At 61.6% G+C, this 54,787-nt stretch carries 58 protein-coding genes and 3 pseudogenes (1 of these 61 cut by a window edge); 20 read left to right on the top strand and 41 right to left on the bottom strand.

Annotated features, from left to right (window positions below; all coding sequences use genetic code 11):
* From mdh to AB5Y91_RS04915, 5 genes are all read right to left on the bottom strand, one after another.
* Positions 1-800: the 5' portion of a malate dehydrogenase gene (gene mdh / locus AB5Y91_RS04935; protein WP_025325689.1), read on the bottom strand. Its footprint begins 136 nt before the window's first position; only the first 800 of its 936 coding nucleotides appear in the window; its start codon is at positions 798-800; its stop codon lies off the left edge, out of view.
* A gap of 242 nt (positions 801-1,042) precedes the next feature.
* Positions 1,043-1,705: an arginine ABC transporter permease ArtM gene (gene artM, locus AB5Y91_RS04930; protein ID WP_289986437.1), complete on the bottom strand. Its 663-nt coding sequence runs from the start codon at positions 1,703-1,705 to the stop codon at positions 1,043-1,045.
* A 2-nt stretch (positions 1,706-1,707) separates the two neighbouring features.
* Positions 1,708-2,358 (bottom strand): arginine ABC transporter permease ArtQ, encoded by a 651-nt coding sequence (gene artQ, locus AB5Y91_RS04925; protein ID WP_171275409.1) that lies wholly within the window; start codon positions 2,356-2,358, stop codon positions 1,708-1,710.
* Positions 2,359-2,361: 3 nt separating this feature from the next.
* On the bottom strand, positions 2,362-3,099 hold the full coding sequence (locus AB5Y91_RS04920) for a transporter substrate-binding domain-containing protein (protein WP_025325686.1): 738 nt from the start codon (positions 3,097-3,099) through the stop codon (positions 2,362-2,364).
* A gap of 24 nt (positions 3,100-3,123) precedes the next feature.
* The gene (locus AB5Y91_RS04915) at positions 3,124-3,864 is read right to left on the bottom strand and encodes an ATP-binding cassette domain-containing protein (protein ID WP_163135598.1); all 741 of its coding nucleotides are present in this window, start codon (positions 3,862-3,864) and stop codon (positions 3,124-3,126) included.
* 200 nt (positions 3,865-4,064) lie between these two features.
* On the opposite strand from AB5Y91_RS04915, the gene argR reads away from it, so the two are divergent.
* Positions 4,065-4,535 carry a transcriptional regulator ArgR gene (gene argR / locus AB5Y91_RS04910; protein WP_005308670.1) on the top strand — a complete coding sequence of 157 codons (471 nt, stop codon included), beginning with the start codon at positions 4,065-4,067 and terminating at the stop codon, positions 4,533-4,535.
* 78 nt (positions 4,536-4,613) lie between these two features.
* Here the strand turns inward: argR and AB5Y91_RS04905 are convergent, their stop codons facing one another.
* The 5 genes from AB5Y91_RS04905 to glnK all read right to left on the bottom strand — a co-directional run bounded on the left by AB5Y91_RS04905 (position 4,614) and on the right by glnK (position 9,960).
* On the bottom strand, positions 4,614-5,519 hold the full coding sequence (locus AB5Y91_RS04905) for a Dyp-type peroxidase (protein ID WP_368169212.1): 906 nt from the start codon (positions 5,517-5,519) through the stop codon (positions 4,614-4,616).
* Between the two features lie 81 nt (positions 5,520-5,600).
* On the bottom strand, positions 5,601-6,635 hold the full coding sequence (locus AB5Y91_RS04900) for an ABC transporter ATP-binding protein (protein WP_368169211.1): 1,035 nt from the start codon (positions 6,633-6,635) through the stop codon (positions 5,601-5,603).
* Positions 6,636-6,706: 71 nt separating this feature from the next.
* Positions 6,707-8,332 carry an ABC transporter permease gene (locus tag AB5Y91_RS04895; protein ID WP_368169210.1) on the bottom strand — a complete coding sequence of 542 codons (1,626 nt, stop codon included), beginning with the start codon at positions 8,330-8,332 and terminating at the stop codon, positions 6,707-6,709.
* Positions 8,333-8,371: 39 nt separating this feature from the next.
* Entirely contained in the window at positions 8,372-9,379 is a 1,008-nt protein-coding gene (locus AB5Y91_RS04890) for a Fe(3+) ABC transporter substrate-binding protein (protein WP_163149534.1), read from the bottom strand.
* A 242-nt stretch (positions 9,380-9,621) separates the two neighbouring features.
* Entirely contained in the window at positions 9,622-9,960 is a 339-nt protein-coding gene (gene glnK / locus AB5Y91_RS04885; RefSeq protein ID WP_005332325.1) for a P-II family nitrogen regulator, read from the bottom strand.
* Between the two features lie 201 nt (positions 9,961-10,161).
* On the opposite strand from glnK, the gene arfB reads away from it, so the two are divergent.
* Positions 10,162-10,578, top strand: a complete 417-nt coding sequence (gene arfB / locus AB5Y91_RS04880) for an alternative ribosome rescue aminoacyl-tRNA hydrolase ArfB (protein WP_368169209.1) — start codon at positions 10,162-10,164, stop codon at positions 10,576-10,578.
* A 27-nt stretch (positions 10,579-10,605) separates the two neighbouring features.
* Positions 10,606-11,100 carry a methylated-DNA--[protein]-cysteine S-methyltransferase gene (locus AB5Y91_RS04875; RefSeq protein ID WP_368169208.1) on the top strand — a complete coding sequence of 165 codons (495 nt, stop codon included), beginning with the start codon at positions 10,606-10,608 and terminating at the stop codon, positions 11,098-11,100.
* Between the two features lie 432 nt (positions 11,101-11,532).
* Here AB5Y91_RS04875 and AB5Y91_RS04870 read toward each other — a convergent pair.
* From AB5Y91_RS04870 to AB5Y91_RS04830, 9 genes and pseudogenes are all read right to left on the bottom strand, one after another.
* Positions 11,533-12,478 (bottom strand): annotated as a pseudogene (locus AB5Y91_RS04870) (IS1595 family transposase).
* Between the two features lie 144 nt (positions 12,479-12,622).
* Entirely contained in the window at positions 12,623-13,819 is a 1,197-nt protein-coding gene (locus AB5Y91_RS04865; protein WP_139743701.1) for a NupC/NupG family nucleoside CNT transporter, read from the bottom strand.
* A gap of 182 nt (positions 13,820-14,001) precedes the next feature.
* Positions 14,002-14,937 (bottom strand): LysR family transcriptional regulator, encoded by a 936-nt coding sequence (locus tag AB5Y91_RS04860; RefSeq protein ID WP_368169237.1) that lies wholly within the window; start codon positions 14,935-14,937, stop codon positions 14,002-14,004.
* A gap of 82 nt (positions 14,938-15,019) precedes the next feature.
* A complete protein-coding gene (locus AB5Y91_RS04855; RefSeq protein ID WP_025325677.1) occupies positions 15,020-15,556 on the bottom strand; it encodes a glutathione peroxidase in 537 nt (178 codons plus the stop codon).
* Positions 15,557-15,615: 59 nt separating this feature from the next.
* Positions 15,616-16,179, bottom strand: a complete 564-nt coding sequence (locus tag AB5Y91_RS04850) for an NnrU family protein (RefSeq protein ID WP_368169207.1) — start codon at positions 16,177-16,179, stop codon at positions 15,616-15,618.
* Positions 16,180-16,381: 202 nt separating this feature from the next.
* Positions 16,382-17,515 (bottom strand): glycerate kinase, encoded by a 1,134-nt coding sequence (locus tag AB5Y91_RS04845; RefSeq protein ID WP_368169206.1) that lies wholly within the window; start codon positions 17,513-17,515, stop codon positions 16,382-16,384.
* Positions 17,516-17,524: 9 nt separating this feature from the next.
* Positions 17,525-18,787 (bottom strand): GntP family permease, encoded by a 1,263-nt coding sequence (locus AB5Y91_RS04840; protein ID WP_111912139.1) that lies wholly within the window; start codon positions 18,785-18,787, stop codon positions 17,525-17,527.
* Positions 18,788-18,906: 119 nt separating this feature from the next.
* Positions 18,907-20,022, bottom strand: a complete 1,116-nt coding sequence (locus AB5Y91_RS04835; protein ID WP_368169205.1) for a sugar diacid recognition domain-containing protein — start codon at positions 20,020-20,022, stop codon at positions 18,907-18,909.
* Between the two features lie 22 nt (positions 20,023-20,044).
* A pseudogene (locus tag AB5Y91_RS04830) lies at positions 20,045-20,158 on the bottom strand (sugar diacid recognition domain-containing protein); the annotation flags it as partial.
* 209 nt (positions 20,159-20,367) lie between these two features.
* On the opposite strand from AB5Y91_RS04830, the gene AB5Y91_RS04825 reads away from it, so the two are divergent.
* From AB5Y91_RS04825 to AB5Y91_RS04815, 3 genes are all read left to right on the top strand, one after another.
* Complete coding sequence (locus AB5Y91_RS04825) at positions 20,368-20,742, top strand: YacL family protein (protein ID WP_025325672.1); 375 nt, start codon at positions 20,368-20,370, stop codon at positions 20,740-20,742.
* A 50-nt stretch (positions 20,743-20,792) separates the two neighbouring features.
* Positions 20,793-21,089 (top strand): hypothetical protein, encoded by a 297-nt coding sequence (locus tag AB5Y91_RS04820; RefSeq protein ID WP_005332293.1) that lies wholly within the window; start codon positions 20,793-20,795, stop codon positions 21,087-21,089.
* Between the two features lie 195 nt (positions 21,090-21,284).
* Complete coding sequence (locus AB5Y91_RS04815; RefSeq protein WP_368169204.1) at positions 21,285-22,115, top strand: lysostaphin resistance A-like protein; 831 nt, start codon at positions 21,285-21,287, stop codon at positions 22,113-22,115.
* A gap of 78 nt (positions 22,116-22,193) precedes the next feature.
* Here the strand turns inward: AB5Y91_RS04815 and AB5Y91_RS04810 are convergent, their stop codons facing one another.
* From AB5Y91_RS04810 to AB5Y91_RS04790, 5 genes are all read right to left on the bottom strand, one after another.
* Positions 22,194-22,613, bottom strand: coding sequence for a DUF4426 domain-containing protein (locus tag AB5Y91_RS04810; RefSeq protein WP_025325669.1), 420 nt, complete (start codon positions 22,611-22,613; stop codon positions 22,194-22,196).
* A 4-nt stretch (positions 22,614-22,617) separates the two neighbouring features.
* Positions 22,618-22,926, bottom strand: coding sequence for a DUF167 family protein YggU (gene yggU / locus AB5Y91_RS04805; RefSeq protein WP_111912133.1), 309 nt, complete (start codon positions 22,924-22,926; stop codon positions 22,618-22,620).
* Positions 22,926-23,477 (bottom strand): YggT family protein, encoded by a 552-nt coding sequence (locus AB5Y91_RS04800; protein ID WP_025325667.1) that lies wholly within the window; start codon positions 23,475-23,477, stop codon positions 22,926-22,928. Before AB5Y91_RS04800 ends, yggU begins: the two co-directional genes overlap by 1 nt.
* A 23-nt stretch (positions 23,478-23,500) precedes the next feature.
* Positions 23,501-24,325, bottom strand: coding sequence for a pyrroline-5-carboxylate reductase (gene proC, locus AB5Y91_RS04795; protein WP_368169203.1), 825 nt, complete (start codon positions 24,323-24,325; stop codon positions 23,501-23,503).
* Positions 24,326-24,408: 83 nt separating this feature from the next.
* Entirely contained in the window at positions 24,409-25,110 is a 702-nt protein-coding gene (locus tag AB5Y91_RS04790) for a YggS family pyridoxal phosphate-dependent enzyme (protein ID WP_234675995.1), read from the bottom strand.
* Between the two features lie 39 nt (positions 25,111-25,149).
* On the opposite strand from AB5Y91_RS04790, the gene tapT reads away from it, so the two are divergent.
* The 3 genes from tapT to yaaA are packed head-to-tail and all read left to right on the top strand — an operon-like array spanning position 25,150 to position 28,126.
* The gene (tapT, locus tag AB5Y91_RS04785) at positions 25,150-26,184 is read left to right on the top strand and encodes a type IVa pilus ATPase TapT (RefSeq protein WP_111912129.1); all 1,035 of its coding nucleotides are present in this window, start codon (positions 25,150-25,152) and stop codon (positions 26,182-26,184) included.
* Between the two features lie 26 nt (positions 26,185-26,210).
* On the top strand, positions 26,211-27,320 hold the full coding sequence (locus tag AB5Y91_RS04780) for a PilT/PilU family type 4a pilus ATPase (RefSeq protein ID WP_368169202.1): 1,110 nt from the start codon (positions 26,211-26,213) through the stop codon (positions 27,318-27,320).
* A 32-nt stretch (positions 27,321-27,352) separates the two neighbouring features.
* The gene (gene yaaA / locus AB5Y91_RS04775; protein WP_368169201.1) at positions 27,353-28,126 is read left to right on the top strand and encodes a peroxide stress protein YaaA; all 774 of its coding nucleotides are present in this window, start codon (positions 27,353-27,355) and stop codon (positions 28,124-28,126) included.
* 183 nt (positions 28,127-28,309) lie between these two features.
* Here the strand turns inward: yaaA and srmB are convergent, their stop codons facing one another.
* Positions 28,310-29,533, bottom strand: a complete 1,224-nt coding sequence (gene srmB / locus AB5Y91_RS04770) for an ATP-dependent RNA helicase SrmB (RefSeq protein ID WP_106885020.1) — start codon at positions 29,531-29,533, stop codon at positions 28,310-28,312.
* A gap of 128 nt (positions 29,534-29,661) precedes the next feature.
* Between srmB and AB5Y91_RS04765 the strand changes: the two genes are divergently transcribed.
* On the top strand, positions 29,662-30,372 hold the full coding sequence (locus AB5Y91_RS04765; RefSeq protein ID WP_289986395.1) for a tRNA1(Val) (adenine(37)-N6)-methyltransferase: 711 nt from the start codon (positions 29,662-29,664) through the stop codon (positions 30,370-30,372).
* Between the two features lie 191 nt (positions 30,373-30,563).
* Positions 30,564-31,871 (top strand): branched-chain amino acid transport system II carrier protein, encoded by a 1,308-nt coding sequence (gene brnQ / locus AB5Y91_RS04760; protein ID WP_106887788.1) that lies wholly within the window; start codon positions 30,564-30,566, stop codon positions 31,869-31,871.
* A gap of 86 nt (positions 31,872-31,957) precedes the next feature.
* Here brnQ and AB5Y91_RS04755 read toward each other — a convergent pair whose 3' ends face one another.
* From AB5Y91_RS04755 to zur, 3 genes are read right to left on the bottom strand one after another with little or no spacing between them, the layout of a single operon-like run.
* Positions 31,958-32,185: a hypothetical protein gene (locus AB5Y91_RS04755; RefSeq protein WP_368169200.1), complete on the bottom strand. Its 228-nt coding sequence runs from the start codon at positions 32,183-32,185 to the stop codon at positions 31,958-31,960.
* Positions 32,186-32,190: 5 nt separating this feature from the next.
* Positions 32,191-32,652 carry a chemotaxis protein CheX gene (locus tag AB5Y91_RS04750; RefSeq protein ID WP_025325657.1) on the bottom strand — a complete coding sequence of 154 codons (462 nt, stop codon included), beginning with the start codon at positions 32,650-32,652 and terminating at the stop codon, positions 32,191-32,193.
* Positions 32,642-33,100 carry a zinc uptake transcriptional repressor Zur gene (gene zur / locus AB5Y91_RS04745; RefSeq protein ID WP_368169199.1) on the bottom strand — a complete coding sequence of 153 codons (459 nt, stop codon included), beginning with the start codon at positions 33,098-33,100 and terminating at the stop codon, positions 32,642-32,644. The genes AB5Y91_RS04750 and zur overlap by 11 nt, the downstream gene beginning before the upstream one ends.
* 136 nt (positions 33,101-33,236) lie before the next feature.
* Between zur and dusA the strand changes: the two genes are divergently transcribed.
* Positions 33,237-34,223, top strand: coding sequence for a tRNA dihydrouridine(20/20a) synthase DusA (gene dusA, locus AB5Y91_RS04740; RefSeq protein WP_368169198.1), 987 nt, complete (start codon positions 33,237-33,239; stop codon positions 34,221-34,223).
* Between the two features lie 2 nt (positions 34,224-34,225).
* Complete coding sequence (locus AB5Y91_RS04735; RefSeq protein ID WP_106885023.1) at positions 34,226-34,375, top strand: hypothetical protein; 150 nt, start codon at positions 34,226-34,228, stop codon at positions 34,373-34,375.
* Positions 34,376-34,449: 74 nt separating this feature from the next.
* Here AB5Y91_RS04735 and AB5Y91_RS04730 read toward each other — a convergent pair whose 3' ends face one another.
* Complete coding sequence (locus tag AB5Y91_RS04730) at positions 34,450-34,875, bottom strand: hypothetical protein (protein WP_106887789.1); 426 nt, start codon at positions 34,873-34,875, stop codon at positions 34,450-34,452.
* 113 nt (positions 34,876-34,988) lie between these two features.
* Complete coding sequence (gene hupA, locus AB5Y91_RS04725) at positions 34,989-35,261, bottom strand: nucleoid-associated protein HU-alpha (protein WP_005305063.1); 273 nt, start codon at positions 35,259-35,261, stop codon at positions 34,989-34,991.
* Between the two features lie 338 nt (positions 35,262-35,599).
* Here hupA and rsd point away from each other — a divergent pair, with 338 nt between their 5' ends.
* Both rsd and AB5Y91_RS04715 read left to right on the top strand, forming a co-directional pair.
* The gene (gene rsd, locus AB5Y91_RS04720; RefSeq protein ID WP_106885024.1) at positions 35,600-36,073 is read left to right on the top strand and encodes a sigma D regulator; all 474 of its coding nucleotides are present in this window, start codon (positions 35,600-35,602) and stop codon (positions 36,071-36,073) included.
* Between the two features lie 110 nt (positions 36,074-36,183).
* A complete protein-coding gene (locus tag AB5Y91_RS04715) occupies positions 36,184-36,567 on the top strand; it encodes a PilZ domain-containing protein (RefSeq protein ID WP_106887790.1) in 384 nt (127 codons plus the stop codon).
* Between the two features lie 61 nt (positions 36,568-36,628).
* On the opposite strand, the gene radA is transcribed toward AB5Y91_RS04715, so the two are convergent.
* Positions 36,629-37,993: a DNA repair protein RadA gene (gene radA, locus AB5Y91_RS04710; protein WP_111912119.1), complete on the bottom strand. Its 1,365-nt coding sequence runs from the start codon at positions 37,991-37,993 to the stop codon at positions 36,629-36,631.
* 100 nt (positions 37,994-38,093) lie between these two features.
* Between radA and AB5Y91_RS04705 the strand changes: the two genes are divergently transcribed.
* A complete protein-coding gene (locus AB5Y91_RS04705; protein ID WP_368169197.1) occupies positions 38,094-40,463 on the top strand; it encodes a PilZ domain-containing protein in 2,370 nt (789 codons plus the stop codon).
* Positions 40,464-40,547: 84 nt separating this feature from the next.
* On the opposite strand, the gene AB5Y91_RS04700 is transcribed toward AB5Y91_RS04705, so the two are convergent.
* Complete coding sequence (locus AB5Y91_RS04700; RefSeq protein WP_163135635.1) at positions 40,548-41,453, bottom strand: alpha/beta fold hydrolase; 906 nt, start codon at positions 41,451-41,453, stop codon at positions 40,548-40,550.
* Positions 41,454-41,482: 29 nt separating this feature from the next.
* Positions 41,483-42,487 carry a phosphoserine phosphatase SerB gene (gene serB, locus AB5Y91_RS04695; protein ID WP_368169196.1) on the bottom strand — a complete coding sequence of 335 codons (1,005 nt, stop codon included), beginning with the start codon at positions 42,485-42,487 and terminating at the stop codon, positions 41,483-41,485.
* A 127-nt stretch (positions 42,488-42,614) separates the two neighbouring features.
* On the opposite strand from serB, the gene AB5Y91_RS04690 reads away from it, so the two are divergent.
* The 3 genes from AB5Y91_RS04690 to AB5Y91_RS04680 all read left to right on the top strand — a co-directional run bounded on the left by AB5Y91_RS04690 (position 42,615) and on the right by AB5Y91_RS04680 (position 46,373).
* Entirely contained in the window at positions 42,615-43,253 is a 639-nt protein-coding gene (locus AB5Y91_RS04690) for an AhpA/YtjB family protein (RefSeq protein WP_106887793.1), read from the top strand.
* A gap of 508 nt (positions 43,254-43,761) precedes the next feature.
* A complete protein-coding gene (locus AB5Y91_RS04685) occupies positions 43,762-45,432 on the top strand; it encodes a DUF3300 domain-containing protein (protein WP_368169195.1) in 1,671 nt (556 codons plus the stop codon).
* Positions 45,432-46,373, top strand: a complete 942-nt coding sequence (locus AB5Y91_RS04680) for a DUF2950 domain-containing protein (RefSeq protein ID WP_368169194.1) — start codon at positions 45,432-45,434, stop codon at positions 46,371-46,373. Before AB5Y91_RS04685 ends, AB5Y91_RS04680 begins: the two co-directional genes overlap by 1 nt.
* Before the next feature lie 287 nt (positions 46,374-46,660).
* On the opposite strand, the gene deoD is transcribed toward AB5Y91_RS04680, so the two are convergent.
* The 7 genes from deoD to AB5Y91_RS04645 all read right to left on the bottom strand — a co-directional run bounded on the left by deoD (position 46,661) and on the right by AB5Y91_RS04645 (position 53,825).
* A complete protein-coding gene (gene deoD / locus AB5Y91_RS04675; RefSeq protein ID WP_111912111.1) occupies positions 46,661-47,377 on the bottom strand; it encodes a purine-nucleoside phosphorylase in 717 nt (238 codons plus the stop codon).
* Positions 47,378-47,453: 76 nt separating this feature from the next.
* The gene (locus tag AB5Y91_RS04670; protein ID WP_025325642.1) at positions 47,454-48,662 is read right to left on the bottom strand and encodes a phosphopentomutase; all 1,209 of its coding nucleotides are present in this window, start codon (positions 48,660-48,662) and stop codon (positions 47,454-47,456) included.
* A gap of 14 nt (positions 48,663-48,676) precedes the next feature.
* On the bottom strand, positions 48,677-50,008 hold the full coding sequence (gene deoA, locus AB5Y91_RS04665) for a thymidine phosphorylase (RefSeq protein ID WP_025325641.1): 1,332 nt from the start codon (positions 50,006-50,008) through the stop codon (positions 48,677-48,679).
* Positions 50,009-50,091: 83 nt separating this feature from the next.
* A complete protein-coding gene (gene deoC / locus AB5Y91_RS04660; protein ID WP_106885033.1) occupies positions 50,092-50,865 on the bottom strand; it encodes a deoxyribose-phosphate aldolase in 774 nt (257 codons plus the stop codon).
* A 390-nt stretch (positions 50,866-51,255) separates the two neighbouring features.
* On the bottom strand, positions 51,256-51,426 hold the full coding sequence (locus tag AB5Y91_RS04655; protein WP_005332215.1) for a XapX domain-containing protein: 171 nt from the start codon (positions 51,424-51,426) through the stop codon (positions 51,256-51,258).
* Between the two features lie 123 nt (positions 51,427-51,549).
* Positions 51,550-52,824 (bottom strand): NupC/NupG family nucleoside CNT transporter, encoded by a 1,275-nt coding sequence (locus AB5Y91_RS04650; RefSeq protein ID WP_106885034.1) that lies wholly within the window; start codon positions 52,822-52,824, stop codon positions 51,550-51,552.
* Positions 52,825-53,033: 209 nt separating this feature from the next.
* Complete coding sequence (locus AB5Y91_RS04645) at positions 53,034-53,825, bottom strand: TatD family hydrolase (RefSeq protein ID WP_368169193.1); 792 nt, start codon at positions 53,823-53,825, stop codon at positions 53,034-53,036.
* Positions 53,826-53,865: 40 nt separating this feature from the next.
* On the opposite strand from AB5Y91_RS04645, the pseudogene tppF reads away from it, so the two are divergent.
* A pseudogene (gene tppF, locus AB5Y91_RS04640) lies at positions 53,866-54,479 on the top strand (type IVa pilus pseudopilin TppF).
* On the opposite strand, the gene AB5Y91_RS04635 reads toward tppF, so the two are convergent.
* Positions 54,448-54,630, bottom strand: coding sequence for a hypothetical protein (locus tag AB5Y91_RS04635; RefSeq protein WP_163135650.1), 183 nt, complete (start codon positions 54,628-54,630; stop codon positions 54,448-54,450). The pseudogene tppF and the gene AB5Y91_RS04635 sit on opposite strands and share 32 nt — an antisense overlap.
* Positions 54,631-54,787 lie beyond the last annotated feature (157 nt).

Here is a 54,787-nt window from a genome sequence, read left to right as displayed (position 1 = left end):
GGCTGCGCGAAGAAGGTGGCGTGCTCGCCATTGCCTTCCACATAGGCGCACTCGATGACGTTGGCTTCGCCCTGCAGACCCTTGATGAGCGACAGGCCGAAACGGCAGGCTGCCTGACCCATGGAGAGAGTGGCAGAACCGCCACCGGCCTTGGCTTCCACCACTTCGGTACCGGCATTCTGGATGCGCTTGGTCATGGCTGCCGCTTCTTCTGCGGTGAAGCTGGCCCCTTCGATCTGGGACAGCAGCGGCAGAATGGTCACGCCACTGTGGCCACCGATCACGTTGACGCGGATCTTGTCGATGTTCAGGCCCTTGGCCTCGGCAACGAAGGTCTCGCCACGGATGACGTCCAGGGTGGTCACGCCGAACAGGCGACGCTTGTCATAAACACCGGCCTTCTTCAACACTTCGGCGGCGATGGCGACCGTGGTGTTGACCGGGTTGGTGATGATGCCGATCAGTGCCTTGGGGCAGGAAACGGCACACTTCTCCACCAGGTTCTTGACGATACCGGCGTTGATGTTGAACAGATCGGAACGATCCATGCCGGGCTTGCGCGCCACGCCGGCAGAGATCAGCACGACATCGGCGCCGACCAGAGCAGGGCTCGGATCTTCACCGCAGAAACCTTTTACTTTCACGTCAGTCGGGATATGGCTCAGGTCCGCCGCCACGCCCGGAGTGACCGGGGCAATATCATACAGGCTCAATTCGGAACCGGCAGGCAGGCGATTTTTCAACAGCAGAGCAAGGGCTTGGCCGATGCCACCGGCGGCACCCAGAACGGCAACTTTCATGATCAACTCCATGTCTAAGCGTAGGTTTAAGGTTGTTTCTAGTTGGGTTAACGCTGTTTCTTATTGTGCGCCTCACCTTAAAGGATCCCCTGCTAAAAAACAATCTGATAACAGTTGTAATCACGGGTTCTGTGAGCCAGGGAACAAGCGGCGACGAAATCGGAGAGGAATATGCGATAAATGGGAGGAAAGACACAGATTTCCTGTGTCTCCCTCACCATTAAGAGGTAAATACGACTGCTTCAGGACTGGAATGCCAGTGCTCGCTTCTCGCACCAGCGGAAACCAATTGTTAACAAACCATTCATGGTCAGGTAGAGGCCCCCGGCCACGGTGAACACCGCCAGGGTGTCATAGGTCTGGGCGTTGAGACGCTGGGCCAGCCCCATGATGTCCATGATGGTGATGGTGCTGGCGAGGGAACTGCCCTTGAGCACCAGGATCACCTCGTTGGAGTAGGCGGGCACCAGCCGACGGGCGGCGTGACGCGCCTTCATCCACAGGGTCTGGCCGGCCGAGAAACCGAGCGCTCGGCAGGCTTCCACCTCGCCGGCGGGGATGGCATCGAGCGCCCCCTTGAACAGCCGGGTGGAGTAGGCCGCGGTGTTGAAGCCGAGCGCCAGCACGGCGCAGAACCAGGGCTGCTTGAGCAGCGGCCAGAGCGGGCCGGCCTTGAGCCACTCGAACTGACCCGGCCCGTAGTAGATGAGGAAGATCTGGATGAGCAGAGGCGTGCCGGTGAAGATCAGCACCCACAGCTGCACCAGCTGGGTCGCCACAGGAATGCGGCGCTCCAGCACCCAGGTCATGCCAGCCGCCAGCAGCACGCCGAGCAGCAGGCTGAAGGCGGTGAGCTGCAGGGTGATGGCCAGCCCCCCCAGCAGGGTCATCAGGTAATCCTGCATGATCAGCCTCCGTAACGGCGGGTATAGTTGGCAGCCTGCTTGAGGCCGAACTCGCTCACCAGGCTGATGGCCAGGTAGATGAGGGCCGCAGCGGCATACCAGGTGAAGGGTTCATAGGTGCTGGCCGAAGCCATCTGTGCCTGGCGCATCATCTCGTTCACCCCGATGAGGGAGACCAGGGCCGTGTCTTTCAGCAACACCAGCCACTGGTTGCCGAGCCCCGGCAAGGCGTGACGCCAGGCCTGGGGCAGCACGATGCGAAAGAAAATGTGGCTCTTGCCAAGGCCCAGCGCCAGCGCCGCCAGCCGCTGCCCGGCGGGCACCGCATTAAGGGCGGCCCGCAGAGTCTGGGTGGCGTAACTGGCGAACAGCAGGGAGAGCGCCAGCACGCCGCAGGCGAAGGGGCTGAACTCCACGTACTCGCCGGTGATGAGGAACAACACCTGGGTCGAGCCGAAGTAGATGAACAGCACCACCAGCAGCTCGGGCAAACCACGAATGAGCGTGGTCAGGGTGGCCACAGGCCACACCAGCCAACTGCGCTTGCTGAGCTCGGCGGCGCTGAACGCCAGCGCAAGCGCCATGCCCCCGACCAGTGATGCCAAGGCCAGCCCCAGGGTCATCCAGGCTGCATCCAACAACAGGCTCAGCATGGCTTACTGCGCGAAGTACTTGTCATAGATCTTCTGATAGGTGCCGTTGGCCTTGATCTCGGCCAGCCCCTTGTTCAGCTGAGTCAGCAGCTCCTGGTTGCCCTTGGCCACAGCGATGCCAAAGCCGGTACCGAAGTACTTGGCGTCGGTCACCGGCGTGCCGATGACAGCGTACTCCTTGTGCTGCTTGAGCCAGTCGGCGGCGACGGCGGTGTCGGCGAAGACGCCGTCGGTGCGACCGTTCATCATGTCGAGGAAGGCACTCTGGTAGCTGGCGTAGGGCACGGTCAGCAGACCCTTGCTCACCCAGTTGTCCACCAGGTAGGACTGGTGGGAGGTGCCGTTCTGCACGCCGACCGTCTTGTCCACCAGCTCTTCAGGCCCCTTGAAGGCACCCTTCTTGGCCACGAATACCGCCGAGTTCTCGTAATAGATGTCGGAGAAGTCGACCTGGGCGGCCCGCTCCGGGGTCACGTCCATGGCGGCGATGACGGCGTCATAGCGACGGAACTTGAGGCTGGGGATCAGGCTGTCGAAGGCCTGGTTGTGGAAGCTGCACTCCAGCTTGGCCTGCTCGCAGACGGCGCGAGCCAGATCGATGTCAAAGCCCTGGAATTCGTTCTTGTCATCCAGGTATTCGAACGGCGCATAGGTGGCCTCGGTGGCGAACTTGATCTCCTTGGCCAGCACCGAGGTGCTCAGCAGACCCATGGCAGCAACCAGCAACAGACTCTTTTTCATGACAGCTTCCTTATCGATTCAGTATCAATGCATCAAGAATTCGGCAAACCGGCTGGTTTGCGGAGATTGGAAGATGGCGGCGGTGCCGGATTCGATGATCCGCCCCTTCTCCAGATAAATCACCTGACTGGCCACCTTGCGGGCGAACTCCACCTCGTGGGTCACCACTACCTGGGTGATGCCGGTCTGGCTCAGGGTGCGGATGATCTCCGCCACCTCTTTGGTTATTTCAGGATCGAGCGCCGCGGTCGGTTCATCGAACAGCAGCACCTGGGGATCCATCATCAGGGTACGGGCTATGGCCACCCGCTGCTGCTGACCGCCGGAGAGGCGCGCAGGCCAGGCATCCCGTTTGTCGGCCAGCTGCAACTGGGCCAACAGGTAGGCGCCCTTCTCGATGGCGGCCTCGCGGCTCATGCCCAGCACCTTGACGGGGGCTTCAATCAGGTTCTCCATCACGGTGAGATGGGGCCACAGATTGTACTGCTGGAACACCATGCCCACCTTGCGGCGCAAGGCCTGGGCCTGACGGTTGAATTCCGCGGCAGAGAGGCTGGACGGGAAAGAAAATTCACTGTCAGCAATGCGCAGCACACCCGCATCCGGGGTGTCCAGCAGGTTCATCATCCGCAGCAGCGAACTCTTGCCCGCACCGCTCGGGCCCAGCAATACCAAGGTCTCGCCGGGTGCGGTCCGGAAGCTGACCTGTTGCAGTACCGGCACCTTGTGCCAGGATTTTTCGATGCCGATTAATTCGATACCCATACAGCCCAATTGAATAAGTTTTCAAAATTTCGTCCTGATTCTAGCGCCAGCATAAGTTGATGCAAGCTATATTTGAATCAATATGCAGAACAAGCGCCGCTTCCTTGCCAAAACAGGCATATGAATGCAAAATAGCAGCGCTGTTCGTATCTGCCGCCTGAGCGTGACAGGCGGTCACCTCCCTCATTCGTGAGTCCAAGATGAAACATAACGACAAGCAAGAAAAACTGGCCAAGGCCTTTAAAGCCTTGCTGAAAGAGGAGCGATTTGGCTCCCAGGCAGAGATAGTCACTGCCCTGCAAGAGATGGGCTTTGAGAACATCAACCAGTCCAAGGTCTCGCGCATGCTGAGCCGCTTCGGCGCCGTACGCACCCGCAACGCCAAGATGGAGATGGTCTACTGCCTGCCGGTGGAGCTGGGTGTGCCCACCACCTCCAGCCCGCTCAAGAATCTGGTACTGGATGTCGACCACAACGGCGCCCTGGTGGTGATCCACACCAGCCCGGGTGCGGCCCAGCTCATCGCCCGCCTGCTCGACTCCCTCGGCAAGGCCGAAGGTATCCTCGGTACCATAGCCGGTGATGACACCATCTTCATCACCCCGACCAGCGACACCGACATCGAAGAGCTCTACCTCTCCGCCCTCGAGCTGTTCGAACAGACCCCCTGATCGGGTCGCGCTCGCGCCACCTGAACGAAAAATCCCGGCCAAGGCCGGGATTTTTGTTTCTGCGCGTTCGGCAAGTCGTTACTTACCCTGGGCGACCATAAAATCGATGGAGGGGGCGAAGAAGGCGGCCCCTGTCACCGCCCTGGTGAAGCGCAGCAGGTGATCGAAGTGGCTGCCCTCCCCCTTGTACATGCTGGCCAGCATGGCATTGAAGTGCTGCGGGGTGCGGCAGCAGGAGATGAAGTAGAGCCCCTGCTCGGTCATGGTGCCCCAGGGCATGCTCTGGCGCAGTATCTCCATGGACTCCCCCTTCGGGGTCTTGAGGTTAACCCGCTTGATGTGGGAGGTCAGCGGCTTGTCGGCCGACTCGTACTCGATGTTGTCCGCCTTGGTACGGCCAATGATGTCTTCCTGCTCCTTCAGGGCCAGCTTCTCCCAGTCGCTCATGGCATGGACCCAGCGCTGGACATGGACATAGGATCCGCCGGCAAACTCGCCCCCCTCCAGCAGTGCCACCTCGGCCCTGTGCTCATCCTGGGGGTTCTCGGTGCCGTCGACGAAACCGGTCAGATCCCGGCAGTCCAGATTGCGGAAACCACGCACCTCTTCGGCCAGCTCCACCAGTCCGGCCAGCAGCGCCATCACCCGCTGCCCGGCGTGATGGAGCACGTCGACCCGATCGGCACGCAGTTGCACGAAGAGATCGAACGGGGTATTCGGGGCCTCCTGGCCGTTGGCAGACTGCGCCATAAAGCCACGGAACTGGGGCGGACGGGCGGCAGGGTAGATGGCATCCCAGCCCTCGGCACCGACGGCGACCAGACCGCTGAAACCGGCGTCGGGGAAATCGGCACTCACCGCATCCCACAGAACCGGCAGCTTGGCCAGACGGGCCGCCAGCTCGGCACCGTCACCGGTGCGATTGAACATCAGATAGAGGGCATGCAGATTCGGCTCTGCGCAGATCCCGGCTTGAGCTTTCATTTCTCTCTCCAAAGACATTGGCTATGGGCGTGGCGCGATTATAAACCGGAACCGGGTCAATTCCTTGATTTCACATCACTATCAGGGCATCTGTTCGAACAGCACCAGGGCATGGGGGGCCACGGTCACCCGCGCCCTCTCCCCTTCAAGAGGCTCCCCTATGCTGGCCTCCAGCACCTGACCGGCGCACTCCACCAGCACCCGGCAGTGATGGCCGAGGAACTGCTGCTCCCGCACCAGCAAGTCGCCATCAGCGGCGGCCGTCAACACCAGCTGCTGGGGCCTGAGCATCAGCTGCAGCCGCTCTCCCGGGGAGCGACCGTGCGCTTCATGGCCACAGATGACCCCGAGCGCTGTCTGCACGCAGTGGCTGTCCACCACCTCGGCCGCCAGATAGTTGACCCCGCCGAGAAACTCCGCCACGAAGCGGTTCTCGGGGCGGCGATAGAGCTGCTCCGGCTGGCCCACCTGCTCGATATGACCGGCCCGGAACAGCGCCAGCCGATCGGCGAAGGCGAACGCCTCCTCCTTGCTGTGGCTGACGAAGATGGCGCCGATTCCCTGACGCTTGAGCAGGGCGCGGATCTCCAGGATCAGCTTCATCCTCACCTGGGTGTCGATGTTGGAGAAGGGCTCGTCCAGCAGCATCAGCCGCGGCTTGCAGACCAAAGCGCGGGCGATGGCGACCCGCTGCTGCTGGCCACCGGAGAGCTGATGGGGATAGCGATCCCCCAGCCCCTGCAGGTTGACCAGGGTCAGCGCCTCCTCGATCTGCTGCTGGCGGCTGTCGCGAGGCGCCCGGGTCAGCCCGAAGCCGATGTTCTCGGCCACCGTCAGATGGGGGAAGAGGGCGTAATCCTGAAAGATCATGCCGATGTGGCGACGCTCAGGCGAGACCGTCACGCCGGGCCCATCCAGCAGGGTCTCGCCGAGACGAATGCTGCCTTCCGCCAGCGGCAGCAGGCCGGCGACGGCCTTGAGCAGCGTGGTCTTGCCACAGCCACTCGCTCCGAGCAGGCAGACGATCTCGTTGTCGGCCACCGTCAGGGAGAGCTGTTCCAGCACGTTCTGGCCGTTGTAACGGCAGCTTACCTTCTCTACTTGCAAGCAAGACAAGACTCGGTTCCTCTCGTTTCATGGCATCCCCGCCGCCGGCCGGGATGCCCTCATATACCCTGATAACGGGCCTAGTGACCCGGGCTATCCAGGCTGCGGTTGACCCAGATAAGCGGCACCAGCCCCACCAGCACTATGACGATGGCGCCGAGCGCCCCCCGTTCCAGCATCTCGTCCGAGACGAACTGGTAGACGTGGGTGGCCAGGGTCTCGAAGTTGAACGGCCGCAGCAGCAGGGCCGCAGGCAGCTCCTTCATGGATTCGATGAACACCAGCATGGCACCGGCAAAGAGGCCGCGTCGCACCAGGGGCAGATGCACCCGGCGCAACATGCCCCCCGTCCCCTGCCCCAGGGAGCGGGCCGCCATGTCGAGGCTGGGGGAGACCTTGCCCATGCTGCTCTCCACCGAGCCGATGGCGATGGCCACGAAGCGCACCAGGTAGCCGAATACGATGGCGGTGAGGGTGCCGGTCAGCAGCAGGCCTGGCCCCTGCATCCCGAGCCACTCGGCCAGATCGTTGAGACCAAAATCGAGCGCCGTCAGCGGCACCAGCACCCCGATGGCCAGCACTGTGCCCGGCATGGCATATCCGGTGGCGGCGATGCGCAGGGGCAGCAGGCTGCGGGTGCCGCCATCGAGGCGGCGGAAGAAGCCGAGCAGCAGGGCTATGGCCATGGCAAGCAGGGCTGTCAGGGCCGAGATGAGCAGACTGTTGCCAGCGAAACGCACGAATTCCGGCGTCCACGACAGTGCGAAATAGCGCACCCCGTAGTCCAGCAGTATCACGAACGGCAGGCCGAAACCGGCCAGCACCAGCCCCCAGCACCAGAGCCCGGCCAGCAGACGGCTGGCCCCCTTGAGGGGGTAGCGCAGGGGCTGCTCATGGCCCATGGATTTCTGGAACACCTGCTGACGCTGGCGGGAGCGGCGCTCCAGGGCGATGAGCAGCACCACAGCCAGCAACATCAGGCAGGAGAGCCGTGCGGCTGTGGCCAGGCTGCCATAGCCGAGCCAGGTGTCGTAAATGGCCGTCGTCAGGGTGTTGATGGCAAAGAAGTGGACTGTAGCGAAGTCCGCCAGTGTCTCCATCGCCACCAGCGACGCCCCCACCATGATGGCAGGACGGGCCAGGGGCAGGCTGAGGCGACGAAAGCTCTGCCAGGGGGTGCAACCGAGCAATCGGCTGGAGTGGATCAGGCTGACCGACTGCTCTAGGAAGGAGGCGCGCGCCAGCAGATAGACATAGGGGAAGAGCACCAGCGCCAGCACCCAGGCGGCACCGCCGAGGGAGCGGATGGCTGGGAACCAGTAATCGGCCGGGCTTTGCCAGTCAAACAGGGATCTCAGCCCCGCCTGCAGCGGGCCCGAGTAGTCAAGCAGGTCGGTATAGACGTAAGCCACTATGTAGGAGGGCATGGCCATGGGCAGCATCAGCGCCCACTGCAGGACGCGGCGCCCCGGCACCTGGCACATGGCGACCAGCCAGGCGGTGGGCACCCCGAACAACAGGCTGAGCAGCACTACCCCCAGCACCAGCCCTGAGGTGTTGCCAAGGTAATCGAGCAGCACCGTATCGGCGAGGTGGCGAAACAGGTCTCCGTCTGCCGAGAAGGCAGAGAAGATGAGGGCAAGCACCGGTAAGCCCAGCAGCAGGGCGGTGGCCCAGCTGCCGGCAATCCATCCAAAATTTTTCATGAGACCACAGCGATTGATGGGGCCTTAGGCCCCATCTGATTACAAGTCGAATTTCACTTCATCCAGCAGCTGCAAGGCATCCTTGCGGTGCTTGGCATAGTCGCTGACCGGCATGGGGTCAGACTTGAAGCTACCCCAGGACTTGACCATGGCGGAAGGCTCGACCCCGGCCTTGACCGGATACTCGGCATTCACGTCCGCATACATGTGCTGGGCGGTGTCGCCAGAGAGGAACTCCATCAGCTTCTGGGCGGCTTCCTTGTTCTTGGCGTACTTGGTCATGGCCACGCCGCTCACGTTGACGTGGGCACCGCGATCAGCCTGGTTCGGGAAGTTGATGTAAACCGCCTCGGCCCAGGATTTCTGCGCCGGATCTTTCAGCATGGCGCCCAGGTAGTAGCTGTTGCCGAGGGAGACATCACAGATACCATCCTTGATCGCCTTGACCTGATCCCGGTCGTTGCCTTGCGGCTTGCGCGCCAGGTTGGCCTTGACCCCTTCCAGCCAGGTCTTGGTGTCCGCCATGCCGTGATGGGCAATCATGGACGAAACCAGCGCCACATTGTACTCGTGCTTGCCACTGCGGGTACAAATTTTTCCTTTGAATTCAGGCTTGACCAGATCTTCGTAGCGGATGGTGTCGAGCTTGCCGAGCCGATCCTTGCTGGAGTAGATGGCGCGCACCCGGGTGGTCAGGGCAAACCACTTGTTGTCCGGATCACGATAGATGGAGGGGATGTTCTCCTGCAGCGTCTTGCTGTCCACCGGTTGCACCAGATCCTTGTCCACCAGATCGGTCAGGCGGCTGATGTCGACGGTCAGCATCAGATCCGCCGGGGAGAGCTTGCCTTCGCGCTCCAGGCGCTCGTTCAGCCCCTCTTTGGCAAATACCACATTGACCTTGATCCCGGTCTCTTTCTCGAACTGCTGGATGATGGGCTTGATCAGCTCATCCTGCCGATTGGAGTAGACATTCACTTCAGCGGCGGCAAAGGCCGACTGGGCGATCAGCGAGGAGAACAGCAGCGCCAACATCTTCATTTTCATCATCCATTCCTTGTCTGTGCATATAGTGATAACTATTTTCGTTTGCATTCTGCATGAATCGGGATGAGAGGATCAAGGCGGTTTGCAGAGGTAAGGCCACATATTTAATCGTCGCCAAAACAAAAAGACCGGATGGAATCCCACCCAGTCTCTCCATGACCACGCATTCTCTTTTGCTATCGGCCCGGCAGGGCCTGAGCGCTCAACCCGGTCGGCTCAGTGGCCGGGGCCCTGGCGCAGCATCACAGCGCCTCGTCGTCGCTCTCGCCGGTACGGATGCGCACTGCCTGCAGCAGGTCATAGACGAAAATCTTGCCGTCCCCTATCTTGCCGGTATAAGCCGCCTTGCAGATGGCCTCGATCACCCCTTCCACGTTCTCGTCGGCGGTGGCGATCTCCAGCTTTACCTTCGGCAGGAAGTCGACCTGGTACTCGGCCCCCCGGTATAATTCGGTGTGCCCCTTCTGGCGACCGAAACCCTTGACCTCGGACACGGTCAGGCCCTCGACGCCCAGGTTGGCGATGGCCTCGCGCACGTCGTCCAACTTGAAAGGTTTGATAATCGCAGTAATCAGCTTCATCTGGTTGCTCCCAATCCATGGTATGTCACGAATGGGTCATCAATTCTTGTGCCAAGTATTTTTATTGTTTATTTTCATAAAGATAGCCATTAACCCTTGAGCCGTTTCGGCCCAGGATCACCAAGGAAGCGCATCTCGCCCCATAATGAGGCACCAAGCTGCACCAGACTCCCTTGATGCACCAAATGAGAGCATCACCCCATGTTAGTCATCTCCAACAGCGTGATCATTCCCTGGCATGAGCTGCAGTTTCAGACCATGCGCGCCCAGGGTGCCGGGGGCCAGCACGTCAACAAGACGGACTCCGCCATCTGGCTGCGCTTCGATTACCGCGACTCCCCCAGCCTGCCGGATCTCTACAAGGAGGGGCTGGAGAAGCTGAGCGACAGCCGGGTCCACGATGGCTTCATCCAGATCAGGGTCGAGACCCACCGCAGCCAGGACATGAACCGCAAGGAGGCCATGAGCCGCCTGACCGAGCTGCTGAAAAAGGCCGCCTGGCGCCCCAAGGCCCGCCATGCCACCAAGCCGACCCGAAGCTCCCAGCGCAAGCGGGTCGACGCCAAGAAGCGCAAGGGCGAGATCAAGTCGGCCCGTGGCAAGCCCGGGATGGAGTGAGCCGTTCAGGCCGAGGAAAAGAGACTCATGAGATACAGCTTTTGTGACAGCGCCCAGGGCCCCCTGCTGGTCGCCATCGACCAGGATGGCCTGCGCTTCGTGGAGTTCGTGCGAGGGGAACAGCCGGTGACCCCCATGGCGCAGTGGCAGCGGGACGATGCGGCCCTGGCCCCCTACCTAGAGCAGTTCGAGGCCTATTTTGCTGGCCGGCTGCGGCGCTTCACGCTGCCGCTCGCCGCCAGAGGCACCCCCTTCCAGCAGTCGGTGTGGCGCGCCCTGTGCGACATCCCCTACGGCGAGACCGTCAGCTATCTCGAGATAGCCCAGGCCATCGGCAACCCCAAGGCGGTGCGGGCCGTCGGGGCGGCCAACGGCCGCAACCCGCTCAGCATCATAGTGCCCTGCCACCGAGTGATAGGCAGCAGCGGCGCGCTGACGGGGTACGCTGGCGGCATTCCCATCAAGCGCTGGCTGCTGGCATTGGAGCAACAGACTGTCGACCACTTCACGCTGACTCCCTGACCCCTGGTTAGCCGGCGGCATCCCGTTCACAACACTGGTTGCTGGCGCTGGAGCAACAGACTGTCGACAACGTAGCGCTGACCCCCTGATTAGCCAGTGGCATCCCGTTCACAACACTGGTTGCTGGCGCTGGAACAACAGACTGTCGACCACTTCACGCTGACTCCCTGACCCTTGGTTAGCCGGCGGCATCCCGTTCACAACGCTGGTTGCTGGCACTGAATCTGGAGAACAGAGGCTTCGAGCTGACGCCGCCGGGCGTTTAGCAAAATGAACATAGTATGAAGAATCGCCTCAGAAGGGCTTCAGACTGGGAAAGGCATGATGCACTCACACTTGGATGGCACGGCTCATCCCTCATTCAAGTGGCACCCATGTGACGCTTCCAATCTGTCTTTTTCCCCGCGCCTCCTCTGAGGCGCTTTTTTTTGGCTATGTCCCAATTACGTGTTGCATGGGGCGCCCCAGCGCCTCATGCAAGCAACGTGGGATAGTCACTTCCCGTCCATAGCGCTCCAGCATCCTTCGCCAACCCAGATAATTCCTCAGATAGTGGGTCGCTACCCCATGGAACCGATCCATCCACTCTTTCAACCGACGGTGATATCCGTTTACATGCTGGATGTGGTACGCGCCAACCACGCGCTCGCCTTGACGATTGCGCACGACCTGATGGGTCACTCCCTGCGCTTTGCTGAAACTGGCATACACCCCGGCGCCATCGCTACACAACACCGCATCTGGCGAGACAAGGGGTGTCAAAACCGCTATCTTTCTCCAACTGAAAATCCGCATGGTGACCAGCCCGGTCCTGAACCACCATCACCGGGATGTAATCCGACCCTGTGCCTCGGGTACGGCCTTTGCCCCCACGATGACGGGCCGGGCGGGGCAAACCACGTTGCCCTTTAAACGACTCCAGGAAGAAGGTCTCATCGACCTCGACGATACCCCCTTCCCGTGCCGCCTGGTGGCTCGCCATGGCTTTCAGGAAGCGGTGACGCCACAAAAAGGCGGTGTTTTTACAGACCCCGCAGCGGACGGCAGCCTGTCGCACGGTCAGCCCGTCGATGAGGGCCTGGGCATAGTCTTCCCAGCACTGTGCCTTACGAAGTCGGGCCAGTGGCGTCTTGGTGAGAACGGAGCTGGTACGCAGACACTGCTTGCAGCGATAGCGACGCAACCCTCGACTCCAGCCCCAGGGAGCCAACTGCGCGGCCTCGGCCTGGCAGTGAGGGCAACATTGGCAAGGGGGGAGTTGGGTGGCTAAAGAGGTGATGGGGTGAGGAGCGGTGAGTTCATGTTGCGCGAGGCGACGCTGGCGCAAAGTGAGCTGTGGGAAAAGAGAGAGTAGATGTTGAAAGGCTTGGGTATCCATGATGGAGGCCCTCAAGGTGATGACCTGCTTCAAGGTTAGCCTTTCAACACATAACTCGGACAGCGCCTTTTTTTTGCCCGACAACGGCCACAAGAAAGCCCGCCGAAGCGGGCTTTGATCTGAAGGTGCTAGCCTCGAGGCCACTCAGAGGGCGAGGAACAGCCCCGCGAGCGAAGCGCTCATCAGGTTTGCCAGCACCCCCGCCAGTATGGCGCGCATGCCGTAACGAGCGATGAAGGACTTTCGCTCCGGCACCATGGCCCCCAGGCCGCCGATGAGGATCGCCATGGAGGAGATGTTGGCGAAACCGCACAGGGCGAAGGTGACGATAGCCTTGCTCGACTCGTTCAGGGTCTGATCCTGCACCAGGGCGATGAAGGCGACGAACTCGTTGATGACAATCTTGGTGCCGATCAGGGCGCCGGCCGCCTGAGCCTGATCCCAGGGCACGCCGATCAGCCAGGAGACGGGGGCGAACAGCCAGCCCAGGATGATCTGGAAGCTCAGATCCAGCCCCACCAGATCACCGGCCCAGCCCAGCAGGCCGTTGAGCATGGCAATCACGCCGACGAAGGCCAGCAGGGTCGCACCCACCGCCACAGCGATATTGAGGCCGGACATGGCGCCATCGGCCGCCGCTTCGATCACGTTGGTGGCGCGGGGGATCTCCACATCCTGATGGTGATCCACCTCATCGGCACCGGGCGGCACCAGGATCTTGGCCATGGCCAGACCGGCAGGCGCCGACATGAAGGCGGCGGCGATCAGGTATTTCAGTTCGACCCCTATGCTGGCATAGCCCACCAGGGTGCCACCGGCCACTGAGGCGAGACCGCAGCTCATCACCGCGAAGAACTGGGAGTCAGACATCTTGGAGAGGTAGGGCTTGACCACCAGAGGCGCCTCCACCATGCCGACGAAGATGTTGGCGGTGGCGGAGAGACTCTCGGCACGGCCGGTGCCCAGCAGCTTCTGCAGACCGCCTCCCAGCAGGGCGATGACCCGCGGCATGATGCCGATGTGGTAGAGGATGGCGATCACCGCGGAGAAGAAGATGATGACCGGCAGCACGTTGAACGCGAAGATGAAGCCCAGCTTGAACTTGGCCAGGTCGCCGAACAGGAAGGCGATCCCCTCCTGACCGTAGCCGATCACGCTGCTGACGCTCTCGCTGACGCCGTTGAGCACGCTCTGACCGGCGGGCAGCCAGAGCACCAGGGCGGCGAAGAGGACTTGCAGGCAGAGGGCGAGACCCACTGTTCTCAACGGGATACGACGACGATTATCAGAGCAGAGTGCGGCTAGTGCCAGGATACTCAAGATGCCGAGCAGGGCGATCATAGGGATTCCATCTAGTGGGACTGAAGATGGGCGCGGATTCTGCTCCCCTACCCCCATCACTGCAAGTCCACCTGGTTACAACCCTGTTAGCAAAAACGTTTGCACGATATCGGTTGCGCCAACTGGCTGATTTGGCTCGTGTTTGGTATCAGGCGAAAGTCAGTGTTCTTGTATGGAAACGATTATTCCTCCACACCGGACAATCTGCCCCCAAGCCAGGGGGCCAGCCGCTGCGCCCAATAGGGTTCGGGGCCGAAGCTCTCCTTGAGGAAGTCGATGAAGAGGCGGATCTTGGGATCCAGGTGCTCGCGCCTGGCATAGACGGCGTGCACCGCCATCTTCTGGTTCGGGCGCCACTGGGGCAGCAGGGGAATGAGCTGACCGGATTGCAGCTCCTTGTCCAGCAGGTAGTTGGCAACATAGGCGATGCCGAGCCCGGCCAGGGCGGCGTCCCGCACCGCCTCCGCCAGATCCACCCTGTAGTTGCCGGCCACCTGCACCGTCTGGCGCTCCTTGCCCTGGCGAAACGACCACTCGTGGTAGCGCCGCTCCCGGCTCTGGTAGGTGATGCAGTTGTGCCTGGCCAGATCCTTGGGGTGCAGCGGGGTGCCGTGGCTCAGCAGATAGTCCGGCGAGGCCACCAGCACGAAGCCGATGTCTGCCAGCCGCTGCCCCACCAGCCCCTCGGGCTTGTCCTCGTAGGTGGTGATCCAGAGATCCAGCCCCTCATCCACCAGGTTGGTTCTGTGGTCAAACAGGGAGACTTCCAGCTCCAGATCGGGGTAGCGCGCCTGGAATGCCTTGAGCCGCGGGATCACGTGCAAGCGGCCGAAAGACTGGCCCACCCCCAGGTGCAGCACGCCGCTCACCTTGCCGCGTCGCTCCGCCACCATGGAGTCCGCCTCCAGGGCCACCGCCACCAGGGCGCGGCAGTGACGGGCATACTCCTGACCGAGTTCGGTCAGGGAGAAGCGGCGAGTGGTGCGTTGCACCAGCTGGGCCCCGAGCGCTGTCTCAAGCTGGGCCAGCTGCTTGCTGATATGGGACTTGGAGACCCCGAGCCGCCGCGCGGCGGCAGAGATGCCCTGCTCGCGGACCAGGGCATCGAAGATCACCATTTGGGGAAGACGTTGCAGCACGGGATAACCAGAGTGGGTGGCGGGCCCCCATTATTCCAGAGCCGCCCGCCAGGGGGTAGGGTCAGCGTCCCAGCGCCTGGATCAGCTGCTCCTTGAGGGGATCATCGGCCGGATTCTGATTGGCGCCATAGCTCGCAATCAGCTTGCCATCGCGGCCCACCAGGTATTTGTGGAAGTTCCAGTTGGGCGCATCCCCATCGGCGGCGGCCGCCAGCCCCTTGAACAGGGGTACCGCATCGGCGCCACGCACCGAGACCCGGTTGAACATGGGGAAGGTCACACCGTAATCCCGGCGACACACCTCGGCGGTCTTGTTCTCATTGCCCGCCTCCTGCCAGAAGTCGTTGGAGGGGAACCCCAGCACCATCAAGCCCTTGTCCTTGTAGCTCTGATAGAGCGCCTCCAGATCCCGGAACTGGCCGCTGTAACCACAATAAGAAGCGGTATTGACCACCAGCACCACCTTGCCCTCGGTCAGCTGGCAGAGGTTATGGCGCTGGGTATTGTTGAGCTCCCGCATCTCCACATTGAAGTAGTCGGGACAGGCGGCAGATGCCGCGCCAGATCCGAGCAACAGCAGCAGGGTGAACCATTTCATTGACGTGACTCCTCGGGTTTTCTCCATCATACGCGAGATCCCCGAACAAGGTTCAGGGATCAGTGCAGCGGGATCCCGGTCAACCAGCCGTGGCCCCAGAAGATGAGCAGGGCCGTGAGCGCCAGACCGGCGCCCACGCTGATCCCCGTCCCCTGCCAGGTGGCCGCCGGCCTCGGCTTGGTGCGCCAGTCCCGCACCGAAATCCAGACGATGCTGACCAGGGCCCAGGCGCCCAAGCCCCCAAACAGCACCAGGGAGCGTGCCTCGCTGTTGACCGCCAGATGGGCGCAGGCCCAGAGCAGGGTGCCGAGCAGCTGGGGATGCACCAGCCAACGGCGCAGGTGGTTGGCCCCCTGCCCTGCGCAGAGCAGGATCAGCGCAACCGGCATGGCCGCCATCACCAGCATGGGTCCCCAGGCGGGCGGGAAGTAGAGCGGCATGGGGCTGGCGCTGCGCCAGCCGGCGAGGATGCAGCCGATGGCGACGAACACCAGCAGCGAGAAGAGTCCCTTGTAACGGTTCTCCCCCAGCCGATCGCACATTCGGGCACGGTGCGCTGCGGCGAAGCAGGGATAGAGATGGATCAGGGTAAATAGCAGTACCCCCAGGGTCAGCAAGATCATGGGTTGCTCCTTGTACTATGGGGGATCACTATGCCGCAAAGGCCACTGGCAGAATACAAAAACCATATAAAAGACAGCAGGATAATAAAAAAGCCGATCCTAGGATCGGCAAGGTGCGTCAGAGGGTCCGCCCTCAGGCGAGCAACCACATCCGCTACACGGGGCTGGGTGTGGCCGGTGACGGGCACCGGCCAGAAGAGGGTTAACGACGCAGCAGATAGAGGGCGGCGACGTTGCGGGCCGTGAGCTGCAGGTTGGTGGTGGCGGTTGCGATCGCCTCCGGCAGGGACATGGCCCGGTTGACCACGGCGAACACGGCGTCGATGCCATGGTCATGGACCACGCCGCAATCGTCGGTGAGGCAGCCGGCGATGCCGATCACCGGCTTGCCAAACTGCTTGGCGCAGCGTGCGACACCGATTGGCGTCTTGCCGTGGATGGTCTGGCTGTCGATGCGCCCTTCCCCTGTGATGACGAGATCCGCGTCGGCCACTTCATCGGCCAGCTTCAAGGCTTCGATCACTATCTGGATGCCGGGCTTGAGCTCGGCCCCGAGCAGACCCACCAGGGCAGCGCCCATGCCACCGGCGGCGCCCGCCCCCGGCAGTTCCTTCACCTGCTTGCCGAGGGCCTGCTCGATGCAGTCGGCGTAGTGGGCCAGATTGGCGTCCAGCTGCTGCACCATCTCGGGGGTCGCCCCCTTCTGCGGGCCGAACACGGCGGAGGCGCCTTTCGGGCCGCACAGCGGGTTGTCCACATCGCAGGCCACCTCGATGACCAGCTCGCTCAGGCGGGGGTCCAGCCCGCTCAAGTCTATGGTGGCAAGCTCGGCAAGACCTGCACCACCCAGGGCTATGGGGGTGCCATCTTCTTTCAAGAGCTTGCCGCCGAGCGCCTGGATCATGCCGGCACCACCGTCGTTGGTGGCACTGCCGCCGATACCGAGGATGAGGTGAGTGACCCCCATCTCCAGCGCGGCCAGGATCAGCTCGCCAGTGCCGAAGCTGGAGGTGAGCAGCGGATTGCGCTGCTCCGGTGCCACCAGATGGATACCGGAGGCCGCCGCCATCTCGATGACGGCACGTTTGCCATCCCCCAGCAGACCGACGAAGCCCTGCACCTTGTTGCCGAGCGGTGCCGTCACCTCGACCGGCAGTATGTGACCACCGGTGGCATCCACCAGGGACTGCACAGTGCCCTCGCCGCCATCGGCCATGGGCAATTTGACATAGGTGGCATCCGGCAGCACCAGCTTGAAACCGGCCTCGATGGCATCGGCCACCGCCATGGCGCTCAGACTCTCCTTGAATGAATCGGGTGCAATAACAATTTTCATATCAATTCCTTAGGCGAGGCCAAACACGCCAAACATCAGGGTGGAGACAGTTGCAATGGTCAGACCGACCGCAGTTTCGTACGGAATGAGCTTGAGGCGCTCACCCACCCCCATGTGGACGCTGCCACCGGTGGCATGGAAGAAGGAGCCGTGGGGCATATGGTCAAATACGGTGGCACCGGCATGGATCATGGCGGCCCCCGCCAGACTGCTGATCCCAAGTTCGATCAGGGTGGAGCTGAACACGTTGGAGGCCACCACAGTGCCGGCCGTGGTCGAGGCGGTCGCCAGCGACATCAGGGCACCTGAGATGGGGGCCAGCAGGTAGGAGGGCAAGCCGGAGGCGGTCAGGCCGCTGATCAGCACATCCTTCAGACCCGAGTTGGCTATGATGCCCGCCAGGGTACCGGTCCCCAGCAGCATGATGGCCACCGGCGCCATGCGGGCCAGACCCGAGACGGCAAACTGGTTCACCTTGCTGAACTTGCCCATCATCAGGGCGCCGACCAGGCCGCCGAGGGGCAGGGCGATGAGGGGATCCACGACTATACCGGCCACAGGGCGCAGGGCCAGCAGCAGTATGGCGACCAGGGGGGCGCTGATGGCGGCGAAGAAGCCGGGCAGCTTGCCACCGTCAAAGTTCACCACCTCGTCGGCCGCGACCTTGCTGCCCCTGTTGTTGAGGCGCTTGGCGAGCCAGTAGGCCATCACCAGACCGAACAGGCCCGGGATGATACCGGCCGCCATCACTGAGGTGAGGGGCAGATGGAAGGCGTCGGACGCGGCTATGGCATTCGGGTTGGGGGACATGACGTTGCCCGCCTTGCCTCCCCCTATCATGGCCAGCAGTATGGCGGCCTTGGAGAGATCGGCGCGACGGGCGATGGCGAGCGCTATGGGGGCGACAGTGATAACGGCCACGTCCACGAAGACGCCGACCGCGGTCAGGATCAGGGTGGCCAGCGCCAGGGCCAGCAGGGCACGGGTCTCGCCGAGCTTGCGGACTATGGTCTCGGCGATGGTGGTGGCGGCCCCCGATTCGATCAAGACGCCTGCCAGCACACCGGCCGCCAGGATCCGCATCACGGCCGTGGTGATCCCCTGGGCGCCGCCGATCATCAGGGCGACGGTCTGGGTCAGGTCGGCGCCGCCGATCAGGCCACCGGCCAGGGCACCGACTATCATGCCGTAGGCGGGCGGCACCTTCTTCAGAATGAGGAAGATGGCGATGGAGAGCGCAGCGAGAGCACCGAGCGCGGATACAGGGATCATGACGGGCACCTTGAGTGGAAGTAAGTGGTGGCCATTATGGTGATCCCCGCCCGGAATGCTTTGGCTGAAAAGCCAAAGCTTGTGCTTCAGGAGCCTTCTATTTTGTTCACATGAACAAATCAGCCGTCGAGATTGAGCCCGAGATAGAGCAGGAACTTGTCATCTAACTTGTTGAAACTTAAGCCGGTTATCTGCTCTATCCGGGTCAGTCGATAACGCAGGGTATTGGGGTGGATGAAGAGCGTTTCGGCACAGGGATGCAGATCACAATCCTGCAAGAAATATTGGCGCAGTGTCTTTTGCAGCGTTCCCTTTGCATCCTCCTTTGCCAGCTTTAGCAGGGGGGCCCGCAGCTGATCCGCCTGCCAGGAGTCCGCCAGGCTCCCGAGCAGCACCGGCAGGCGGTAATCCTCGAAGAAGTAGACCTGCTTGCGCGGTGCCTGGCTCATGCCGCGGCGCAGGGTGTCGCGGGCGGTCTGGTAGGAGCGCGCCAACCCGCCCGTCCCGGCGAAGTAATCACCCACCCCGATGCGCACCTTGAAATGGGGAATGCGGGCCAGCAGCAGCTTGATGCGGCTGCGCTCCTGCGCCGATTGCCAGACGCCGTCGCTGAGCTGGGCCGGCTTGAGCACCACTATCTCGTCCAGGCCGTTGATGGCCACCAGGTTGTCCCGCTCCGGATTTTCCAGCAAGTGCACAAGCTCCCGCAGCCGGGCGGGATCCGCCTCCTCCAGCGCCAGCACGGCGACGACGCGAGGCTGAGCCAGATCGAGATCGAGGAAGCGGGCCGCCTGCTGCAACTGATCGGCCCGCCCCTCGCCGCGGATGAGCTGCAGCACCAGCTCCTCCTTGTGGCGCTTGTCCCACTGCAACTGCTCGGTGAGCGCCGCCTGCTCCAGAATGAGCTCGGCTGTCATCCTCACCAGCTCGGCGTAAGCACGCACTTCCTCCGGATCCCCCGAGATGCCGATGACCCCGAGCAACTCCCCCTGATAGGCGATGGGCAGGTTGATGCCGGGCCTCACCCCCTTGAGCTGCAGGGCGGTCGCTTCGCTTATCTCCACCACCCGATTCTCGGTCAGCGCCAGCACGGCCCCCTCGTGACGTTGATGGAGCCGCTCCGGGTTGCCGGAGGCGATGATAAGGCCGCGCTCGTCCATCACGTTCACCGAGAACGACAGTATCTTCATCGCCCGGCTCACTATCTGACGAGCAAGGGTGTCATTGAGCTGCATAACATCTCCGGATAGATGGCAGAGGGTTTCCGGAGGCGATGATCAGACGATGCTCGTCCATCACGTTGACCGAGAACGACAATATCTTCATCGCCCGGCTCACTATCTGACGAGCAAGGGTGTCATTGAGCTGCATTGCCTCTCCATACCATTCGTTGACAGGGCCCCCGGGTGGCCTGGATCAGGGGGACAGACCCGTTAAAGATCCCACATCATCAAGACAAGCGCGGGGGGGATCGCTAGAATAGGCCACTTTACGCTATCTGTGCCCCACCCAGGATCATGGATCCGGCGTCACGCCGCTCCGTGTTGTGGTGGCTCCACCCTTCCGATAGGGACTCCGCTATGGACTATGAATTTCGCCGCGACCCGTTCGGTGGCTATCGCGCCCGGTTCTCCATGGGCCATGAGGCCATAGGTCAGTGGCTGATCGATGAAGTTGGCAAGGATGAGGAGACCCTCGACGAGCTCTTCTCCATCATCGACCAGCTCTCCAATCGAACCCGCACGGAGTACAGGCGTCACGGCGGTGACTATTCGCTGCTGCTCACCCCTGAGGAGGCCGAGGTGAAAGCCAACGTCCTCAATATCGAGCTGGATGAGGATCTCGACGATCTCGCCTACTACGATGATGAGCAGCTGGCCATGTGCGGACTGGAAGACTTTGCCCAGGTGCTCGGCTCCTGGCGCGCCTTTATCCGCAACGAGGATATGGGCTGAATACCCACATTTCGGGCGAGCATGCCCCTTGCAACCCAACAGGATTGACTATGTCCATTTACGATTTTGATGACGAACTGCCGGAAGACGAAGAACAGGAATCCAGCCAGAAAGCCGCCGTGCCTGCCAAGAAGAAAGGCAAGCAGGTGATGAATACCCAGGTCAACCTGAGCCCGCGCGATGCCAGCCGCCTGAACGGCCTGCATGTCGAAGCCATCACCACCCTGGACGACGTCAGCCTGCCGAAGAACGTCATCTTCAAGGCCGGCCTCATCGCCCTGGGCGAGCTGGAAGCGACCAAGCGCGCCGACATCATAGCCCGCGTCATCGCCGAATCCGGCCGTTAATCTGGCTTGGGCCCCTTCATCCGGGCCACCATCTATCCCCAAAGCCGGAGCCTTTGCTCCGGCTTTTTTATTATCCAGACCGGCCAGAACCATCGGCAAGAAGGGGCACGACAGGGCTCCGACCAGTCCATTGCGCCTTGTGCGAGAGACAGAGGCTGGTTAAGGTGCGCCCCTTGGAACCCACAAGGAGACTCAATGTTACCACTCCCTGACACCCTCATCTGGCTCGCCCTGGGACTGGCCGTACTGCTCTGCCTAGCCCGCCAGCAGAGGAGCGGCCTGATCCTGCTGGGGGTCGCCCTGCTGACCGCCCTTTGGCTGGAGCGACTCAGCCCCGTCGCCGCACTGGTCAGCTTCGCCGGTCTCTTGCTGGCCTGGCGCACGCCCGGCCTGCCCCAACCCTGGCGTGGCGTGGCACTGACGCTGGTGCTGCTGTGGGCCATGGCCCTGACGCTGCACCTGGTGCCTGGCTTTGACAACCTCAAGGTGCTGGATCGGGTACAGGCCGGCCCCGCCAGCGTCCCCTTCACCCTCTACCTGAATCTGGACAAGCCGCTCATCTTCTTCGGCCTGCTGCTGGCCTGGCCCGCCCTGCTCGGCCCGGGCGGCACTATGCGCTGGCGACCGCTGGCCCTGCTCATACTGCCGCTGGCGGCCCTGCTGATCACCGCCTGGCAACTGGGGGCCCTCAAGCCCGAAGTGGGGCTGCCCCACTGGTGGTGGCTGTTCGCCTTCAACAACCTGGTGTTCACCTGCGTGGCGGAAGAGGCGCTGTTTCGCGGCCTGATCCAGCAAGGGGTGGCGAGTCGCAGCAAGCCCTGGCTCGGTCTCCTGGTCGCCAGCCTGCTGTTCGGAGCCGCGCACCTGGCCGGTGGTCCACTGCTGGTGCTGTTTGCCGCCCTGGCGGGGGTCTGTTACGGCCTGGCATTCCAGCTCAGCGGACAGCTGAGCGTCGCCATACTGCTGCACTTCCTGTTCAACTTCGCCCACCTGGCCCTGTTCACCTACCCGCTGGCCAGCCGCTAAATACGGAGGCAGGCTCTCGCCGGATAAAAAAATGCCCCGAACCTGTGGGTTCGGGGCATTTTCATCGTATCCGGACAGCTAGTCGACGTAGAAGGTCTGCTGGAAGGTCAGCGTCTGCTGCTGCCCCTCCCCCATGATCTTCAGAGTGAACTGGTAGGTGTCCTCGTTCCGGTAGGGCAGCACCGCCAGGTAGTAAATGGAGTCACCCTCCTTCACCTCCTGGAAGCTCAGGGTACGTATGGTGCCGGTGAGGTTCTTGGCCTCGCCGCTGATGCCCACCGCCTGAGCCACCCCTTGCTTGTTCTGCACCGCAATGTTGACGATGCCGTTGTAGCGGCTGCGCTCCAGGCCATAGGCCTTGGCCACCTCAGGGGTGAGGAAGCTGGAGTTGAAGGCGCTGTAGTGAACCTGCCAGGGGCCCAGCTCCTTCATCTGCTCGGCCCGCACCGGCAGTGTCATCAAGAGCGCCAGCAGGCAGCTCATCCAGACTGTTTTCATGATGTCATCCTTCTCCTGTTCCACTCTCCAGCAGGGCGGCGATCTCGGCGGGGATCTGCCTCGGTGCCTCTATGGCGACCGTCTTGTGCCGTCCCAGCTCCCCCCGCACTATGCGGACCTGCCCCTTGGCCACCTTGCACTGTTTGGCCAGATACTTGATCAGATGGCTGTTCGCCTGACCATCCACCGGCGGCGCCGTGATGGCCACTTTCAGTTCGTCCCCGTGCAAGCCGACGATCTGATCCCGGCTCGCCTTGGGCTGGATCATCAGGTGCAGTATCAGTGCGTCCCCTTCCAGCAGGACGGCTGGCATCAGATCATCCACCACAGCTGACCGAACAGATCCCCCAACAGATAGTTTATGGCCTGCAGCGCGATGAAGGCGACCAGCACGGAGAGATCCAGGCCACCCAGCGCCGGCAGTATGCGGCGGATAGGTGCCAGGAAGGGTTCGGTCAGCTGATGCATCACGTACTCGATGGGGTTGCGACCCTGGCTTACCCAGCTCAGGATGGCGCGGATCAGCAGCACCCAGAAGATCATGGAACCCGTCTTCTTCAGAATGGTAAGCACGGCAAACAGGCTGAGGGTCAGCCAGTCGGTCAGCAGCACGTTCATGCTCTTGAGCAGCGCCAGCTTGGCGAAGGCGATGATGAGCGCCAGCAGCACCGAGGCCATGTCCAGCCCGCCGAAACCGGGGATGATGCGGCGCAGCGGGATCACCAGGGGGTTGGTCACCTTGACCACCATCTGGCTCATGGGGTTGTAGAAATCGGCGCGGGCCCACTGCAACCAGACTCGCAGCAGCACCACCATGAGGTAGAGATCAAAAATCGTGTTAATCAAAAAGTAAGCCGTGTTCATCCGGGCTCCTTGCTACAAAAGGTTCAGAAAAGGGTTTCCATCTCGGCGGCCCGGGTGACGGCCGCCTGCATGGCACGAGCGGTCAGTGGCTTCAGCCCCTGCTCCTGGAATGTCTTGACGGCCTCGGCCGTGGTGCCGCCCTTGCTGGTGACCTGCTCGCGCAGGGCCTGCAGGGAGAGCCCGGGGTTCTGCTCCACCATGGCGGCGGCGCCAAGGGCGGTCTGCTGCACCAGCAGACGGGCCTGCTCGGGAGTGAAGCCCATGGCCTCAGCCTCCTCGGCAATCCCCTGCATGAACAGGAAGAAATAGGCCGGGGCACTGCCCGCCGCGGCGATGACGCCGTTGATGCCGCTCTCCTGCGCGACCCAGAGGGTCTTGCCGACGGCCTGCATCATCTGCTCGGCGAAGTCGCGATCCGCCTGCGCTATGCCGGTCGGGGCATAGAGGCCCGTCATCCCCAATCCCAGCAGGGAAGGAGTATTGGGCATGGTGCGGATGATGCGGGCATGTCCCCCCGCCATCTCCTGCAACCGCTCAACCTTGATGCCGGCAGCGATGGAGACGAGCAGCTTGCCTTCGAGGGAACCCAGCTCGGCCACCAGCGCCTCCAGCATGGCCGCCATCAGCTGGGGTTTGACCGCCAGCACTATGACCTCGGCCTCACGGGCCGCCTCGGCGTTGTTCTGGGTGATGCGAATGCCGAACTGGTCAGCCAGCTGGTCCAGCTTGGGCCGGCTGGGGTTGGCGGCGGTGATCCGCTCGGCCGGATAACCGGCCTGGATCAGACCGGCAATGATGCTTCGGCTCATGTTTCCCGCCCCGATGAAGGCGAGGGTTCTATGTTGCATCAAACACTCCTGTTATTGGCTGCCAACACGGCGGTTCACCTGCGCCGACGAAGGCGAGGGCAGGCTGCACCGCGTGCTTCTGTTTATGAGTAATCGCGGGCACCGAAGATGGCAGTGCCGACCCGGACCATGGTGCTGCCATGGGCGACGGCGGCCTCGAGATCCTCGGTCATGCCCATCGAAAGGGTGTCGACGCTAGGGTATTGTTGCGCAAGCTCGGTGAACAGAGCCTGCATGCGCCGCATCTGCGCGGCCAGAACCGCCTCGTCGCTGGTGTGCTCCGGGATCGCCATCAGGCCACGCAGCACCAGTCGCTTGCTCTGGTCAACCAGGGCGGCCAGCCGGAAAATCTCTTGCTCCGACGTACCGGATTTGCTGCTCTCTCCGCTAATATTGATTTGCAGACAGACATTTAGCGGTGACAACCCGGCTGGACGCTGGTTGTTGAGGCGCTCGATGAGTTTGTCACGATCGACACTTTGCACCCAATCGAATCGCTCCGCCACCAGCCTGGATTTGTTCGATTGCAGCGGGCCGATAAAGTGCCACTCTATGTCTTGGCAGGCCGCCTGCTCACGCAGGGTATCTATCTTGAGCGCGGCCTCCTGGGCATAGGATTCGCCAAAGCGGCGCTGACCGGCGGCATAGGCGGCCTGGATGTCTTCAAGCGGCTTGGTCTTGCTGACCGCAAGCAGCTGGATATGATCGGCGCCACGGCCAACTCGCCTGGCGGCCTGTACAATACGTTCCTTTACCTGAAGCAGGTGCTGGGCAATCTGGCTCATATTTCGTTCGTGATCTTGTGATGGGAGAATAACAAATCTATGGATATCACAGAGTTATTGGCTTTCAGTGTAAAGCATAAGGCCTCGGATCTACACCTCTCGGCCGGGGTTCCCCCGATGATCAGGGTTGATGGGGAGGTTCGCAAGATCAATTTGCCCGCCCTGGATCACCGTGAAGTGCACGCCCTCATCTACGACATCATGAACGACCACCAGCGCAAGGAGCTGGAGGAGAATTTCGAGGTGGACTTCTCCTTCGAGGTGCCCGGCATGGCGCGCTTCCGGGTCAACGCCTTCCAGCAGTCGCGGGGCTCTGGCGCCGTGTTTCGTACCATACCGAGCACAGTCCTGACCCTGGAAGATCTGGGGGCGCCGGAGATGTTTCGCAAGATAGCGGAGTTTCCCCGCGGCCTGGTGCTGGTCACGGGCCCGACCGGTTCGGGCAAGTCCACCACGCTCGCGGCCATGGTCGATTACATCAACGACAACTTCCACCACCACATCCTCACCATCGAGGATCCCATCGAGTTCGTGCACGAGAACAAGCGTTGCCTGGTCAACCAGCGCGAGGTGCATCGCGATACCAAGAGTTTCGCCAACGCCCTGCGCTCGGCCCTGCGTGAAGACCCGGACATCATACTGGTGGGGGAAATGCGCGATCTGGAGACCATACGCCTCGCCATGACGGCGGCGGAGACGGGCCATCTGGTGTTCGGCACCCTGCACACCTCGTCGGCGGCCAAGACCATAGACAGGATCATCGACGTCTTCCCCGGCTCGGAGAAGGACATGGTGAGATCCATGCTCTCCGAGTCCCTGCGGGCTGTCATCTCCCAGACCCTGCTCAAGCGGATCGGCGGCGGCCGGGTGGCGGCCCACGAGATCATGCTGGGGATCCCGGCGGTGCGAAACCTGATCCGGGAAGACAAGGTCGCCCAGCTCTACTCCATCATCCAGACCGGGATGACCCACGGCATGCAGACCATGGATCAGAGCCTCAAGCAGCTCGTCAACCGGGGCGTCGTTGCCGCCCTCGACGCCAAGGCCAAGGCGGCCGATCCCAACAGCATTTAAGACGCTTTCACACCCAAGGAGTCGCTATGAACATGGATGTTCTGCTCGCTGCACTGGTTGAACAAAAGGGCTCGGATCTCTTCATCACGGTCGATGCCCCTCCCACCCTCAAGGTCAACGGGCGTCTGGCGCCACTCGGGGGGAGCCCGCTGGACAAGCAGGCGGCACTGGCGCTGGTCAGGGAGAGCCTGGACGAGGCGCACTTCGAGCGCTACCTGCACACCCGGGAGGCCAACTACGCCATTCACCGCGAGGGGCTGGGGCGATTTCGGATCAGCGCCTTCTGGCAACAGGATCTGCCGGGCATGGTGCTGCGCCGCATCGAGACCCGCATTCCCACCTTCGAGGAACTGACGCTACCTTCCATACTGCAGGAGGTCGCCATGGCCAAGCGCGGCCTGGTGCTGTTCGTCGGCGCCACCGGGGCCGGCAAGTCCACCACCCAGGCGGCCATGATAGGCTACCGCAACCAGCACGGCGACGGCCACATACTGACGGTGGAGGATCCGGTGGAGTTCGTCCACCAGCATGGGCGCTGCCTGGTGACCCAGCGGGAGGTGGGGATCGATACCGAGTCCTTCAACGTGGCCCTCAAGAACTCCATGCGCCAGGCGCCGGACGTCATCCTCATCGGCGAGATCCGCACCCAGGAGACCATGGAGCTGGCCATCCAGTTTGCCGAGACGGGCCACCTCTGTCTCGCCACCCTGCACGCCAACAATGCCAACCAGGCGCTGGATCGCATCCTCCATCTGGTGCCGCAGGAGAAGCATCGCCAGTTCCTGTTCGATCTCTCCTTCAACCTGCGCGCCATAGTGGCACAGCAACTGCTGCCCTCCCTTCACGGGCAGCGCCGTGTCGCCGCCTTCGAGATACTGCTCAACACCCCGCTCATCACCGACATAGTCCGCAAGGGAGAGATGCACAGGCTCAAGGAGGTGATGACCAAATCCGGCGAGCTCGGCATGCAGACCTTCGATCAGGCCCTGTTCGCCCTGTTCTGCGCCGGCCAAATTGGCTACAGTGAGGCCCTTGCCCATGCCGACTCCGCCAACGACCTGCGACTGCTGATCAAGCTGTCGGGTCGCGAGCAGCTGGGTGCAGGCACACTCGACAACGTGACCCTGGATGAATGAGGGGCGTGCGTCACCGCTAGTAAAGGACAGTTATGCTGATTGTGGTTTCCCCGGCCAAGACGCTGGATTACGAGTCGCCGCTGGTGACCTCCCGTTTCACCCTGCCCGAGCTGCTGGATCACTCCGCCCGGCTGATCCACAGGGCCAGGCAGCTGACCCCGGATCAGATCGCCAGCCTGATGAAGATCAGCGACAAGCTGGCGGGGCTCAACGCCGCCCGCTTTGCCCAGTGGCAGCCGGATTTCACCCCGAGCAATGCCCGCCAGGCGCTGCTGGCCTTCAAGGGTGACGTCTACACCGGCCTGGCAGTGGAGGATTTCAGCGAGGCCGACCTCGACTTTGCCCAGGCGCACCTGCGCATGCTGTCCGGCCTCTACGGGGTGTTGCGACCGCTGGATCTGATGATGCCCTACCGGCTGGAGATGGGGATCCGCCTCGACAACGAGCGCGGCAAGGATCTCTATCAGTTCTGGGGTGACATCATCACAGAGCACCTGAACAAGGTGCTGGCCGCACAGGGCAGCGAGGTGCTGGTCAATCTGGCGTCTGACGAATACTTCAAGTCGGTTCGCCCGGGCGCCCTGAAGGGCCGCATAGTGACTCCGGTGTTCAAGGACGAGAAAAACGGCCAGTTCAAGATCATCAGCTTCTACGCCAAAAAGGCCCGCGGCATGATGGCCCGCCACATCATCAAGCACAGGCTGACCGAGGTGACCCAGCTGACCGGGTTCAATGAGGCTGGCTACTATTTCGTGCCAGAAGAGTCCGACGATCGCACCCTGATGTTCAAGCGCGCTGAAAATTAATTACAAATGGAGGGAACCAAGTTCGGGATCCCCGGGTCTGAACCTATGAATCCTCTGTTGTAAGCACTTTTTGTTGGCCGACGTTCATGCGTCGGCTTTTTTCTGCGCGCTTATCTCCACAGGCCCGGGAGAGCGGCAGCAAAACGGCCATCCGAGGATGGCCGTTGCAGCGTCAATGGGGCATTACTTCTTTTTCTTCTTGGCGCTCTTTTTCTTGCCATCCTTCGGCTTTTTCTTCTTCACCGGCACCCGCGCCTCCTTGTGCCTGGGGCGCAGCTCATCGATCACCCGGCGCTTGAGGCGCTCCTCGGTGTAGCGCTCTATCTTGGCCACCATGGCCATGTCGTGGGCTTCTACCAGGCTGATGGCGCAGCCACGGTTGCCGGCGCGACCGGTACGGCCGATACGGTGGACGTAGACGTCGGTGCCGTAGGGCATGTCGTAGTTGATGACGTGGCTGACGTTGGGCAGGTCGATGCCCCGGGCGGCCACATCGGTGGCGATGAGGAAGGGCACCTCCCCTTCATGGAACTTGCGAATCGACTCGACGCGCTTGCTCTGCTCCATCTCGCCACGGATCCAGGCACAGGAGACACCGGCCGCCTGCAACTGGCCGGAGAGCTCCGCCAGCCGCTCGCGGGTCTTGACGAAGACGATGGCCTTCTGGGTCTGGGGATCCTTCAGAATGTGGATCAGCAGCGCCAGCTTGTGGGCGGCGTCATCGGCCAGGTGCACCCACTGGGTGATGGGGCGGCGCTCGCTGCGGGGCGGCTCGGCATGCAGCTCCACCGGATCTTTGAGGATCTCGCTCGCGAACTTCTCGAGACCGGCCCCTTCCAGGGTGGCGGAGAACAACATGGTGTGCTTGCGGTAGCGCGCCTCGGCCACTATGCGGTTCACATCCTTGATGAAGCCCATGTCCAGCATGCGGTCCGCTTCATCCAGCACCAGCACCTCGATGTCGTGGCTCTCGAACTCTTCCTTTTCTATGTACTCCAGCAGGCGACCCGGGGTGGCCACGACTATGTCGGTGGTCTTGGTCAGGGCCGGCAGTTGCTCTTCATGGCTGACGCCGCCGATGATGGTCTCGATGCTGAGGTGGGTATGCACCGCCAGCGCCCTGGCATGGGCACTGACCTGCAGCGCCAGCTCGCGGGTCGGAGTCAGGATCAGCATGCGGCAAGGGCCCGGCTTGCGACGCGGGAAGTCCAGCAGGTGCTGCATGGCGGGCAGCAGGAAGGCGGCTGTCTTGCCGGTACCGGTCGGAGCTGATGCCAGAATATCGCGGCCGTCCAGGGCTGGCTCCAGCACCATCTGCTGAATGGTGGTGGGGCGGGTGAAACCCATCTCGGCCAAGGCCCGGTTGAGGGCTGGATTCAGGTCGAAATCATCAAAGGACTGGCTCATGGCAATACTCGGTCATTAAGGAAGCGGCTGATTATAGGCGATTATGCCGCCGGCTCCTATGGCGACTGTGGCTTAGCCGCTATAATCGCCGACCATTTTCGCCATGGCAGACGAGCAACGAGGGTCAGATGGGACGTAGCAGCGGTTTTACCTTCAAACAATTTCACATCGACCATGACCGCTGTGCCATGAAGGTGGGCACCGACGGCATCCTGCTGGGGGCCTGGGCGCCAGTCGAACAGGCGCACCGGGTACTCGATATCGGCACCGGCAGCGGCCTGATCGCCCTGATGCTGGCACAGCGCAGCACGAACGACTGCCGGATCGACGGGGTGGAGCTGGATAAGGATGCAGCGGACCAGGCCAGGGATAACGTGGCGGCCTCCCCCTGGGCCACCCGGGTCAGCATTATAGAGAGCGCCATTCAGGATTATCAGGCGGCTCCTTACGATCTCATCGTCTCCAACCCTCCCTATTTCGTGGCAGGTCAGGTATTTAGCGATCCGGCCAGGGCGCTAGCCCGTCACACTGGCGCGCTCGATCCCCATGCGCTGCTGGCGGCAAGCCGTCGTCTGCTGAGTCAGAATGGACGACTGGCACTGGTGTTGCCCACCGCCATGGCAGATGAAATTTTATGCATCTCGGCAGATTATGATCTGTACAGCCTTTGTTATACAGCTGTTATCACCAGGGAGGGGAAAGAGGCAAATCGCGTTTTATTGCTACTTGGCAGAGGATTAAGCAGGTGTAAGCAGGGTGAAATTGTGATCCATTCTACTGCTGGAGGCTATTCCGACAGATACATCCAACTAACCCACCCCTTCTATTTGAAGATGTAAATTTCGCCTTGAACTATTTTTTCACATCATTATGCTGACTAGCAAACGAGCGCCCGCTCAAGACCAGCTCAAACCACTGGTGGCGATGAAAAAAGCAGCGGGGCTCCTTTTTTTTACCCCTGAACAACGCCGGTCACTGACCAATAAAAAACTATAACAAGCAATAGTTTACAAGACAGACGAGGTTGAACTTGACGAAATCACTCACATTGTCCGATGTACTCGGATTGGGCTTCATGACCTTCGCCTTCTATCTGGGCGCAGGCAACATCATCTTCCCGCCCCTGGCCGGTTACATGGCGGGTGAGCACCTCTCCCTGGCCATGCTGGGCTTCCTGGTGACCGCCGTGGGCCTGCCCCTCATCACCATTCTCGCCGTCGCCAAGGCCGGCAACGGCTGGGCCGGCATGACCAAGTTGCTGCCCACAGGCGTTGCCACCGCGCTGGCCGTCGCCATCTACATCATCATAGGCCCGGCCTTCGCAGCTCCCCGTACCGGCCTGGTGGCCTACGAGATGGGTCTCAAGCCCTTCCTCGGCGACATGGGTCAATCCGGTCTGGCCGCCTACACCGTGGTCTTCTTCGGTATCGCCATCCTGGTCTCCCTCAATCAGGGCAAGCTGATGGATGCCATCGGCAAATACCTGACCCCCGTGCTGATGCTGCTGCTGCTGACCCTGGCCGTCGGCGTCTTCGTCGCCCCCCAGGGCACCATGCCCGCCGCGTCCGGCGACTATCAGCACAGCCCCCTGGTGAAAGGGATCCTGGAAGGCTACAACACCATGGATACCCTGGCGTCTCTGATGTTCGGCGCCCTGATCGTCGATCTGCTGCGCAAGAAAGGCATTCACGACTATCAGAGCCAGTTCAAGTACCTGGCCATCGCCGGCATCATCTCCGCCATCGGCCTGTCCGTGGTCTATGTCTCCCTGTTCCAGCTGGGTAACACCGCGGCCGGTGTCGCCACCGACGTCAGCAATGGCGGCGCCATCGTCAACGCCTACGTGCTGAGCCTGTTCGGTCAGCCGGGTCAGTTCATCCTGGCAGCCATCATCACCCTGGCCTGTTTCACCACTGCCGTGGGCCTGATCTCCGCCTGCTCCGACTTCTTCCACAATCTCACCGGCGTGAGCTACCAGAAGCTGGTGGTACTGCTGGGTGTCGTCTGTGCCGTGGTGGCCAACGTCGGCCTGAGCCAGCTCATCAGCCTCTCCATCCCTGTGCTGGTCGCCATCTATCCGGTGGCCGTGGCCCTGGTGCTGGTCACCTTCCTGAAGGGTTACTTCGGGCGTCCCCGCCTGGTGTTCCGCTCCGTGCTGCTGGTTGCCTTCCTGTTCGGCTGCCTGGACGGTCTGGGTGCCGCCGGCATGAAGATGGATGCGTTCGCCTTCCTGCCGCTGTTCGACAAGGGCCTGGCCTGGTTGCTGCCCACCCTGCTGGCCTGCGGCCTGGGCACCCTGGTGCGCGGTGGTGACAAGCTGGCCGCCGAAGCCGCCTGATCCTCATCCCAACGACATAAAAAAGAGGCCAGCTTTCGCTGGCCTCTTTCATTTTTGCAACTGTGCATGGCAAATCGGGTCAGTACTCAGAGCACGGATGCCGGCTTGGGTTTGCCGGCCAGGCCGTACCAGTGGCTCTCGACCTGGCCGGCATGCCAGCGCAGGCTGCCCCAGGGCTGCTCACTCTGCCAGCGCGGGAAGTTGATCTGCACGCTGTTGTCTTCGTACTTGTAGAGGGAAGTGCTGATCTGGATATCCGACAGGATAAGCAGCAGCCCCCCACAGATGACAGTCCATTTCAGCATCGTCCACATGGCGGTTACTCGAAGCAGATCTCTATGGTGGCACGGCCGTACTCTGAATCGAACGGCATCATGATCTTGGCACCGTCAGCCCTGTGGGTGATGGTGTGATTGGGGCCGGAGACTATGATGGGGGTCGCCATGTCGAACTCATAGCCCTTCTCCCCCAGCATGCGCTTGGCGCCGCCGGTCACCATGTTGGTGATCTCGCCCACCATGTCGGTCACCTCTTCGTTGATGGTGGCCGGTGCCTCCCCCAGCATGCGGCGCATGATCTCCAGCGCCAGCCCCTTCTCGAAGCTGATGGAGAGCGATCCCCGGGTCTGCGGACCCACCATGCCGATGAGGCCGGAGACATCCCCCCGTGCCAGCTCGTCCGTCTTGCGCTTGGGCGCGCCGGGTTTGAGCTCCAGCTGTGCCATGGTAGAGAGCACATTGAGCAGGGAGAGCAGGAACGGGTTTACAAAATCAGCCTTCATCTTCACTTCCTAGGGTGTCAGAGCAACGAGCACATTGACCATGGGCCTCTATGGTCTTGTTGGTAATAGTAAAACCATGCTGGTGAGCCTGCTCGGAAAAGGCGCTGTCGATGGCCGGATCGTGCAGCTCCACCACCTCCTTGCAGTGATCGCAGATCAGCAGCTGCATGGGGTGGGCATGGTCAAAGTGGCAGCAGAAGATGAAGGCGTTGAGCGACTCCACCTTGTGGGCGAACCCCTGCTCGAGCAGAAAGTCGAGCGCCCGGTAGACGGTGGGGGGTTTGGCATGTGCCTCGGTCTGCTGCAACTGGGCCAGCAGATCGTAGGCGCTGATGGCATTGCCATGGGCGGCAAGCAGCCGGAACACCTGGCGCCGGGTCGGGGTGAAACGGATCCCCCGCTGGTCGCAGAGACGTTCCGCTCGTTGTAGAAGTAGGTCTTGATTCATGATCACGCAGATACCCTGTCAATTAGCCGGATACTATCACAGGGCCCCCTGTGCGCGGCGACAAAATTCATTTTCTGAGGCCGTCTCACCTTGTGGTAGAATCCGGCCCCTTATTTTGCCAACCCGGATGATTTTTATGCAGGCGCAGCGCTTCTCCATCGCCCCCATGCTGGACTGGACCGATCGGCATTGCCGTTATTTCCACCGTCTGATGACCCGCCAGACACTGCTCTATACCGAGATGGTGACCACGGGCGCCATCATCCATGGCAAAGGGGACTATCTGGGTTACAGCGAGCAGGAACATCCCCTCGCCCTGCAGCTGGGTGGCAGCAATCCGGCGGACCTGGCCCGTTGTGCCAAGCTGGCCGAGGAGCGCGGCTATGACGAGATCAACCTCAACGTGGGTTGCCCCTCCGATCGCGTCCAGAACGGCCGTTTCGGCGCCTGTCTGATGGGGGAGCCCGCCCTGGTGGCCGACTGCGTCAAGGCGATGCGCGATGTGGTGGGCATTCCGGTGACAGTGAAGACCCGCATCGGCATCGATGATCAGGACTCCTACGAGTTCTTGCAGGCCTTCATCGAGCAGGTGCGCGATGCCGGCTGCGAGACCTTCATCGTCCACGCCCGCAAGGCCTGGCTGAGCGGCCTGAGCCCGAAAGAGAACCGCGAGATCCCGCCGCTGGACTACCCGCGCGTCTATCAGGTCAAGCGGGACTATCCCGAGCTGACCATAGCCCTCAACGGCGGGGTCAACTCCCTCGAACAGACCCTGGAGCACCTGCAGCAGGTGGACGGGGTCATGATGGGGCGCGAGGCGTACCAGAACCCCTATATCCTGGCCGAGGTCGACAGTCGGGTATTCGGTCTGGGGGGCGAGGTGCCGAGCCGCCACGAAGTGGTGCGCATGATGCTGCCCTACATGGAGCAGGAGCTGGCCAAGGGCAACTACCTCTCCCACATGACCCGTCACATGCTGGGCCTGTTCCAGAACATGCAGGGGGCCCGTGCCTGGCGCCGCCACCTGAGCGAGAACGCCTGCAAACCCGGGGCCGGCATCCAGGTGGTGCTGGACGCCATGGCCAAGGTGCCCGAATTCGCCCCGACCGAATCGGTGGAGTAAACATGTATCGCTTCACCGGTTCCTGGCTGCACAAGGCGCTGGTTCGCCTCTGTGCCGGCATGCTGGCCATCCTCGGCATCAAGCTCAGCGCCTTCTACCTGCTCGGGCTCCTGATAGTGCTCGGTCTGCACAGGGAGCAGTTGCTCGGCTGACCCCGTCGGCCCTCAGGCAAGAAAAAGCCGGAACAGCGATGTTCCGGCTTTTTTATCTGGATGGTGGCGCCCGCTCACTCCTCCAGCGCCACAAACTGCAATTCCGGAGGGGAAGAGGTCAGCACATCGGCGCAGTAATCCCAGGTCGAGATGCGATAGTGCTGCAAGTCCTCGTCCAGGTGCAGGCCATCGGACTCCTGATGGAACCAGCTGGCGAAGCGGGACGGCGTGATGAGCTGGATCTGCTCCTCGATGACGTGGCTGTCCCGCCCTTCCGCCAGATCGCAATCCTCCATCACCCTCACGGCGAAGATATGGCGGAAACTGACCCGGCACAGCGGCTGCGGCGGCAGATCTATGCTGCGGGCACGCCCCAACACAACCGTCAGATTGTCACTCCAGATATCCTGATGCAGTTCGGCCACAACCAGGCCGGGGGGAAGTTGGCGGGAGGGTGCCCAGGGCACGGCCACCTGCCGGATGGCATTCTTCTGTTCCATATCCACCTCACTACAGCGCATGCCATATTCTGAGTGTATCTGAAACAAATTTTAACGAAGATGGCAAGAAAAAACCCGGCAGGCGCCGGGTTTCATTTGATTACTTTACGCGATTACTTGACGGCGTCTTTCAGCGCCTTGCCTGCCACAAAGGACGGCACATTGGCGGCTGCAATCTGGATCTCTTTACCAGTTTGCGGGTTGCGACCGGTGCGGCCCGCGCGATGGTTGACCTTGAAGGTACCAAAACCCACCAACTGAACGGCATCGCCCTCTTTCAGGCTCTGGGTAATACCATTGATGATCTCTTCCAGAGCAACTTTGGCCTGAGCTTTGCTCAGGTCTGCTTTGGCGGCAATTGCATCGACAAGTTGAGCTTTGTTCATAACATTTCCTTTATGATCGGGCATTTAGCACCGGGCCACTCTATTCAAAAAAAAACACTCAGGCAAAGGCTTTATCAGCCGGATTGGCTTGAATGCTGGGGTTTTCATCAAGATCTGCGGAAATAGTCACATATCTCGCCCCTGCGTCCTCCTGACAAGCGACACGGGACCAGAAACCGACGGAGACTTGTATGCAAACCCCCGCCTGATGTAACAATATCCCCACACTCCTATTGACGGTCAACAGGATTTTCCCTAGTTATAGGAGTGTCGTCAGTCGCTGAGAATGACCGAAGGCCTGCAGCCATAGCGCTTCATGCCATGCCCATGGAGGGACTATGTTAACTGAACTGGAACAAACCAAGCGCGCGTTGGCAGGCAAGCACAGGGCAATCGATGACTGGCTGGATGCCAGGCAGGCATTGCTGGTCGAGTACATGCGACTGGCCGGGCTCATGCCCACCAAGTCCAAGCAACGCTCCCTTCCCGGTCATGTCGAACTGCAACGCTTCTGCGAGCAGCTGGTCGACTACGTCAGCGCCGGTCATTTCGAGATCTACAACCACGTGGTCACCGCCTTCGAGCAAGCCAGCGGTGACAAGCTGGAGCTGGCCAAACGCATCTATCCCCATATCCGTGCCTGCACCGAGTTTGCCCTGGAGTTCAACGACAAATACAGCAATGCCGACGAGGCCCAGCTGTTGCAGCTCGATGAGGATCTGAATCAGCTGGGTCCGGTGCTGGAGGACAGATTCAAGCAGGAGGACAGGCTGGTCAAGGCGCTTCAGGTGGTCGAATCCCTCAGCCGCTAGCGAGTCTGATGCTCAATATCGGAGCCAGTTCAACATCCTGATGCGCCGGCTAGATTACACTCTGGGCATGGATGGTTAGCACTGTGCTCGCACGCAGACCGGAGATGAACATGGCCGAGCGCCGCCACTTTACCCGAATCTTCTATTTGACCGCCGCCAAGCTGACGCAAGGGGTGCACCAGTGGCGAACCCAGCTGGTGGATGTCTCCCTGCAGGGCGCCCTGCTCATCAGGCCCGAGGATTGGGTCGGCAGCGACGACAAGGAGTACGAGATCTGCTTCATGCTGGGCGGCAGTGACATCGAGATCAAGATGCAGGTCGAGCTGACCCACGAGGCCAGCAAGAAGCTGGGCTTCTACTGCCACCACATCGACATCGACAGCGCCACTCACCTCAAGCGGATGATAGAACTGAACATAGGTGAGGAGCAGCTGCTGTATCGCGAGCTGGAGCAGTTGCTGCAAGAGCACAGGGAGCACAATCCCCCCTCCTGATCCGCCGTCATCAATGAAAAAGGAGCGTCATACGCTCCTTTTTTTGTGCTCTTTTACGCTGTTACAAGGCCTCGAGGGCATCGGACAGCTTCTTTACCGGTACCACTTCCATCCCCTCGATGGGGTGTTTGGGCGCGTTGGCATGAGGCACTATGGCGCGGCGGAAACCGTGCTTGGCCGCCTCCTGCAACCGCTCCTGGCCGGAGGGCACGGGCCGGATCTCCCCAGACAGCCCCACCTCGCCGAACACCACCAGATCCTTGGGCAGGGGCTGATCCCGGAAGCTGGAAACCATGGCCAGCAGCAGCGCCAGATCCGCACTGGTCTCCTCGACCTTGACCCCCCCGACCACGTTGATGAAGACGTCCTGATCCGCCATCTGCAAGCCACCGTGACGATGCAGCACCGCCAGCAGCATGGCGAGACGGTTGTGATCCATCCCCACCGCCACCCGGCGCGGATTGGAAACCTGGGAGTAGTCCACCAGCGCCTGCAACTCCACCAGCAGCGGGCGCGTCCCCTCCCAGATCACCATGACGATGGAGCCGGGGGCCTGCTCGTCACCACGGCTCAGGAAGATGGCGGAGGGGTTGCTCACCTCCTTCATCCCCTGCCCCGTCATAGCGAAAACGCCAAGCTCGTTGACCGCACCGAAGCGGTTCTTGTGAGAGCGCAGGGTGCGAAAGCGCGAGTCGTGGGCACCATCCAGCAGCACGGAGCAGTCGACACAGTGCTCCAGCACCTTGGGTCCGGCCAGGGTGCCGTCCTTGGTGACATGGCCCACCATGAAGATGGCGACATGATTCTGCTTGGCGTAGCGGGTGAGCAGGGCCGCAGATTCGCGCACCTGGGAGACGGAGCCGGGGGATGACTGCACATCCGCCACATGCATCACCTGGATGGAGTCGATGACCATGATCTGCGGCTGCTCCTGCTGGGCAATGATGCAGATCTGCTCCACGCTGGTTTCCGACAGCATCCGCAGCTTGTCGGTAGGCAAGCCCAGCCGACTGGCTCGCATCGCCACCTGTTGCAGGGACTCCTCCCCCGTCACATACAGGGTCTTCATCCGCTGCGCCAGACCGCACATGGTCTGCAGCAGCAGGGTCGACTTGCCCGCCCCCGGGTTGCCGCCGATGAGGATGGCCGAGCCCGGCACCACACCGCCGCCGAGCACCCGATCCAGCTCCTTGAAGCCCGAGCTGAAGCGGGGGATCTCTGTGGTCGCAACTTCGGCCAGGGTCTGCACCTGGCTGCCGACGGCGCCGGCATAACCTGTGTAGCGGGCACTCTTGCCGGGGGTAGTGACGCCCAGCCGGACCTCGGTGATGGTGTTCCACTCCTTGCACTCGCTGCACTGACCTTGCCAGCGGGTGAAGTCGGCGCCACATTCGGAACAAACATAGGCGGTTTTGTTTTTGGCCATGGATAACTCGGGGACAGGATGAATTCCTGCTTGATATACTGGTTTGCGACCGGCAGATCAAACCCAGAATCGGAAAAGTGACTTTCCGCGGCAGGAATACATGGATTCAGAACAACCACTACACCTGATTGAACAACTTGTCCCCCTGCTCCGGGAAAAGGACTTCGACGAGATCTTCAACCGCCTGACCCAGAACGAGAATACCAACGGCCGCTTCCTGCTGAAGATGGAACTGAAGCGCAAGTGCACCTCCTGTCGGCGCGTGATCGACATGCGCAACGAGCTGGGGGCCCTCTGCCAGGTACACGAGTTTGAAGGGGTGACCCACTTCATGCCCGCCGAGGCCGTCGAGCAGTTCCAGTCCCAGTGCTATCTCTACCGGGACAGCTACACGCTCGGGGTCTACGAGGCGCTGCAAGCCTGGTACAAGCTCAATCAGGGGCGCAGCGAGAGCCTCTCCCTGCCCGTCAGCCCGTTCAGCCCCTTCGATGTCAACGCCATCCCCTTCGCCAGCCACTACGGTCGGCAGGAGGAGCGGATGCACTTCAGCTCCCCCATGGTGCTCAGGCTGGCGAACGGGGAGAAGCTGCTGGCCAAGAGCTCGGATCTCTCCCTCGGCGGGATCCGGGTCTCGGTTCCCTATCTGCCCGACTACCAGACCGGCGATCACATCGAGGTCTTCTTCACCGGACTGGAGCGCGAGAACCCCCTCCCCATACTGCACCAGCCGATCAGCTACCAGATCCTGGGGCAGGAGCAGAAAGAGGGGAAATTCTGGCTGCGGCTGGTGAAGAGCGGCGAGCATCCCGCCTTCGACGAATTCCTGCGCGACTTCATCGAGCGCAACCGCAGTCGCTATCGGGTCAGCGTCGACTACCTGCTGTCGGCCGCCATCATCAAGGGATACGAGCAGTTCTACCTGCCGCGCATGACCGGCATGCCGCTCTACTTCGGTCGGGGCGACACCCCAAGCCTCGAGATCGCCCTGCGCACCGAGAACAACCAGCACATCCTCGAGTACTGGCGCGACGCCAAGAACCGCGACATGCTCGCCAGCCTCTTCACGGCGGCGCGCATGCCCTCCCTGTTGCCAGCCAAAGGGGGACTGCGCGAGACCCTGATCTACAGCTTCACCCACTCGGTGCGCAGTCACCTCTACTTCTTCTCCGCCACCCGCGAAGAGTTGCAGCAGAGCGGCCTGGCCGCCCTCTTCTTCCAGGTCGGGGCCCGTCGCCCCAGCTGGCGCGTCTACAAGTTCAGCCTGGAGGCCTGCACCCTGAGCGAAGCCGACCTCGACAGCCAGCAGGGAGAGTCACACCAGTTGCAGGACATGCTGCTGCGCGAGCGCCTCGGCCAGATAGGCTATGTCGGCCTGCTGCAGGAGATAGGGCTGGACCACCAGCGCAGCGAATTCCACTACGACAGCCAGCAGCCCAATGCCAACGCCTTGCAACGCTTCGGCCACGACACCCAGGCGGCCCCCTTCGAGATAGAGACGCTGCACTATGTGCAACTGCGCAAGGAGGCCCGCTACGTTCACAAGACGGCGATAGTGCTCAGGCACAAGGACCGCGCCTGGATCGGCTGGACCCGTGACATCTCGGCCCATGGCATGCAGATCGAGCTGGAGGAGGCATTCGAGGGGGAGAAGGGGGAAACAGTCACTATCGCCCTGCCCAGATTGCAGGAGCTCGCCAAGACCATGGACTTGCAGCGCCTGCCCTACCGGCTGGTCAGCCTCAATTTGAGCCGTACCGTGCTGCATCTGTGCATCGAAGGCACGGCGGAGCGCCACATAGGCCATCAGTTCTTCAGCCTGCTGATCGAGAGCAACCAGAACAAGCTCAAGACCACCCGGGAGCACAAGCGCTACCGCGGCATGGCACGGGCGCTGCGCAACCTCTATACCCACCACCTGTTCAACTCGCCGGTCTATGTCAACAAGCTCAAGGCGGCGGCAAGACCTGCCGCCGTGGGCATGGCACCCCGACCGCGCAGCCTCTCCCGCCTGTTGCAGGCCTGCGCCGGGCAGGAGAAGCAGCTGAACCTCTACCCCCTGTTCCAGGGGGCCCTGCTCAAGACGGTGCTGCTCAACCCCTTGCGCACCATGGCGCGGGAAGACAAGCCTGAGGAGGAAGAGGTCTACATCGCCAGCCTGCACTCCCAGGGCGGGGCTCCCCTGTTTCGCAGCCACCTGGCCAGCAGCTTTTCCTCGCCGGAGGCGAAGCGCCGCTTCATCGAGCTGGCCCTGCAGCAGGGCGAGTTCTATTCGGTGCTGGTCGGCATCTCCCGCACCGGTCGCCCCGACACCAGCTTCATCGCGGGCGAGCTGGACTACATCGCCAAGTTCGCCATTCACAAGGCCAAGCAGCTGGAAGAGGAGCTGTGGAGCGTGGTGGGGGTCGGTGAGCTGACCGATACCACAGAGGCCACCCTGTTCCGGCTCGGCATCAAGCCCACGGCGAAGTAGCCCAGAGAGGCCAGCCCCTGGTGCCCTCAGCCGTCAGTATCAGGGGCAGGTGGCGGGCAGATGGCTGCCCGTTTCAGCGAGCGCTCAGGCCGCCTGGGGGTTGAGCAGCCAGGCGAGGATCTCGGGGAAGTGATCCTCCTGGGCCTGGGGCGCCGTCAGCATGTTGATGTGATCATAATCGAGCCGGTTGCCGTTATCCCGGCCGAGGCGGGTGTGGCGGGTCGCCGACCCCATCTCGGCACTGAAGCGGCGCACGTCTGTGGGGTGCCCCAGCACCTTGTCCGCCTTGGCCGAGATCATCCAGAGCGGCGGCCAGCTCACCCTGGCGGCGGCCTCGTCATAGGCAAAGCCGTCGTGGGGATCCTGCCAGGGCCCGCATTTCACCCAGGGAATGGTCTCCTGCAGGTAACGCAAGGGCTCATCATCGGCTCCTATCTTCAACTTGCGGGCTGCCAGAAAACCCTGGCGGCGCGCCAGCCAGGGCGCCAGCCGGTTCCAGATCAGGTCCACCTTCAGCCAGCGCTCGGGGCTCTGCACCGAGACCCCCCGTTTGGTGCCGAAGAACACCAGGCTCGCTATCTGATCCGCCAGCTCGGGGAAGCGCACCAGGGTCGAGGCCATGATGACCCCGCCCCAGGAGTGGGCCATCCAGTGCACCCTGGCCGCGGGATGGCGCGCCGCCACCCAGTGCTGCAGCGCGGGCAGATCCTCGGTGATCAACTCATGCTGGCCGTGGCCGGCACGCTCGGCGATGGCTGGCGTGCTCTGGCCTCGGCCACGCAGATCGGCCACGTACACCTGATAGCCGTGTCTGGCCAGAAAACAGGCCAGCCCCTTGCCGGATTCGGTGTAGAAGATACGCCCGTTCTCGATGGCGCCGTGCACCATCAGGATGGGATCGGCATGGATGGCGACACCGGGCTGGATATGGCGCACATGGAGCCGATGTTCGCCACAGGGGACAAACAGGGATTGTTGCAACAGTTCCATCTTGTTCTCTGCTCCTCCTTGAGCGGGTTTCAACTCCAGCGCCTGTCGCGGCAGGCGAGCGCGCCGAGCAGGCAGAGCACCCCTTCCAGATCATGATGATTGAGGGTGGCGGCCGCCTGGGCCCGCACCAATGGTTTGGCGTGAATGGCGATGCCGAGCCCTGCCACCCCCATCATCTTGAGATCGTTGGCGCCATCGCCGACCGCCACCGTCTGGGTAGCGGGGATCCCATGCTCCCGCGCCAATTGCAGCAGCGCCTCGGCCTTGGCGGTGGCATCCACTATGGGACCGCTCACCTGGCCGGTCAGCACGCCCTCCTCCACCGCCAGCTCGTTGGCAAAGATGGCGTCCAGCCCCAGCGCCTGCTGCAGTTCGCCGGCGAAACGGGTAAAGCCGCCGGAGGCGATCGCCACTGTCCAGCCCGCCTGCTTGAGGGTGTCGACCATCAGCTGCAAGCCGGGCATCCAGGGCATGGCGGCCGCCACCTCATCGAGGATGGTGACAGGGGCGCCCTTCAGCAGGGCGACCCGGCTGCGCAGGCTGTCGGCAAACTCCAGCTTGCCCTGCATGGCCGCCGCCGTCACGGCCGCCACCTGCTCACCCACACCCGCCAGGCGGGCTATCTCGTCGATGCACTCGATCTGGATCGCGGTGGAATCCATGTCCATCACCAGCAGCCCGGGTGCCCCCAGGGTGGGCAAGGTGTCGAGATGGCAGGCATCTATGTCCCACTCCTGCCCCTTGAGGGCCAGCACCAGCTCGGGGGAGAAACGGCTAGCGCCGAGCAGCAGCAGGGGCACACCGGCCTGCTCCCCCACAGGATAGAGGCTGGCCTCGACCTTATGGTCTGCCAGCAGCGTCGCCACTTGTGTCAGGTGGCGGGCACCTAGCGCCTTGCCAAACAGCACCAACCAGGCGCCGTCATGGGCACTGGCCGCGGGCAGCAGGGCTTCGGGGGTGAGTTGCCAGCAGGGAGCACCGCACAGAGCCTGGGACCAGTCGTGCGGGGAGCGGGGGAGTTGGGACAACAACATAAGAGAGACGCCTTCCTTGGAGATCATGGGGTTCATCATGCGGGCCCAGAGTAGCGTATTGCTTTTTGTACAGGCAAGCGCCAAGATCCCGCCACCATTGTCCATTCCCCCCAAGAGGCTCAGCGCTGTGCGTCATCTCCCCATCAAACGTGTTATCAGCCTGGCAGCGGGGATCCTGCTCGGTCTCTGGGTGCTGGTGCTGATGATCCACATGCAGGGAGCAAGCCAGGCCGCATTGCACAGCGCGGCGCGGGATAGGGCCCAGGCGCTGGTCGCCTACGCCGCCCGGGACATGCGGCGCTGGATCAAGGAGGACAAGGAGAGCGAGCTGGAGCGCCTGGCACAGGATCTGGCCGCCGAGCCCGACATCCTCGACGTCACCCTCTACGACGCCCGCGGCATCCCCCTAGCACAGTCGGATCAGGCCGTTCCCCTCGAGAACCTGTTGCCCATCGGCACCGACAACAAGTCACTGCCGGAGCAGGGCAAGGGGCGCACCCAGTTCGTGCAGGAGATCCAGGAGGGAAACCTGACCCTGGGCTACCTGAGGATCACCCTGGAGGAGCAACGGCTGCTCGCCGCGCAGGATACCCATCTCAAGGTGAGTCAGGAGAAACAGCGACTGATGCTGCTGGTGATGCTGCTGGCTGGCCTGCTCATCTCCTACGGGGTGCGCCGCAACTACATGCGGGTCCGCAAGCACAAGAAGAGAGCTGTGCAGAGCCAGGCCTCCGCCGACAACGCCCCGCCGCCCGGCATCGAATAAGGCGCCGTTCGCGAAACGCCTTGCTCTTGTTATTACCCCCAGCGGTTCGAGTAGCTGATCGAGCAGAGTTTCGAGTAGCTTGGTTCCGCCGTCGTCGCTGAAGCGCTCGTTGACCAAGTGGCGATCCACGATCACTTCATGCCGCAGTTCCTTGACCAGCCTGTCCAGCCATTTGCGCTGCATCCGCAGTCCCATTGTGCTGCGCCTAGATCCTCTCCATCCCCAAGTGCATTGATTGAATCTCTAGCGCCACCGAAGGCGGTATCCCATAGTCCTTCACTTCTCAGGTTTGTCCATCTGATTTTGGTCACGTTAAGGTGTTCAGGGGTAGCTTGGGACAGGAGCAAACGAATTTTTCACGCCTTTCCAGCCGGTTTTGGGTGTGATCTCGATTAGTGGTTTATGTTTTCGGTATGAAACGCCCGCATTGAATGCATTGAGATACAACATGTGTGGAAATCATCAGGCAAGAGGCGCATCAGCCACTCCAGCAGAAGGAAGCAAGATCATGAAGCAACCCCTATTTCGCCGTAGCGCGTTGGCGGCCGTGATCGCCCTCAGCACGGTATTGGCGGCATGCAAAGAGGAGCCCCCCCTCGTCGCGCAAAGCGTCCAGCCCAGCGCGGCCGCCAGCACAGCCAGCGCTGCGGTCGCACCGCAAGCGCAGCCTCAACCGATTAACACACAAGCATCGAAATATACCCCAGAGGCGCTCGAGACCCTGCTTGCGCCCGTAGCCCTTTACCCTGATGCGGTATTGGCTCAGGTGCTGGCCAGCGCCACCAATCCGCAAGAGGTGCTCGATGCCGGCAACTGGCTGGTCGCCCACCCCGATCTCAAGGGGAAAGAGCTGACCGCCGCCATTGCGCCGCTGGGCTTTACGCCGCCCACCATGTCGCTGATGCACTTCCCAACCGTCATGGACATGATGTGCCTGAAGATGGAGTGGACGACTGAGCTGGGCAGCGCCTTCCTGGCCGATGAACCGGGCGTGCTGGCAGCCGTTCAGCGCCTGCGTCAACAGGCGATGGAGGTGGGCAACCTGAAAGACTCGGAACAAATGAAAGTGGCCAAGGATGAGCAGAACAATCAGCAGATCGTCACCATTGCGCCTGCCAACCCTGACGTCGTTTACGTCCCGCAATACGACCCAACCGCCGTCTATAGCCCGCCAGCTGCCGGGCCGACCTCAGCACCGGTGACCACAGCAACCACGACAACGACCGTGCCTGCGGCAACGACCACGACAGTGGTAGAAAATGATGATGACGAGGATGAGTACGACCGCGGTGATATGGTCGTGACGGGCTTGCTCGCCTTTGGTGCGGGCATGTTGGTCAACGAGGTCTTCAACGACGATGATGATGAGGGCGATTATTATTACCCGCGGTGGGGATCCGATTATCCCGGCGGTTACGCTCCCTATCGTTATAACCCCAACTATGGCAATGGTTTTCGTCCCGCCAATGGCTACAACCGTCCGGCCAACTATCAGCGGGGATCCAACAACAATATTTATATCAATGCCAAGGGGAACGATTACTTCAACAAGTTTGAGCGCGGCCCCAATAACTACCTGCGCCAAGCCGACAGCCCCATCACAGCGGCGCGCCCCCAGCGTGCAGAGCTGGCTACCCTGGAGCCACGCTCGCTGAATAACGAGGCAGGGGGCCGACGAGATGCCACACCTAAGGGGACTTATGCGGGGGCCAATCGCCAACCTAAAAACGAATACGCCGGCGCACCACGCGCAGTCAATGAGGTGAACAGGGAGGCTCGCGCAACAGCGCCGAAGGGGAGCTATGCGGGAGCCAACCGCCAGCCAAAAAGCGAAACTGCCAAGGCAACACGCGACGCTAGACAGGTGAGCAGGGAGGCGAATGTGGCTCAACGCACGCCGCGCCAGGGCAACTACGCAGGAGACAAGGTCAAGCGGCAGCAAATCACTCCACAGACAGCTGGGGCGCGTGATCGCGGCTATGTCCAGCCACGAGCTACCCACAGCAAGAGCGCAACACAGACGGCGACACGCAGGGCACCAGCAGCCTCAAAGAGTGCCTTCCAAGGGGTGCAGAATTCGGGCAGAACCGAGCGCGCCGCCAGCCATCGTGGGCGTGAAAGTGTGGCTAGTAGCGCGCATGCCGGGCGCAACACTCAACCCAGACGGAGTACGCGATAATGAAGCGTTTGTTGAAATGGAGTTGGGCCCCCTCATGGGGGTTGGCCCTGCTGGCCCTGACCGCTGCCTGCGACGCAAGCGCCATGGCACAACGCACCTTCGCCACCCCGGATGAGGCGGTGCAGGCCCTGATCACGGCCCTGGAGCGGAACGATGTCACCGCACTGACGCTGTTGCTCGGCGAAAATAGTGAGGAGGCCATCACCTCGGGGGATGAGGTGGCCGATGCCAATGATCGCACCGCCTTCGTCGCGAGCTTCAAGAACAAGCACCAACTGGTGGCCGAAGGTAAGGATAAAATGATCCTGGTCGTGGGGGAGTCGGATTGGCCACTGCCCATCCCCCTCGTGGCCGCAGATGGCAAGTGGTATCTCGATGGCGCCGCAGGTGCCAAAGAGATCGCCTATCGCCGCATCGGTCGGAATGAGTTGGGGGCGATTGCGGTGTGCCGCGGCTTTATCGACGCGCAGATAGAGTACGCCGCCATGGGGCATGATGGTCAAACCGCGGGACTCTTTGCGGCCAAACTACGCAGTGATGCAGGACAACAAAATGGACTCTATTGGCCTGTGGGCGAGGGTGATCCAGCAAGCCCGGCCGGAGAGGAGGTCGTCAGTGCAGCCGCAGAGGGCTACAAGGCCGTGGTCGGTCAACGCACACCCTATCATGGCTACTACTACCGTATCCTGTATGCCCAAGGAGCTGCGGCCAATGGGGGGAGTAAAGAGTACTTTGTCGACGGGCTGTTAAGAGACGGTGTCGCCCTGATCGCCTGGCCGGCCGATTATGCCAACAGTGGGGTGATGACCTTCATGGTGAATCATGAGGGGCGGGTTTATCAAAAGGATCTGGGGGCAGACACAGCAACTGCCGTTGAGGCGATCCAGCTGTTCGATCCCGATGAGAGCTGGTCGCTGGTGGTTAGCGAAGAGGGTGATTAGGGCTCTTTATCTACCATCGAATCTTGGCGAATAGCATGGGCCCAGAGCGGCGTGATTGAGATCAGAGGAGGTGATGCGGGGCCAACCGCCCCTCGCTGGCCCACGCTATGTTCGGCATCAGAATGAAGATCAGCTGAGTCAGGATATGCATTGGTTTCATGGTACTGATCTCGCGGTGCGCAACCAGAAAGGATAGACGGCACACCCGGCCCTCCGGGCTGACTCCCCAAATGAAGCATAAAAAAACGGCGACCCGAGGTCGCCGTTTTGCATGATGTGAATGGGGATTACTTGTCACCCAGCAGGACGGAGTCCAGCGCGATTTCGATCATGTCGTTGAAGGTCAGCTGACGCTCTTCGGAGGTGGTCTGCTCGCCGGTACGGATATGGTCGGAGACGGTGCAGATGGTCAGTGCCTTGGCACCGTACTCTGCGGCCACGCCGTAGATGCCGGCGGCTTCCATCTCGACACCCAGGATGCCGTATTTTTCCATGACGTCGAACATGGAGGGGTCCGGGGTATAGAACAGGTCGGCGGAGAAGATGTTACCCACGCGCACTGGAGTGCCCTTGTTCTTGGCGGCTTGCACGGCATTGGCAACCAGATCGAAGTCGGCGATGGCGGCGAAGTCGTGATCCTTGAAGCGCAGACGGTTGACCTTGGAGTCGGTGCAGGCACCCATGCCGATCACCACGTCACGCAGTTTGACGTCTTCACGCACGGCGCCGCAGGAGCCTACGCGGATCAGGGTCTTCACGCCGTAGTCGGTGATCAGCTCTTTGGCATAGATGGAACAGGACGGGATGCCCATGCCGTGGCCCATGACGGAGATGCGACGGCCCTTGTAGGTACCGGTAAACCCGAGCATGCTGCGCACGTCACACACCTGCTCGACGTTCTCCAGGAAGGTCTCGGCGATGTACTTGGCACGCAGGGGGTCGCCCGGCATCAGCACTGTGTCAGCAAAGGCGCCATCTTTTGCATTGATATGAGGAGTTGCCATTCTCTTGATTCCTTCACACTAGGTTGAGTTTTATTGTTTTTAAAATTGCCCGCCGCCGAAGTGGCGGGCGGGTCAGTTACAGGAAACTGGTACCGTATTGCAGCTTGGGCAGACCGTGGTAGGCCGCTATGCTCTGGCCGATGTCGGCGAAGGTCTCGCGACGGCCGACGGAACCGGCCTTGACCGGCTTGCCGTAGAAGAGCACAGGGATGTATTCACGGGTGTGGTCAGTGCCGCTCCAGGTCGGATCGCAGCCGTGGTCGGCGGTCAGCACCACCACATCGCCATCTTGCAGTATCTCGAACAGCTCCGGCAGACGGGAGTCGAAATACTCCAGCGCATCGGCGTAGCCCTTGACGTCACGGCGGTGGCCGTAGGAGGAGTCGAAGTCCACGAAGTTGGTGAAGACGATGGTGTTGTCACCGGCGGCCTTCACCTCTTCCAGGGTTCTGTCCCACAGCTCGGTCAGGCCTGTGCCCTTCACCTGCTTGGTGATGCCCTGCTGGGCATAGATGTCGGCAATCTTGCCGATGGAGACCACCTGGCCACCCGCATCCTTCATGTAGTCCAGCACGGTCGGCGCCGGCGGCAGCACCGAGTAGTCGTGACGGTTGCCGGTGCGCTTGAAATTGCCCTTGCCGCTGCCCACGAACGGACGCGCGATGACGCGGCCTATGTTGTAGGGCTCCAGCAGCTCGCGCACTATGTGGCACAGCTCGTAGAGCTTCTCGAGGCCGTAGGTCTCTTCGTGGCAGGCGATCTGGAACACTGAGTCGGCAGAGGTGTAGAGGATCGGCTTGCCGGTCCGCATATGCTCTTCGCCCAGATCGTCAAGCACCTGGGTGCCGGAGGCGTGGCAGTTGCCGAGGTAACCCGGCAGACCCGCCTTCTCGACGATGGCGTCCAGCAGCTCCTGGGGGAAGCTGTTGTGGTGATCGTGGAAGTAGCCCCACTCGAACAGCACGGGCACACCGGCGATCTCCCAGTGACCGGACGGGGTGTCCTTGCCGGAGGAGAGCTCCTGGGCAAAGCCATAGGCACCGACTACCTCGATATCTTTCTTCAAGCCTGCCGGGAAGTAGCCGGAAGCCTGCTCCCCTGCGTGGCCCAGGCCCAGCTTGTTGAGGTTGGGCAGGTTGAGGGCACCACGGCCTTCAATCTCACCGGCGGCGCAGGCCTTGGCGATATGGCCAAGGGTGTTGGCGCCCACATCTCCGAACTTCTCGGCATCGGCGGCAGCGCCAATACCGAAGGAGTCCATCATCAGAATAAAGGTACGTTTCATGGGTCTTCCCCTTGTTACAAATCGGCCAGACCGATGCGACGATAAACCTCGGGCAGTGCCTCTGGTCGGGTGTCACCGATCTTGACGGCTGCCTGCACCATGCGGGCGGCCTCGGCAAATTGAGCTTCTGTCTGAGCGTGGATCAGCGCGAGCGGCTTGTCAGCCTCGACGCTCTGCCCCAGGCGGATAAAGTCGGTCAGACCGACCGCATAATCGAGTTTGTCCCCGGCGGCGCGGCGACCACCGCCCATGGCGACCACGGCCAGGCCCAGTTCGCGGGTATCCATGGCGGTCACGAAACCGCTCTGCGCCGCATACACGGGGCGCACTATGCCGGCCTTGGGCAGATAAGCGTCGTAACGCTCCATGAAGTCCGCCGGACCACCGAGGCCGGTCACCATGCGACCGAAGATCTCGGCGGCCTTGCCGTTGTCCAGCACCGCTTGCAGCTTGGCACGGGCGTCTTGCTCGTCGCTCGCAAGCTTGGCGGAGATCAGCATCTCGGCACAGAGCGCCATGGTCACTTCGTGGATGCGCGGGTTGCGATATTCACCGGTCAGGTAGCGTACCGCCTCGCGCACTTCTACCGCGTTGCCGGCGCTGGAGGCCAGCACCTGGTTCATGTCGGTCAGCAGCGCAGAGGTACGGCAACCGGCACCGTTGGCTACGGCCACTATGCTCTTGGCCAGTTCTTCGGAGGCTTCGAAGGTCGGCATGAAGGCTCCTGAGCCCACTTTCACATCCATCACCAACGCTTCGAGCCCGGAGGCGAGCTTTTTGGAGAGGATGGAGCCGGTGATCATGGCGATGGATTCGACGGTGGCCGTGATGTCCCGTACCGCATAGATACGCTTGTCGGCCGGGGCCAGATCGCCGGTCTGGCCTATGATGGCCACGCCCGCCTCTTTCACCACCTTCAGGAAGCGATCGTTGTCGACCGAGGTCTGGTAGCCGGGAATGGCGTCCAGCTTGTCCAGGGTGCCGCCGGTGTGGCCCAGACCACGGCCGGAGATCATGGGCACGAAGCCGCCGCAAGCGGCGACCATGGGGCCCAGCATCAGGGAGACCACATCACCCACGCCACCGGTGGAGTGCTTGTCGACTATGGGGCCACCCAGGTTCAGGTGATCCCAGGTCAGCACCATGCCGGAGTCGCGCATGGCGCAGGTCAGGGCGACCCGCTCATCCATGGTCATGTCCTTGAAGTAGACCGCCATGGCCAGGGCCGCGATCTGCCCTTCGCCTATGCTGTTGTTGGTAATGCCCTGGACGAAGAATTGAATCTCTTGGGTACTGAGCGCTTCACCGTTGCGCTTCTTGCGAATAATTTCTTGAGGCAAAAACATCTTTCATTCCCTCCGTGCGCCTTGCACGAACACAGACCGAACAGGATCCGAAGAGGGGGCGGCAGGCCGCCCCCTGTCACCGCTTAGTAACCGCTGGTATTGGCCGGCTTGTCGCCGTGGCCCAGGGTCGCCAGCAGGCTGGCCAGCAGGCTGGAGGCACCGAAGCGGAAGGTGCGCGGAGAGACCCAGTCCTTGCCCAGTATCTCTTCGGCCATGGCCAGGTACTGACCGGCAACGGCTGCGTCTTTCACGCCACCAGCAGGCTTGAAGCCCACCTTCGGGTTCTTGGCCTTGATCACTTCCATCATGATGCGGGCCGCTTCCGGGGTCGCATTGACCGGCACCTTGCCGGTGGAGGTCTTGATGAAGTCGGCACCGGCATCGATGGAGATCTCGGAGGCACGACGGATCAGCGCCTCTTCTTTCAACTCACCGGTCTCGATGATCACCTTCAGCAGCGCCTTGTCACCACAGGCTTCCTTACAAGCTTTGACCAGGCTGAAGCCGACCTGTTCATTGCCGGCCATGAAGGCGCGGTAGGGGAACACCACGTCCACTTCATCGGCACCGTAGGCGACGGCGGCGCGGGTCTCGGCCACGGCGATCTCGATGTCGTCGTTGCCGTGAGGGAAGTTGGTCACGGTGGCGATGCGCACGTCGGCGGCGCCGATCTCACGCAGGGTCTTGCGAGCAATAGGGATGAAACGGGGATAGATGCAGACGGCGGCGGTGAGGCCGGCCGGAGACTTGGCCTTGCGGCACAGGTCGATGACCTTCTGATCGGTGTCGTCATCGTTCAGGGTGGTCAGGTCCATCAGGTTCAGGGCGCGTTGGGCGGCCAGTTTCAGATCAGTCATGCTATGTCTCCAAAGTCTCGATAAGTCCCCTCAGCCGCGATCTGCCGCCACCGAACACACAGGATCGGCAAACGAAGATCCCAGGCGAAAGGGATATGGAATTACAGCGCAAATGCACAGGCAATACGGCTGCAAATAAGGCAAGAGCCCTGTCACTTTCTTACAAAAGTGCGGACTTGGTTCCATGAAGACTTGAGAAAGGCCGACAACCGCAGACCCGACTTCCCAATCAATTCCATTTGACCGCCAACACCCACCTCATGTGGGCATTAGTCAATGCCAGCACCCTGCTGGCATCGCCTATTTCAGCCGAGATACCCCGTGTTTGCAAGCCGGATTTGCCAATTTCAGAGGTACCTCACACCCGGCAAATCCAGCACTGGAAGGTGCTTAAGAGAAGAAGCGGGTCAGGATCCAGGAGTAGGCAATCCCCCCCAGATAGACCCCCACAATCCCCATTACCCCGGACAGTACGGGAGGTGCCGGGATCGGCAACTTGAGGAAAGAAAACAACACGCCAACGATAAAGCCGGCAGCAATCGCCAGTAGCACTTCATTCATAAAACCTCCGATTTGACTCATTTTATTATTAGTCTAGAAAGGAAAACGGTTGTCACCGCTCCAAACGAGAACGCCACAGCTTTTCGCTGTGGCGCTCGTTTTAACTTGTCTGTCAGACAAGCATTACATGGCTGTCAGTGCCAGGAAGAAGCCTGCGATGGTGGCAGACATCAGGTTGGACAGAGAGCCGGCCAGCACGGCCTTCAGGCCGAAGCGCGCTATGGTGCCGCGACGGTTCGGTGCCATGGAGCCCAGACCACCCAGCAGGATGGCAACGGAGGACAGGTTGGCGAAACCGCACAGGGCGAAGGAGATGATGGCCTTGGTGTGATCGGACATGGCCACGCCGTTGATCAGCACTTCATCCTTCAGGTAGGGCGCGAAGTTCAGGTAAGCCACGAACTCGTTCACCACCAGCTTCTGACCGATGAAGGAACCGGCCACCACGGCTTCGCTCCAGGGCACACCGATCAGGAAGGCCAGCGGGGAGAACAGCCAGCCCAGCAGCAGCTCCAGGGAGAGCTCAGGCATGCCGAACCAGCCACCCACGCCGGAGAAGATGCCGTTGATCATGGCGATGAGGCCGATGAAGGCCAGCAGCATGGCACCCACGTTCAGGGCCAGTTGCAGACCGGCGGAGGCACCGGCAGCGGCGGCGTCGATCACGTTGGCCGGCTTGTCGTCCAGCTCGCCATCGGCGGAGTTCTCGTCGTAGCTCGGGGTCTCGGTTTCCGGTACCAGCAGCTTGGCGAACAGCAGACCACCCGGGGCAGCCATGAAGGAGGCGGCGATCAGGTATTCCATCTTGACGCCCATGGAGGCGTAACCGGCCAGCACGGAGCCGGCAACGGAGGCCAGGCCACCACACATGACGGCGAACAGCTCGGAGTCGGTCATCTTGGAGATGAAGGGACGCACCACCAGCGGGGCTTCAGTCTGGCCGACGAAGATGTTGGCAGTGGCAGACAGGGATTCGGTACGGGAGGTACCCAGCACCTTCTGCAGACCACCACCCAGCAGCTTGATCACCCACTGCATGATGCCGAGGTAATAAAGAACCGCGATCAGGGAAGAGAAGAAGATGATGACGGGCAGTACACGGAAGGCGAAGATGAAACCACCGCCACCGAACACTTCGAACATCTTGTTGCTGACCAGACCACCGAACAGGAATTCGATACCGTTCTGACCATAACCGATGACGCTGGAGACGGCATCGGACACGCTCACCAGAATATCCCGACCAACCGGGACATACAGCACGAAGGCACCCAGACCGGCCTGAATTGCGAAGGCACCACCCACGGTGCGGATTTTGATTGCCTTGCGATTGCTGGAGAACAGCACCGCGATAAGGATGAGCGTCGCCATCCCTACCAGACCCATTATCAGATTCATTATTAACACTTCCTCTTTAGTAGCACCTGCCAGCTTGTTAACGTTTTGTGTATTAAAGCCGCTAATCAAGGGTGCGCATTATACTAATTACGGTGCGACAAAATAGAATACTGGTCACATTTTATAAGCCTGAAATGGGCTGAACGTCGTTTAATTAGACCGCAAACGATTTTTATGGGTCCTGTTTTTTATCACACCGGCATCGAGCGTTAATTAGTTGTTAAATTCGTGGTCGACCGCGGGAAAAGCCGCAGAGTGGATTCATGTAACACCGAAATAACATCCGCCAGCGGCTGCTGCCGTAATTGCGCCAACAGCCGGGCTATGGTCGGCAGGCTGGCTGGGGTGTTGATCTCTCCCTGGCGCCCCTGTAGCGGCATGTCGGGGGCGTCGGTTTCCAGCAGCAGGGCCTCCAGTGGCATGGCACGGATCGCCTCCCGGGTCTTGTTGGCCCGCTCATAGCTGATGACCCCTCCTATTCCCAGCCTGAAACCCAGCTGCCAGAACGCCTCGGCCTGATGCAGGGAGCCGCTGAAGGCGTGGATCACGCCCCCCCTCGCCGGTTTGAAGCGCCGCAGGATCTTGGCAACAGTGTCGTTGGCCCGCACCGAGTGGACTATGAGGGGCAGGTCATGGGCCATGGCCAACCTCACTTGCGCCTCGAACAGCTCAAGCTGCCCCTCCTGGGGCACCTGGGTGCGCAAGTCCAGCCCGCATTCGCCGATGGCCACCAGCCCCCGGGGCTTGCCCGCCAGCAGGGCCTCCAGCCTTGTCAGCGCCCCCTCCGTCTGGGCCCCCACATACCAGGGATGCACCCCCAGACCATAACGAATGTCATGATGACGCTCGGCCAGCGCCATCACCCGTCCCCAGTTTTCCTCTCCCACGGCGGGGATGATATACTCGCCCACCCCCAGCTGGCGCCACTGGGCCAGCAATGCCTCCCGATCGGTATCGAAGACCGGAAAATCGAGGTGGCAGTGGGTATCTATCAGTTCCATGTCGCGCTTACCTGTTCGTCGTACTCAATGGGTTGATTCCATGCCAAAACACCTTTCCCACGGCTTTACCCTGCTAGAACTGGTGCTGGTCATCGTGGTGCTGGCCATACTGGCTGTCACCGCCCTGCCCGCTTCATCAACATCCAGGACGATGCGCTCAAGAGCAGCGTCTCGGCGACCGCGGGCAGTTTTGCCAGCGCCGTGCAACTCGCCCATGCGGGCTGGGCGGTCAAGGTGAAGGGAGAGCCGCTGGCACTCTATAACTTTAGCGGCATGGGCAAGCAGGATCTCGACATCAACAGCCACGGCTGGCCGGTGGGCACCAAGGAGGATCAGGGTGGTCAACTCCCTGATGCAATCTTCCCCGGTGGCGACAGCGATCAGATCTCCGTCAGCAGCCGGGATGACTGCGAGAGCCTGTTCGGCGCCCTTCTCGATACCGATCTGACGGCGGCCGATGAACGTCATAAAGATTCAAAGAGTGACTACATTTCCCGGCTCATCCCGGTAGACGGGCAGGCTGATGGCAAGCTTCGCCACGACAACTGCCGCTATACCCTGCGCGACTCCATCGGCCGCTTCCCCGCTTATCCGGACGGGTTGGGATTTGAGTACAACAGCGTTAACGGGGCCGTGACGCGCAATTTTGATTGAGTGGCGAGGCATCGCCCTCCGACGTCGGCTCCTCCTGCTCGTCTTCGTCATAACGCACCGGCGCGCAGCAGCGCCGGTTCTCGGGCACCAGTCCCCACTCCTGGCACCAGGCATCGTAGCGAGCCAGCCAACGCAGCAACACGCCTTTCATAAGACCCCTCCTTGCCTGCTTCACTCTCCTGACACCGCCTGCCCCGGGGCACCTCACCGGGCCAATGCCATGGATCGGCGGCATCCAAACCTTCGGCCAAACGTATATATCTCAGGCTCCCAACCTCTTGGCCAGCCGCTGGCAGCCATAAAAAAAC

The organism is Aeromonas sp. R4-3 (assembly GCF_040908275.1).
Classification (GTDB): domain Bacteria; phylum Pseudomonadota; class Gammaproteobacteria; order Enterobacterales; family Aeromonadaceae; genus Aeromonas; species Aeromonas rivipollensis.
The sequence above is the reverse complement of the archived record's forward strand: the minus strand, read 5'-3'. Positions and strand labels throughout refer to the sequence as shown.

Excerpts from the sequence above, each read along its gene's own strand:
- artM (WP_289986437.1), bottom strand. The coding sequence starts at position 1,705 with ATGCAGGATTACCTGATGACCCTGCTGGGGGGGCTGGCCATCACCCTG.
- artQ (WP_171275409.1), bottom strand. The coding sequence starts at position 2,358 with ATGCTGAGCCTGTTGTTGGATGCAGCCTGGATGACCCTGGGGCTGGCC.
- AB5Y91_RS04920 (WP_025325686.1), bottom strand. The coding sequence starts at position 3,099 with ATGAAAAAGAGTCTGTTGCTGGTTGCTGCCATGGGTCTGCTGAGCACC.
- AB5Y91_RS04915 (WP_163135598.1), bottom strand. The coding sequence starts at position 3,864 with ATGGGTATCGAATTAATCGGCATCGAAAAATCCTGGCACAAGGTGCCG.
- argR (WP_005308670.1), top strand. The coding sequence starts at position 4,065 with ATGAAACATAACGACAAGCAAGAAAAACTGGCCAAGGCCTTTAAAGCC.
- AB5Y91_RS04905 (WP_368169212.1), bottom strand. The coding sequence starts at position 5,519 with ATGAAAGCTCAAGCCGGGATCTGCGCAGAGCCGAATCTGCATGCCCTC.
- AB5Y91_RS04895 (WP_368169210.1), bottom strand. The coding sequence starts at position 8,332 with ATGAAAAATTTTGGATGGATTGCCGGCAGCTGGGCCACCGCCCTGCTG.
- AB5Y91_RS04890 (WP_163149534.1), bottom strand. The coding sequence starts at position 9,379 with ATGAAAATGAAGATGTTGGCGCTGCTGTTCTCCTCGCTGATCGCCCAG.
- glnK (WP_005332325.1), bottom strand. The coding sequence starts at position 9,960 with ATGAAGCTGATTACTGCGATTATCAAACCTTTCAAGTTGGACGACGTG.
- arfB (WP_368169209.1), top strand. The coding sequence starts at position 10,162 with ATGTTAGTCATCTCCAACAGCGTGATCATTCCCTGGCATGAGCTGCAG.
- AB5Y91_RS04875 (WP_368169208.1), top strand. The coding sequence starts at position 10,606 with ATGAGATACAGCTTTTGTGACAGCGCCCAGGGCCCCCTGCTGGTCGCC.
- AB5Y91_RS04865 (WP_139743701.1), bottom strand. The coding sequence starts at position 13,819 with ATGATCGCCCTGCTCGGCATCTTGAGTATCCTGGCACTAGCCGCACTC.
- AB5Y91_RS04860 (WP_368169237.1), bottom strand. The coding sequence starts at position 14,937 with ATGGTGATCTTCGATGCCCTGGTCCGCGAGCAGGGCATCTCTGCCGCC.
- AB5Y91_RS04855 (WP_025325677.1), bottom strand. The coding sequence starts at position 15,556 with ATGAAATGGTTCACCCTGCTGCTGTTGCTCGGATCTGGCGCGGCATCT.
- AB5Y91_RS04850 (WP_368169207.1), bottom strand. The coding sequence starts at position 16,179 with ATGATCTTGCTGACCCTGGGGGTACTGCTATTTACCCTGATCCATCTC.
- AB5Y91_RS04845 (WP_368169206.1), bottom strand. The coding sequence starts at position 17,515 with ATGAAAATTGTTATTGCACCCGATTCATTCAAGGAGAGTCTGAGCGCC.
- AB5Y91_RS04840 (WP_111912139.1), bottom strand. The coding sequence starts at position 18,787 with ATGATCCCTGTATCCGCGCTCGGTGCTCTCGCTGCGCTCTCCATCGCC.
- AB5Y91_RS04835 (WP_368169205.1), bottom strand. The coding sequence starts at position 20,022 with ATGCAGCTCAATGACACCCTTGCTCGTCAGATAGTGAGCCGGGCGATG.
- AB5Y91_RS04825 (WP_025325672.1), top strand. The coding sequence starts at position 20,368 with ATGGACTATGAATTTCGCCGCGACCCGTTCGGTGGCTATCGCGCCCGG.
- AB5Y91_RS04820 (WP_005332293.1), top strand. The coding sequence starts at position 20,793 with ATGTCCATTTACGATTTTGATGACGAACTGCCGGAAGACGAAGAACAG.
- AB5Y91_RS04815 (WP_368169204.1), top strand. The coding sequence starts at position 21,285 with ATGTTACCACTCCCTGACACCCTCATCTGGCTCGCCCTGGGACTGGCC.
- AB5Y91_RS04810 (WP_025325669.1), bottom strand. The coding sequence starts at position 22,613 with ATGAAAACAGTCTGGATGAGCTGCCTGCTGGCGCTCTTGATGACACTG.
- yggU (WP_111912133.1), bottom strand. The coding sequence starts at position 22,926 with ATGCCAGCCGTCCTGCTGGAAGGGGACGCACTGATACTGCACCTGATG.
- AB5Y91_RS04800 (WP_025325667.1), bottom strand. The coding sequence starts at position 23,477 with ATGAACACGGCTTACTTTTTGATTAACACGATTTTTGATCTCTACCTC.
- proC (WP_368169203.1), bottom strand. The coding sequence starts at position 24,325 with ATGCAACATAGAACCCTCGCCTTCATCGGGGCGGGAAACATGAGCCGA.
- AB5Y91_RS04790 (WP_234675995.1), bottom strand. The coding sequence starts at position 25,110 with ATGAGCCAGATTGCCCAGCACCTGCTTCAGGTAAAGGAACGTATTGTA.
- tapT (WP_111912129.1), top strand. The coding sequence starts at position 25,150 with ATGGATATCACAGAGTTATTGGCTTTCAGTGTAAAGCATAAGGCCTCG.
- AB5Y91_RS04780 (WP_368169202.1), top strand. The coding sequence starts at position 26,211 with ATGAACATGGATGTTCTGCTCGCTGCACTGGTTGAACAAAAGGGCTCG.
- yaaA (WP_368169201.1), top strand. The coding sequence starts at position 27,353 with ATGCTGATTGTGGTTTCCCCGGCCAAGACGCTGGATTACGAGTCGCCG.
- srmB (WP_106885020.1), bottom strand. The coding sequence starts at position 29,533 with ATGAGCCAGTCCTTTGATGATTTCGACCTGAATCCAGCCCTCAACCGG.
- AB5Y91_RS04765 (WP_289986395.1), top strand. The coding sequence starts at position 29,662 with ATGGGACGTAGCAGCGGTTTTACCTTCAAACAATTTCACATCGACCAT.
- AB5Y91_RS04755 (WP_368169200.1), bottom strand. The coding sequence starts at position 32,185 with ATGTGGACGATGCTGAAATGGACTGTCATCTGTGGGGGGCTGCTGCTT.
- AB5Y91_RS04750 (WP_025325657.1), bottom strand. The coding sequence starts at position 32,652 with ATGAAGGCTGATTTTGTAAACCCGTTCCTGCTCTCCCTGCTCAATGTG.
- zur (WP_368169199.1), bottom strand. The coding sequence starts at position 33,100 with ATGAATCAAGACCTACTTCTACAACGAGCGGAACGTCTCTGCGACCAG.
- dusA (WP_368169198.1), top strand. The coding sequence starts at position 33,237 with ATGCAGGCGCAGCGCTTCTCCATCGCCCCCATGCTGGACTGGACCGAT.
- AB5Y91_RS04735 (WP_106885023.1), top strand. The coding sequence starts at position 34,226 with ATGTATCGCTTCACCGGTTCCTGGCTGCACAAGGCGCTGGTTCGCCTC.
- AB5Y91_RS04730 (WP_106887789.1), bottom strand. The coding sequence starts at position 34,875 with ATGGAACAGAAGAATGCCATCCGGCAGGTGGCCGTGCCCTGGGCACCC.
- hupA (WP_005305063.1), bottom strand. The coding sequence starts at position 35,261 with ATGAACAAAGCTCAACTTGTCGATGCAATTGCCGCCAAAGCAGACCTG.
- rsd (WP_106885024.1), top strand. The coding sequence starts at position 35,600 with ATGTTAACTGAACTGGAACAAACCAAGCGCGCGTTGGCAGGCAAGCAC.
- AB5Y91_RS04715 (WP_106887790.1), top strand. The coding sequence starts at position 36,184 with ATGGCCGAGCGCCGCCACTTTACCCGAATCTTCTATTTGACCGCCGCC.
- radA (WP_111912119.1), bottom strand. The coding sequence starts at position 37,993 with ATGGCCAAAAACAAAACCGCCTATGTTTGTTCCGAATGTGGCGCCGAC.
- AB5Y91_RS04705 (WP_368169197.1), top strand. The coding sequence starts at position 38,094 with ATGGATTCAGAACAACCACTACACCTGATTGAACAACTTGTCCCCCTG.
- AB5Y91_RS04700 (WP_163135635.1), bottom strand. The coding sequence starts at position 41,453 with ATGGAACTGTTGCAACAATCCCTGTTTGTCCCCTGTGGCGAACATCGG.
- serB (WP_368169196.1), bottom strand. The coding sequence starts at position 42,487 with ATGTTGTTGTCCCAACTCCCCCGCTCCCCGCACGACTGGTCCCAGGCT.
- AB5Y91_RS04685 (WP_368169195.1), top strand. The coding sequence starts at position 43,762 with ATGAAGCAACCCCTATTTCGCCGTAGCGCGTTGGCGGCCGTGATCGCC.
- AB5Y91_RS04680 (WP_368169194.1), top strand. The coding sequence starts at position 45,432 with ATGAAGCGTTTGTTGAAATGGAGTTGGGCCCCCTCATGGGGGTTGGCC.
- deoD (WP_111912111.1), bottom strand. The coding sequence starts at position 47,377 with ATGGCAACTCCTCATATCAATGCAAAAGATGGCGCCTTTGCTGACACA.
- AB5Y91_RS04670 (WP_025325642.1), bottom strand. The coding sequence starts at position 48,662 with ATGAAACGTACCTTTATTCTGATGATGGACTCCTTCGGTATTGGCGCT.
- deoA (WP_025325641.1), bottom strand. The coding sequence starts at position 50,008 with ATGTTTTTGCCTCAAGAAATTATTCGCAAGAAGCGCAACGGTGAAGCG.
- deoC (WP_106885033.1), bottom strand. The coding sequence starts at position 50,865 with ATGACTGATCTGAAACTGGCCGCCCAACGCGCCCTGAACCTGATGGAC.
- AB5Y91_RS04655 (WP_005332215.1), bottom strand. The coding sequence starts at position 51,426 with ATGAATGAAGTGCTACTGGCGATTGCTGCCGGCTTTATCGTTGGCGTG.
- AB5Y91_RS04650 (WP_106885034.1), bottom strand. The coding sequence starts at position 52,824 with ATGAATCTGATAATGGGTCTGGTAGGGATGGCGACGCTCATCCTTATC.
- AB5Y91_RS04645 (WP_368169193.1), bottom strand. The coding sequence starts at position 53,825 with ATGGAACTGATAGATACCCACTGCCACCTCGATTTTCCGGTCTTCGAT.
- AB5Y91_RS04635 (WP_163135650.1), bottom strand. The coding sequence starts at position 54,630 with ATGAAAGGCGTGTTGCTGCGTTGGCTGGCTCGCTACGATGCCTGGTGC.